Consider the following 57,671-nt stretch of genomic DNA (forward strand, 5'->3'; position numbering starts at 1 on the left):
GGCCGTGGGTGAAAGCAGGGAGTCGCCTGCGGCCACGGTGCGGATGCCTGCCAGGAGGATGTCGGGGCCGACGTCCTTGCCGAGGAATCCGCTCGCCCCGGACCGCAGGGCCATGGCGACGTTCTCGTCGTCCTCGAACGTGGTGAGGATCAGGACGCGGGTACCCGACAGTTCGGTCCGGGCGCAGATGCCGGATGTGGCGGCCAGCCCGTCGGTGCCGGGCATGCGAATGTCCATGAGGACGACGTCGGGACGGTGCTCGAGCGTGAGTTCCAGGGCCTGCTGACCGTCGGCCGCCTCCGCCACGACGGTCATGTCCGGGTTGGAGTCGATGAGAATGCGGAAGGTGGCCCGGAGCAGCGCTTGGTCGTCGGCGAGCAGAACGCGGATGGTCATGAGGTGCTTTCCTCGGAGCTGGGAAGGGGGAGCGTGCAGGCGACTTCGAAGCCGCCTTCGGGCCTCAGGCCGGCATGAAACGTACCGCCCACCGACAAGGCACGTTCGCGCATGCCGAGCAGTCCGTACCCACGGCTGGCGCCGGGGAAGCCGGCAGCGGCCGCAAAGCGTGTGCCGGCTTCGTTGGTGATGGTCAGTGTCAGGTCGTGCGGGGTGTAGGACAGCCGGACCCGTGCGGAGGGTGTGGCGGCGTGCTTGGTGATGTTGGTGAGTGCCTCCTGGACGATCCGGTAGGCCGTGAGGTCCAGGCCGGGCGGGAGCGGTCGTGGCCGCCCCGCAATGGCGACGGCGACGTCCAGGCCCGCTGACGAGCAGGTGTCGACGAGCTGTGGCAGCTGTTCCAGGCCCGGCGCGGGAGCCGTCTCCTGGGAGTCGGTGTCCTGACGGAGCAGGCCGACGGTGGCCTTGAGCTCACGGAGGGCCGAGGCGGTCACTTCCGGCAGTTTCTCGACTATGGCGATGGCCTGGTCGGGGTGGGTCCGGGCCAGATGGGCGGCGGTGCCGGCCTGGGCGTTGGCGAGCGCGAGATGGTGGGCGACCACGTCGTGCAGTTCGCGGGCGATACGCATGCGTTCCTGGACTACCCGTCGGCGTGTCTCCTCTTCCCGCTCCTGGGCGGCGTGCTCGGCGCGGGCAACAGCGTACTCGCGGCGCACGCGCACGTAGCTGCCGAAGGAGGCGACCATCAGGATCCAGGCGGCCGGATTGACCAGGCCGATGATCCAGTCGTGCGACGAATCGGTGGTGATGAAGCCGGTGACCGCGATCCCGGCTGCGGCCGCGACGGCGCTGTACCAGGTGGCCTTGCGGTCGGGACGCAGGCTCACGGTGTACTGCGCGACCAGCATCGGGCCCATGAGCAGCGGCGTCAGGAGGTATCCCAGGAACCCCTCGGTCATGATGCATGCCGTGGTCACCAGCAGCACCACAAGTGGGTAGCTGCGGCGGCGCAGCAGCACGGCGCAGGCCACGGCGGACAGCACGAGGCCGGGCCACAGGACGAGCGGCTCCCTGGCCGAGACCGCCCGGGTGAGGAAGACACCGCCCACGGTGAAGGCGAGCAGCAGGCTCGTAGTCCCCACTTGGACGAGGCGGGTGCGGTCGTCCGCGCGGTGCTTCCATCGTTCAGTCATCGTCGTACTCCGAGGTGGGACCGGCCGGTTCAGGGTGACAGACGTGCCGCGGCTCCGTGGCACGGCGCCGCGGCGCGCCTTCAGGTCGGCACGCCTTGAGGTCGGCTTCGTTCAGGCGGTGCGGACCGGCTCCCGGGGGTGAGCTTCAGCGCCCGTCACAGCGGATGCCTGCGTCCGGGAGGTGAGTGCGGCGCCTTCGACGTCGACTCGGGGCAGTGCCCTGTCGAGCCACCGGGGCAGCCACCATGCCTTGTCCCCCAGCAGGGCGAGGACGGCGGGCACCAGGGCCAGGCGGACGACGAAGGCGTCGAAGAGGACTGCGACGGCGAGGCCGAACCCGATCGTCTTGATCATGGACTCCCCGGAGCCGATGAAGCCGGAGAAGACCGCCATCATGATCACGGCCGCGGCGACGACCACGCGGGCGCTGTGCCGGAAGCCGCTCACCACGGCTTGTCCGGGGCGCTCACCGTGGACGTATGCCTCCCGCATGCGGGCGACGAGGAAGACCTCGTAGTCCATGGCCAGGCCGAACACGATGCCCACCAGGAAGATCGGCATGAGGCTCATGATCGGGCCGGTCTGCTCCACGCCCAGCAGTCCGGAACCCCAGCCCCACTGGAAGACTGCAACGACCGTACCGAGCGAGGCGAGTACCGACAGCAGGAAGCCGACAGCTGCCTTGACGGGCACGAGAATCGAGCGGAAGACGATCAGGAGCAGCAGCAGGGACAGCAGCACGATGACGGCCAGGTAGGGCACCAGGGCGTCCTTCAGGGCCTGCGCGACGTCGATGTTCATCGCGGTGCTGCCGGTCACCTCGAACGTCGCGCCGGTCTCCGCCTCCAGATCGGGACGCTCCGCGCGGATGGTCTGAACGATGCCCTTCGTGGCTTCCTCGCTGGGGCCGGTGGCCGGTACGGCGGAGAACAACGCGGCGTCCCCGGCCCCGTTGAACTGCGGGGGCGTCACGGACACGACGCCCTCGGTGTCCTTGATCTGCTCGGCCATCCTTGCTGCGGCCGCCTGCGGGTCCGCGGATCCCTTGACGTCGGCGATGATGGTCAGCGGGCCGTTGAAGCCCGCACCGAAGCCGTCGGCCAACGCGTCGTAGGCACGTCGCTCCGTCGTCGACGTGGGCTTCGCCTCATCGCCGGGCATGCCCATCTCCAGCTGAGCGGCGGGCAGCGCCAGGGCTCCCAGAGCGGCCACACCCAGCACAAGGACCGTCACGGGTCGCCTCATCACGAAGCGCGCCCAACGGGACCCGCCACTGGCGGCGGTCCCGGAGCGGCGCCCGGCGCTGCCGTTCCGCTTGCCGGGCTTGCGGACCTTGCCGGGCTTGCGGACCTTGCGCGACAGGACGGCGTTCGGCCACATGCCCAGCAGCGCGGGCACCAGCGTCAGGGCGACCAGGACGCCGACGGCGACCGCTCCGGCGGCGCACAGACCCATCTTCGTCAGCATCGGCACGCCGACCACGGACAGCCCGGCGAGCGCGATGATCACGGTCAGGCCGGCGAAGACCACGGCGGAACCGGCCGTGCCGGCCGCGAGTCCCGCCGCTTCCCGCGGGTCGTGTCCCTTCGCGCGCTCCTCGCGGTAGCGGGAGACGACGAAGAGGGCGTAGTCGATACCGACCGCGAGCCCGAGCATCGACGCCAGCGTGCCCGTGGTCATGGACAGCCCCAGGGCGCCGCCGAGAGTGAGGATCGCGCACATGCTGACGCCGACGCCGACGACGGCTGTGAGCAGCGGCAGCCCGGCCGCCGCCAGGGAGCCGAAGGTGATCAGCAGGACGACCGCGGCCAGGGCGATGCCGATCGCCTCGGCCGACCCGCCTGCGGCCGGCTGCGAGGCGAGTGCGGTGCCACCCACCTCCACCGTGAGCCCCGCGTCACGGGCCTGGCCGATGGCCCTTTCGAGGCCGTCCTTGCTGGCGTCGGTCAGGTCGTCGGCCTTGACCTTGTAGTTGACCGTGGCGTACGCGGTCGAGGCGTCCTTGCTGACCGCATGGGCCTTGAAGGGGTCGACGGCACTGTCCACCTGCGCCCCTTCGGCGACCGTGGACACCAGCTCGTCGATGGCGGCCTGGTTCTCCTTGGCCGTCACCTTCTCCCCACCCGGGGCGATGAAGACGATGCGGGCGTTGGCGCCGTTGGCGTCCGAGCCGTGGAATCGCTCACCGATGAGGTCGAACGCCTTCTGAGCCTCGATGCCGGGCATGAACGACGTGCCGTCGTCGCTCGCGGCCGGGGCCTTGGCGGCGCCGAGACCGACTCCGCCGAGGACCACCGCCCACAACAAGGTCACGAGCCAGCGTCGCCGGAAGGCGGTCAGGCCCAGTCGGTACAGGAAGGTAGCCACGAGAAAGGTCTCTCCAAAGTGGGTTCTCAAGGTAGGAACCAAGACTGTGCTTCCAGGTGCTGCCGGAGCATCGTGCCGGTGCCGTGACCTGGACCTCGTGCCCCTGCAGCAGGCAGGGGGCCGTCCTCGTGCGAGACGAGGACGCCGTTCTCCTACCTGAGGATGGCCGCGGGGCGAGGAAGCCCGGCCACGGCATCGGGACTGCCGACCCGTTCACGCAGGGTCCGCGCCGGGGTGCGGAAGGCCGTGGAAGACCTGACGGTATGCGTCGCGTCTGACCAGCACTTTCCGGGCGCTGGAACCCTCGCTCGGGCCGACGATGTTCCGCGGCTCCGTCAGATCCGTCAGATCCGTCAGCCGCTCGGCCTTCGCGGAGCCGATGTGCCGCTTGCGCTGGACTATCGAGGTGGGCGTGAACCGGGTGGCGACGACCAGCTCGGCCGCGTCATCTGGTCCCTGCAGTGCTGGACGACGACCGCGACCTCGGCCTCGGTGACGAACGCGCCCTGAATGCGGACGGGCTTGTTGGCGCCCATCGGCAGGAGGAGGCCGTCGCCCTTGCCGATCAGCTTCTCGGCGCCGGGCCGGTCGAGGATGGCCCGGCTGTCGGCGAGCGAGGAGGTGGCGAAGGCGAGCCGTGAGGGCATGTTCGCCATGATGTGGCCGGTGACGACGTCCACGGACGGCCGCTGGGTGGCGAGCACGAGGTGGATGCCGACGGCGCGCGCCAGCCGGGTGATCCGGACGATCGCGTCCTCGACGTCGTGCGGTGCGACCATCATGAGATCGGCCAGCTCGTCGACGATCACCAGAAGGTACGGATACGGCAGGAGCTCCCGCCCGCTGCCCTCGGGCAGCTTGATCCTGCCGTCCCGGATGGCCTGGTTGAAGTCGTCGATGTGCCGGTAGCCGAACGCGGCCAGGTCGTCGTAGCGCACGTCCATCTCGCGTACGACCCACTGGAGCGCCTCGGCGGCCTTCCCGGGGTCGGTGATGATCGGGGTGATCAGGTGCGGGATGCCCTGGTAGGCGGTGAGCTCGACGCGCTTGGAGGAGACGAGGACCATCCGGACGTCCTCGGGGGTCGCCCGCATCAGGATCGAGGTGATGAGGCAGTTGATGCAGGAGGACTTGCCGGAGCCGGTGGCACCGGCGACCAGGATGTGCGGCATCTTCGCCAGGTTGGCGGTCACATGGGCGCCCTCGGCGTCCTTGCCGAGCGCGACCAGCATCGGATGGTCGTCGGCTGCCGCGTCCGCGGAGCGCAGCACGTCGCCGAGGTTGACCATCTCGCGGTCGGTGTTCGGGATCTCGATGCCGACCGTCGACTTGCCGGGGATCGGCGAGATGATCCGTAAGTCGGGCGAGGCCACGGCGTAGGCGATGTTCCTGGTCAGAGCCGTGACCTTCTCGACCTTCACGGCCGGGCCCAGCTCGACCTCGTACCGCGTGACCGTCGGACCGCGTGTGAAACCGGCGACGGCCGCGTCGACCTTGAACTCGGCGAAGACGTTGGAGAGCGCGTCGACGACGGCGTCGTTGGCCGCGCTGCGGGTCTTGCCCGGCCCGCCGCGCTCCAGCAGGTCCATCGAGGGCATGACGTAGGTCATCTGTTCTGCCGCCGACAGGGGCTCCGCGCCGGTTGGCGTGGTCAGTTCCGCTGCAGGAAGAAGCCGAGTGGGAGGGAGGAGCGGCACAGGGGCAGTGGTCGATCGGGAGTTGAGATCAGCAGCCGCTGCGGCGACGTCCACGGGATCTGTCGGCTGGCTGAACGACTGTTGTTGTGCGGCAGGTGGAGTCGACGCAGGATACGGCGGGAGCCGCGTCGGCGAAGACGACCCCCAGGCCATTCCGCGCAGGTGATCGGCAACTTCTGCTGCGCTCTGTGGCCGGTGCGCGGGATGCTTCTCCAGAAGCGCGAGAATCAGCTCGTCCCACCCGCTTGGAAGGGCCGGCCGGCGGTGTCCGGCGGGCACGGGGGTCTCGGTGACGTGCTTGACGAGCAACGCGACCCCGCTGGCTGCTGAGAACGGGGGCCGGCCGGTGACCAGGGCGTAGAGCACGCAACCCAGGGAGTAGAGGTCACTTCGGTGGTCGATGGGTACCGCTTGGGCCTGTTCCGGTGACATGTAGGCCGGCGTTCCCAGGACCGTCCCGGCTGCAGTCAGCGTGGTGTGGGGCGACGCATTGTCCAAGAATGCGGCGATACCGAAGTCCAGGATCTTGGCGACGCCGCGCGTGGTGATCATGATGTTGGCGGGCTTGATGTCGCGGTGCAGAACTCCTGCGGAGTGTGCCGTCGCCAGTCCGTCGCAGATCTGGACGCCCCAGTCGGCCACAGCGTCAAGGGGCGGCAGCCCCTGCTGGATGATGCGGTCGAGTGCCTGCCCGCCCACCAGCTCCATCACGATGAAGAGCAGTGAACGCCCTTCTGCTTCGGTTGAGCCGATGTCGTGCAGCGTCACGACGTGCTGGCTGTCGAGGCGCGCGGCCACTCGGGCCTCACGATCGAAGCGAGCGATGGCGCGGGGGTCTGATTCGCTTCCGCCAAGTGTCAGCGTCTTGACCGCGACTTCCCGACCCAAGCGTTCATCGTGTGCACGCCAGACCTGGCCCATGCCCCCGGTGCCAACGAGGTCGATCAGCCGATAGCGGCCATCGATCCGTGTTCCCCGCACTGTCCCCTCCCCGACATCGGCGGCGAAGCGGCCACGACCTTTCCCGGTGGCCCTTCGCCGTGACGGCTGCCTCGACGATCCTATGGCCGAGCCGGAGGTGAATGGGGGCGCGCAGTGCGGTGGAGAGCGCCCCGATGTCGCCGATGCGGCAGCGGCGCCGGATGAACCCCCGGCGCCTCAGTTCAACTCCTCCAGTGCCGCATCAGGCAACGTTCGCCCGGTCTCCACCATCTGGCACGTCTGTGCCTGTGGTCAGGCGGTCCGTGATTTCCTCGGCGGTCAGCACGAGGGCGAATCCCTTGCGCAGGACGGCGAGTTCTGGTTGCTGCCGCGACTCGTCGTCGGTGGCCGTGACGTCGGATCCGACGACGACCTTGTAGCCGCGTTCATATGCCTGGCGAGCGGTGGTGCCGCAGCAGTAGTTGGTGAGCGTTCCCGTGACGACGACCGTGTCGCGGCCGAGGTTACGCAGCATCGTGTCGAGCGGAGTGTCGTAGAACGCGCCGTAGGAGGGCTTGCGGATCAGGGCCTCGTCCGGGCGGTGGCCCATCGGGGCCCAGACCTCGGCGGGGCCGGGGCGACGCCAGTCGGTGTCCGCGTGCGGGAGGTGGCGCAGGGCGTGCGGCCGGTCCAGGCCGAGATGCGTGTCGTCGAAGATGGTCCAGATCACCGGGACGGAGGCGTCCCGGCATGCCTCGACCAACTGCCGCAGCCGGGGCGCCATCCGGGTCGCCGCGGGCACCCAGTAGGGGCTCCAGCCGGGCCGGACGAATTCGTCCTGCATGTCGATGACCAGCAGTGCCGTCCGCTCGGGTGGCACATCGAACGATGCCCGGCCGTGCTCGTAGGCAGCCCGCGCCCGCGCAGTCACCCATTCCTCGGTATACGTCATTCCTACCTCCTATATCGATTCGAGGTACCTCGCTTCGATGTGCGAGAGTAGCAGCATGCTCGAACTCGCGATCCTGGGATTCCTGGCCGAGGGCCCGCTGCACGGCTATCAACTGCGCCACCGCATAGCGCAGTTGTCGGGCCATGCACGGCCCGTCAGTGACGGCAGCCTCTACCCGGCGATCAACCGGCTGGTCAACGCCGGGCTGCTGGAGCGACGTGCCGAACCGGGCGCCTCGGCCGCCCAGCGGCACACGCTGAGCCTGACCGACACCGGTCGCCGCGACCTACTGCGACGGCTGCGGGATGCCGACGGCCTGGATATCAGCGACAGCACCCGGTATTTCACGGTCCTGGCCTTTCTCTCTCAGCTTCCGACTGTCGCGGACCAGCACGCGGTACTGCGCCGCCGACTGCAATTCCTGGAACAACCGGCGAGCTTCTTCCACGACGGCGACCTCCTGTTGGGCGTCGAGGACACCGATGACCCCTATCGCCGCGGCATGCTCACCATCGCCCGAGCCACCAGCCGCGCGGAGCGTTCCTGGCTGCGGGAAGTCCTGGACTGACGACGCGCCGGCAGGCCCCTCGCCCGTTCTCGGTTGGCGTCCCTGACCCTCGCAGGCGAAGTGGATCTCCGTGGCCGGTCCGCCACGGCGTGGGTGTCTCGACCAGCAACACCGGGACCTTTCGTGACGCTTTCCGCGACGACGACGAAGCCGTTCGCGTAGCCGACGCGACGGCCCCGGTGGTGCACCGTCCGCACAAGGCGTCGTCACCACTCCGCGATCCGCCCGTCTGGGTGGCGCCACTGCGCATCGGGGTGCCGCCACTCGGTGTTCCTGGCGCGCACGACCGCCTCGTCGACCTCGATGCCGATGCCCTGCCCGGCCGGCACCGCGAGGGCCCCGTCCACGGGAACGAGCGGGGCGGGATCCAGCAGGTAATCGGCCATCTCGCCCCGGGGCAGCCCCGCGTAGCCGGTGTTGTAGTGCAGGCCGAGGCTCTGCTCGTGCAGCGGCACGTTGAGACAGGCGGCGGCCACCTGCAGCGAGGCGGCCAGTGAGACGGGCCCGTTGGGGCAGTGCGGGACGACGGCGACGTCGTAGGTCTCGGCCAGGTGGCAGATCTTCGCCAGTTCGCCGAGGCCGGTGACCGACACGTCGGGCTGGATGATGTCGACCCCGCCGCGCTGCAGCAGGGTACGGAAGTCCCAGCGCGAGGTGAGACGTTCGCCCGTGGCGATCCGGGTCGCGCCGGCCGCGCGGGCCACCTCGGGCAACAGGTCCTCGTGGCCCGGCGACAGTGGTTCCTCGACCCACAGCAGCCGGAACTGCTCCAGCTCCCGCAGCAGCGGACGCACCATCGACCGGTGCACCCGGCCGTGGAAGTCCAACGCGATGTCCAGTCCGGTGCCGAACTCGTCGCGCAGTGCCGCTACCCGGGCGACGACCGCGTCCACCTCCGCCGCGCCCGCGATGTGGTCCAGTTCGGCGGTGGCGTTCATCTTCACCGCGGTGAATCCCTGAGCGACCCGGGCGCGGGCCCCGGCGACCACGTCACCGGGCCGGTCGCCGCCGATCCAGGCGTACACCCGGGTGTGGTCGCGCACCGGACCGCCGAGCAGTTCGTGCACGGGTACGCCGAGCGCGCGCCCCTTGATGTCCCACAGTGCCTGCTCGATCGCCGCGGCGGCGGTGGCCAGCACTGGTCCGCCGCGGAAGAAGGCTCCCCGCCGCATCCGGTGCCACGTCTCCTCGATCCGGCCGGCCGGCGCCCCGACGACGGTGTCGGCGAGGTCCGCGACGGCGCCGAGGACGGCCCGCCGCCGCTTGGACAGGAGTGCCTCGCCCCAGCCGGTGACCCCCGTGTCGGTGGTGACCCGGACCACGACCCAACGGGGCGGCACGCTGTACGCGGTGATGCCACTGATCTTCGGCACCGTCACGACACCTTCCAGTCGGCGACGGCGTCCCGCACCTGCCGGCGGCGCGCCTCGTCGAGCGGGTGGGACGGGGGACGCACATCGCTGCGGCAGTGACCGAGCTGGGCCAGCGCCTCCTTCACGACGGCGACGTTGTCCGCGGACCTGCGGTGCGCACGCAGCTCCTCGAAGGGGCGGATCCGCTCCCACAGCGTCATGGCCGCGCCGGTGTTCCCGTCCCGCAGGGCCGTGAGCAACTCCAGGGACAGGCGCGGCGCGACGTTCACCAGGCCTGAGGTGAAACCGGTCGCGCCCATCGCCCAGTAGGCGGGCGCGTACAGCTCGGCCAGGCCCGCGACCCACACGAACCGCTCGAGTCCGGCGTCGCGCGCCACGGCGGCGAAGCGCGCGGCATCGGGCACCGCGTACTTCACCCCGACCACATTGGGGCACAGCTTGCCGAGGCGCCCGATCGACCGGGCGTCGAGCAACGGATCGCGGACATAGGGCACCACACCCAACTCCGGCACGGCCTCGGCGACCGAGCGGTGGTAGGCCACCCAGCCGTCGTCGGACACGTAGGGGTGAACCGGCTGATGCACCATGACCAGTTGGGCGCCCGCCGCGCGGGCGTGGCGGGCCTGGCGTACGGCGGTCGCGGCGTCGTGGCCGACCCCCGCCACGACGTGCGCCGACACGCCGGACGCGACGGTTTCCGCGACGGTCAGTTCCACGACGAGTCGGCGCTCGGACTCGTCCAGGCTGTAGAACTCACCGGTGTTCCCGCCCGGCGTCACGGTCCGCACCCCCTCGTCCAGCATACGGCGCACCACCCCCTGGTATGCCGCCTCGTCGACCCGGTCCTGGGCGTCGAAGGGGGTCACCGGGATCGCGACGACTCCCGACAATGCTTGCCTGTGGTCCACCTGCGCAGTGTGCATGTTCGCTCCCGCCCGGGGCTGATCGGCCGTGTCCGTCTGTGTCGTGCGGCATGCATGGCATACCAGGGGGATGCCACGAGCAGGCTAGCAGCGTCCCTGCGCGTGGGGCACCGGTCGGGAGCGCCTCGTCGGTGCGTTCACCGGTCGCGGTCGGTCAGGGCCCGAGCGGCACCAGGGAGTCCGTGGCCACGGGGGCACCGGTGGCGAACGACTCGTTGGCGGCGAGGCCCGTGACCAGAGCCAACGCACCGTCACGCGCGGTGGCCGGGGCGGTTGTGGCTTCCGGGCTCTCCCGGGGCTCGAAGTGGGCGGGACCGTAGAGCGCCCGCAGCATGCGCTCGTCGCCCCCGCCGTGGCCCGCGTGGTCGTAGCCGGGCAGCGGGACGTCGTACGGCTCCTGCCACAGCGGGCGTACCAGGGTCCGCGGGCCGCCGGCGTTCGCCATCGCCTTGTCGCCGTGGATGGCCCCCTTGCCGGAGACGGAACGCAGGCGCGCCGGCTGCCAGCGGCTCTCCTCGACCTCCAACTCCAGGCGTCCGCGGGTCCCGTTGAACATCACCCGGTATCCCTCCCACGGGGAGTAGGCGCTCAGGTGGTACGTCATGGTGGCGCCGGTGTCGTAGCGGACCAGCACGGCCATGTCGTCCTCGATGGTGATGCCGTCACCGAAGACGTTGCGGTCACGCACGTAGCCGTCGTGCTGCTCGGCCTCCAGGTAGAGGGAGCGCAGGGCCTCGTTCTCGGCGAGCCGCAGCGCGAACGGGTCGCCGGCGGCCTCGGTGGCACCGTGCGCGCGCTCGTAGTCGCGGCGATTGCCGTGGCGTTCGCCCGCCTCGCGGCCGTAGAAGCCCAGCCGTCCGTACCCGAAGACCTCCCGCGGCCGGGCGTGCAGCCACCAGTTGACCAGGTCGAAGTGGTGACTCGACTTGTGCACCATCAGCCCGCCGCTGGACCGCTTCTCGCGGTGCCAGCGCCGGAAGTAGTCCGCACCGTGCCGCACGTCGAGGAGCCACTCGAAGTGCACCGAGAGGATCTCGCCGACCGCACCCTCGGCCAGCAGTTCGCGCACGCGCGCGTGCACCGGGTTGTAGCGGTAGTTGAAGGCGACGGCGAGGTCGCCGCCGGTGGCCTCGACCGTGCGCAGGATGGTGCGGCAGCGGGCCGCGTCGGTCGTCATGGGCTTCTCCGTGACCACCCGGCATCCGGCCTGAAGCGCCGGCACGATGTACGCGTCGTGCAGTGCGTCCACCGTGGTGACCACGACCTCGTCGATGCCTTCGGTGCGCAGCCGCCGCTCGAAGTCACCGGGACGCCAGGCCGCGGCCTGCGGTTCTCCCGCCCGACCGAGCAGCCGCTGGTGATGGGCGATCCGCGCCGGGTTCGGGTCGCACAGGGCCACCACCCGAAAGCGCCGGCGCCCGGCCAGGGCGGTGGTGAACAGCTGGGCGCGGGACCCGGTGCCCACCACGACGGCACGGGCTGGACGGGCCTTCGTCATGCGGCACCTCCCACGGATCGGCCGTTGACCGTCACGCGGTGCACCGACAGGTCCCCGACGGACTGGAGCAGCATGTCCTGCGCGGCGTCCCGGAAGGTGAGCCGGTCGAGGCGGACACCGCTGACCGGTGCGTCGGGCAGCGCACGGATGCGCACCGGATACTCGCATCGGCCGCCCACCGACCAGCGCTCCGCCGAGAGGCGGGACACCTCGGCCAGTTGACTCCCGCCCGCCCCGCCGGCGTACTGGAAGGTCACCTCGAACGGCACGTACGTCCAGGCCGGCGCGTCGACGTCCGTGACGCGGACATCCCGCACGTAACCGCCGCGCGTGGGAGTGGACTTGACGTTGAGGACCGAGGCCACGGAGGCCTCGTCCCGGTCCGGGTCGGCCGGCAGGTACAGGCGCCGGGCGACCACGTCCGAGACACCGCCGCTCATCTCGCTGCCGATGGCCACCGCGGCTCCGCCGCTGAGGTACACGCAGTCCTGGATGCGGATGTGCCGGGAGGGCACGCCGACCCGTCGGCCGTCCTGGTCGCGGCCGGACTTGATGGCGATGCAGTCGTCGTGGGTGGCGAAGGTGACGCGCTCGACGGTGACGTTCTCGCACGAGTCGGGGTCGCAGCCGTCGCTGTTGGGGCCCTCGCACTCGATCCGCACGTCGCGCACGGTGATGTTCCGGCTCAGTACCGGATGGATGTTCCAGAACGGGGAGTTGCGCAGCGTGACGCCCTCGATCAGGACGTTCCGGCAGGCGTAGGGCTGGATGAAGCTGGGACGCAGGTAGTGCCCGCCGCCCAGGACGCGCTCGGTCACCGGGATGCCTCGCGCGCCCCACTCCTCCAGGGTCGCCCAGTCCGGACGCTCGTGGGGCATACCGGGCTTCCAGCCGTACTGTCCGGAACCCTTCCACGGCCACCAGTGCGTGTTGTCGCCGCGCCCGTCGAGCACCCCGCGGCCGGTGACCGCGATGTCGTGGCGGCCGTAGGCGTAGATCAAGGGGGAGTAGTTGAGGACCTCGATGCCCTGCCACCGGGTCCGTACGATCGGCAGGTAGGCGGCCGGGTCGGTGCTGAACAGCACGGTCGCGCCCTCGGCGACGTGCAGGTCCACACCGCTGAGCAGGTGAATCGGACCGCTGGCCCAGCGGCCGGCGGGGATCAGCACATGCCCGCCGCCGGCGGCGTGGCAGGCCCGGACCGCCGCACGGATCGCGGCCGTGCAGTCGGTTGCGCCGTCGCCGACGGCCCCGTGGTCGGTGACGGGGAACCAGGCGTCGGGGAAGTGCGGGCGCCCTGGGGCGGCGGCGGCCGCGCCGGTGGCGTGGGCCAGGGGAACGGCGGCGGCCGCGAGGGCGCCGAGGCGGAGAAGCTGTCTGCGTGCCGGATCACTCATGCTGTTACCCCTCGGTGAGGTGGTGCGCAGGTGGTGGGCGGTCGCTTCAGGGCCCGGGGGGAGTGCCGGTCCCGGGCTGGTCGGGCAGGTAGCGTGCTGCCTCGCCCGCGGCGTGGTCGGCGAACATCGGTCCGGCGACGTCGGGGTCGCCGGAGCGCAGCACGTCCAGGAGTTCGGCGTGGTGCTCGGCCATCGCGCCCCAGCCGCCGGCGTAGCGCGGGTCGCCCAGGACGTGCAGGTCCCACAGGCTGGACTCGATCATGCGCCACAGGCGGATCAGCGCCGCGTTGCGGGCAGCTTCGCACACATGGCGGTGGAATGACATGTCGGCGTCGCGGAAGGCGCCGATGTCGTCCTTGGCCGCCGCCCGGCGCAGTCGCGTCACGTCGTCGCTGAGCAGCCGGGTGTGCTCGGCGTCCAGGCGGCCCGCCACCCGGCGGGCCGCGTACTCCTCGAACATCACCCGGATGTCCCGGATGTCCTGCGCCTGACGTTCGGAGACCCGCGCGACGTAAGTGCCGCGATGCGGCTGGGAGATGACGAGGCCCTCGTACGCCAGCCGCTTGATCGCCTCGCGGCAAGGGGCCTGACTGGTGCCGAAGCCGCGTGCGATCTCCGCTTCCACCAGGCGCTGGCCTGGGGCGAGTTGCCCACCGACGATCCAGTCGCGCAGTTGGGTGTACACGTGGTCGGACAGCAACTGGCGGGGCACGCGGGGCGCGCCCGGCACGGGGCCGTCGCCTGTCCGGCCGGCTTCCTGACGGGGCCGGCGGTTGCGTGGTCTGGCCGGCTCGGGCAGCTTGTCCTGCTGCTCCCGCCAGATCCGGGCGACGGTGGACTGGGACAGGCCCAGGGTGTCCGACAGGGCGCGAGTGGAGGGCACGGGCGAGCCGTCCCGGGCCTGTTCGAGTACGGCCGCCACCTGGGCCTCCGCCTCCTGCCGGGTGTCGCTGCGCGGGCGCCCCGCGCGAGGGGCGTCGCGCAGGCCGGCGATGCCCCGGCTCAGATAGCGGTCCCGCCACTTGGCCACCGTGGCGGGACTGACCCCGAGTCGCTGGGCGATCTCGCCATTGGTCAGCCCCTCGGCACACGCCAGGACGATGCGGCTGCGCAGCCGGACCGCGCCGGGCGGCTGCTGCGAGAAGCCGGCCAGAGCAGCCCGGTCCTCCGCACTGAGCTGGACGAACGCCGGGGGATCAGGAACGGTCATGTGCCGCACCTCCTGGGATGCGCGAACTTGTGACTCGGACGCCGGGGTGAAGGTGTCGTCGGCGTCATCAACTTCAGGTTCGGTCTCACGTATTGACGGCGTATTGGCACGAACATATTAACTATCGTTGCTCGATCAGTGACCCACTAGATGGTGTGCGCCCCAAATCGATGACACGTCGGATCCATGACACGTCCGCGTCCCGCGCGGGCCCCCGAGCGAGACCGGCACCGTCGCACTCGGGCCGATGGCGCCGACAGCACGAGTACTGCAGCTCTCACGACGCACTTGGAGGCACTCCCATGTCCGAGATGTCCCGACGGCACGTCCTGGCAGCGGCCGGAGCATCCGCGGCGGCGGTCGCACTGGACGCCGGTACCGCGCACGCCGCACCGGACGCGGTGGACCCCGCACCGGTCGCGCCGGGAACCGGTCACGGCTCCAACCCGCTGCGGCTGTGGTACCGGGCCCCGGCCGAGGAGTGGCTGGAGGCACTGCCGGTCGGCTGCGGCCGGCTCGGCGCCATGGTCTTCGGCGGAGTGGCCACCGAGCGCCTGCAGTTGAACGAGGACAGTGTGTGGGCCGGCGGCCCGCACGAATACAACCCGCCCGGTGCGCTGGAGGCGCTGCCGGAGATCAGACGGCTGGTCTTCGACGACCAGTGGGGTGCGGCGCAGAGGCTGGCCGACGAGGCTTTCATGGGCACCCCGAGCGAACAGGCGCCCTATCAGCCGGTGGGCGACCTGCGGCTGGTGTTCCCGGGCACGGAGGAGTACACGGACTATCACCGTGAGCTGGACCTGACCACGGCGATCACGAAGGTGACCCATGTCAGGGACGGGGTGCGTCACACCCGTGAGGTGTTCGCCGGCCTGCCCGACCAGGTCGTCGTCATGCGGCTGAGTGCCGACCGGCGTGCCTCGGTCTCGTTCGAGGCGGAGTTCTCCAGCCCGCAGGACAGCACGACGGGATCCGCGGGCGCCGCCACCATCCGGCTCGACGGCATCAGCACGGCTTGGGAGGGGCGTCCGGGTGCGGTGCGTTTCCAGGCCCGTGCCCGGGCGGAGGCCGACGGCGGAACGGTGCGCACCGAGGGAGGCCGGCTGATCGTCGACGGCGCCGACGCGGTGACCCTGCTGATCTCCATGGGTACGAGCTACCGCAGCTACCGTGACGCGGACGGAGACCAGGAGACGCCCGCGGGACGCCATCTCCAGCGCGCCTCGGCCAAACCGTACCGGGTGCTGCGCGAGGCGCACATCAGCAACTACACGGCGCTCTTCGGCCGGGTCGACATCGACCTCGGCACCTCCGAGGCCGCCCTGCTGCCCACCGACGAGCGCATCGCGCGCAAGCAGCCGGACACCGATCCGTCGCTGGCCGCCCTGTACTTCCAGTACGGCCGCTACCTGCTGATCTCCAGCTCGCGCAGCCCGGGGTACGCGGCGAATCTGCAGGGCATCTGGAACGACGGCCTGAATCCCGCCTGGGAGTCGAAGTACACGCTCAACATCAATCTCGAGATGAACTACTGGCCCGCCGGGCCGGCCAACCTCGCGGAGTGCTGGGACCCGCTGTTCGACCTCGTGTCCGACCTGTCCGAGACCGGTGCCGAGACCGCGCGGAAGATGTACGGCGCCAAGGGCTGGATGGTGCACCACAACACCGACGGCTGGCGCGGCACCGCGCCGGTCGACTTCGCCTTCTACGGGGTGTGGCCCACCGGTGGCGCCTGGCTGGCGGGCATCATCTGGGAGCGCTACCTCTACACCGGCGACAAGCGCACACTGCGGCAGCACTACCCGATGCTGAAGGGGGCCGTCGAGTTCTTCCTCGACACGCTGCAGGAGGACCCCAAGTCCGGCCACCTGGTGACCAACCCCTCGCACTCGCCCGAGGTGGGCCACCACGAGGTCGACGGCGAGAACGTCAGCATGTGCGCGGGCCCGACGATGGACATGCAGATCCTGCGGCAGCTCTTCACCGCGTTCGAGGGCGCGTCCGAGGCCCTGGGAGAGGACCCGGACATGCGGCGTGCCGTCTCCGCCACCCGCAAGCGGCTCGCCCCCACACAGGTCGGTCACCTCGGCCAGATCCAGGAGTGGCTGGAGGACTACGAAGGGGACGCCGCCCTCTCGCGCAGCCGGCACATCTCGCACCTGTGGGGCCTGTTCCCCGGCGAGGAGATCAACCCGCGTACCCGTCCCGAACTGGCCGCGGCGGCACGGCGTACGCTCGAGCTGCGCGGTGAGGCGGGCGCGGGATGGTCACTCGCCTGGAAGATCAACTTCTGGGCGCGACTGCTCGACGGCGCCGAGGCGTACAAGCGGCTGACCAACCTGCTGGTCCCCGCCCGCACCGCGCCCAACATGTTCGACCTGCACCCGCCCTTCCAGATCGACGGCAACTTCGGCGGCACCTCCGGGATCACCGAGATGCTGCTGCAGAGCCACGCCGGGGAGGTCGCCCTGCTGCCCGCCCTGCCCGACGCGTGGCCCGCCGGCTCCTTCCGGGGACTGCGGGCCCGCGGCGGCTTCGAGGTCGACCTGGAGTGGACGGCGGGCGGGGTCGCGCACGCCGAGGTGCGTTCCCTGCTCGGCAATCCGCTGCGGATCCGTACCCCGCACCCGGTGGACGTCGAGGGTGCCGGGGCCGACCGTCCCGAGGAGTGCGTCGTGTCGTTCGGCACGCGCCGGAACGGCCGGTACCGGCTGCGTTCAGCCGTCCAGTAGCGGCATCCACACCCGCATCGCGCCGTCGCCGCGGTTGTCCCACTGGAAGTAGGGCACCGCGGTGGCGGTGACGGGGCGGTCGGTGTCCGCGGCGTGCGGGCCGCCGGCGGTGCGGTAGGGGAGCCCCGCCTCGTGCCCGCCCGTGACGGCCGCCGCCCGGGTGCGCAGCGCCACGGTCGGCCCGACGCCGTCCAGATCGGTGTGCGTGACCTCCTCGAACACGGCGTCCCGGAAGAGCGCCACCTCGTCGACCGGGACGCCGTCCTGCTGGTCGGTCTGCTCGAAGCAGTAGACCAGCGGGCCGCGTTCGACCGCCGCGCAGCCGCGCACGGCGTCGATCCGCGGGTGCGGCAGGGTCAGCCGGGGCGTCAGGTCCAGGTGCACTACGACGGTGTCCCCGGGCCGCCACGACCGGCGCAGCACGGCGTACCCCTGCTCGTCGGCGGTGACCGCCATGCCCTTCTCGTCCGGCGTGTCCATCCGGGTCCGCGTGCTCCACGGCGGGATGCGCAGCGCGAGCGCCCACGGCCCGGCGGGGGCCTCGGTGACGGTGATCTCCACGCGCCCCTGCCAGGGATAGTCCGTCTCCACCCGCAGCCCCAGCCGGCCGTCGGCGAAGGGGCAGGCCAGCGTGATCGAGGTGTACTGATGCAGATGGAGGGTGGGCACACCGGCGTGCTCGGACGTGGTCGCGGCGTAGTGCTCCAGCGAGCCGACCAGGCGGGTGACGGCCGGGGGACAGCAGGCCGAGAAGAACCACTCGTCGCGGCAGCGCGGATCACCCACCGCCTCGGCGTGGTCGGGGCGCCGTTGCAGCGGGTTGCCCTTGTAGTACGCCCTGCCGTCGGCGGAGCGCGCCGCGGCGAACGCGTTGTACAGCGTGCGCTCGACGAGGTCGGCGTAGCGGGCCTGCCCGGTGGCGAGCAGCAGCCGCCAGCTCCACTGGATGCTCGCCGCCGACGCGCACGTCTCGTTGTACGACAGGTCCGGCGGCAGCTCGTACCGCTCGCCGAACACCTCGCCCACCTGGCGCGAGCCGAGCCCGCCGGTCAGCGAGGTCCTGGAGGCCACCATGTCCTGCCAGCGGTGCGCGGACGCCGCGAGGAGGGAGGCGTCGCCCGTCTCCACGGCGACGTCGACGATCCCCGCCTCGAGGTAGAGCGCGCGTACGGCGTGGCCGGTGAGCGCGGGCGCCTCGCGTACCGGCAGGTGGTCCTGGCGGTGCCGGGCACCGTGCTTGTGCGGGCCGACCAGTCCGCGGCCGCGGCGCTCGACGAAGGCGGAGGCCAGTGCGAGGTGGCGCTCCTCGCCCGTCGCCCGGTAGAGCTCGACCAGGGCGGTTTCCACCTCGGGATGACCGTCCAGCCCGGGGCCGGCACCGTCCAGGAACACTTCGGCGAGATGGTCGGCGAGACGGCGCGCCACCGTGAGCAGCCGGGTGTCCGAGGCACTGCGCTGAGCGGCCACCGCCGCCTGGAACAGGTGGCCGGCGCAGTACAGCTCGTGGCTGTCGACCAGCTTGGTGTAGCGTCCGCCCGGACTCGCCACCTGGTAGTGGGAGTTCAGGTAACCGTCCTTCTGCTGGGCGCGCTCCAGCAGGCCGGTGGTCCGGTCGACGAAGTCCGTCAGACCGGCGTCGCTGTCGTACTGCAACTCCCAGGCTGCGGACTCCAGCACCTTGTACACGTCCGAGTCCATGTAGACCGGACCCCGGTACCGGCCGTCGGCCTCGCCCGCGGCGATGCGGAGGTTGGCCAGGTTGCCGGCCTGCTCCAGCCACCGCTGGGCGAGTGGCAGGCTGACCGTGCGGTTGACGTCCCGCCATCGGCGCCACAGACCGCCGGTCAGCTCGGTGTGTTCCAGGTGCAGCGGACGGTGCTCGGTGTGTGCGGTGCGGGTGGGTACCGCGGGTCCCGACATGGTCTCCCCTGGATTCGGGGCCGGGCCCTAGATTCTGGGCCGGGCCAGAAAGGCGATGGTCTGGTCGCGGACCCGCAGGATGTGGGCCTCCAGCAGGTCCCGGGCCGCCTGGCGGTCGCCGCGCTCCAGCGCGTCGACCACGGCGCGGTGTTCCGCGACGGCGGTGTTCAGCCTCGACGCGGTGATCGGCGCTTCCATTCCGGTACGGGTCACATGGATGCTCAGGTGCAGGTCGTCGTGGAGCTCCAGCAGGCGCGGCAGGCCGCCCAGCTCCACCATGGCGCGGTGGAAGCGGCTGTCGTTCTCCCGGAAGTCGATGTACCGGGTGTGGTCCTCGACCGACTCCCGGGCCAGCTCGTCGGCCTCGTCCACCAGCTCGCGCAGCCGGACCGGCGGCTCCCGGTCGGTACGCTCGGCGAACAGGCGCAGGGCGTGCGACTCCAGCATCAGCCGCAGCTCGAACAGCTCGTAGATGCTGGAGAGCGACGGGATGGCGACGGTGAATCCGGCAACCGGATCGTAGGCCAGCAGCCCGCGCTCGTACAGGCGGCCGACGGCGCTGCGCACCGGGGTACGGCTCATGCCCAGCCGCCTGGCGAACTCCCGCACGGGTACGGGCTGGCCGGGAGCGGGGTGCTCCTTCGTCAACCAGTCCACAAGCGCCTGACGCGCCCGGCTCTCCAGGCTCTCCTCGGACGTCGGCGATGCCGACGACGAGGCCGGGTCCTGCCGGGCCGATGCCGCTTTCGGTGGGGTCATGCCGTCCTCCTGGCACTGAGCGACTGCTTGTCCGGGCCACCGTATCGTCCGGCCAGCGCGCCCGAGGACATGGTATGCCACTGGTAGGCGGAGTGTCTGCGGTTCGGGCGACCCGGGAGGGCGCGGCCGGTGCGGTGAACTGGCCACAAGCCCCGAGGGTTCACAGCGACAAAGGGGTGTTCAGTGAGTGACTCCTGTGCTTCCATCGCTGGCATGCCATAGGTATGCCGGGATGAGGAGTCGTTCCCATGCGATCGATGTTCCGTCAGCTCGTTTCCCGTGTGCGCCCGATCCTGCGCGCCGGTCCCGTCCTCGCCGTCCTGCTCGCTCCGGTGGCCGTCGCGCCCTCCGCCACGGCGGACGGGGCCGGTACCGCGGGCGGCCGGCCGGTCGCACTCGCGCCGAACGGCACGGCAGAAGCCGTCTGCGCCGACACACCACTGCGCCTCACCTTCGACTCGGCCGTCCGGCTCGGCACCGAAGGGCGCCTGACCGTGCACCGCGCCGACGGCGGCGTCGTGGACACCGTCGACCTCGCCGACCCCGCGACGTACCAGCGCCTCATCGGCGACGCACGCTCCGACTTCGGCGAACCGCACCGCTGGACCTACGAGCCGGTCGTCGTCACCGGCCGTACCGCCACCGTCCTGCTGCACCGCACCCTCGAGCCCGGACAGCGCTACCACGTCACCGTGGACCCGGGCTTCTTCCTCGGCCACCGGGGCATCACCTCGCCGCGCGAGTGGCGCTTCCGGACCGCGGACGCCCCACGCCCCGGCACCCGGAACCTGCGCGTCGACGCGCGGGGCGGCGGTGACTTCTGCACCGTCCAGGGCGCCGTCGACTCCGTGCCGGAGGGAAACCGCGGCGAGGTCCGCATCGACGTGGCGCCCGGCACGTACCGGGAGATCGTCTACGTCGGCCCGTCGCGGCCCCACCTGCGGGTGCGCGGCGCGGGAGCCGGCCGTACCGTGATCGGCTACCCGAACAACAACCTGCTCAACGGCGACTCCGCCATGGCCGACGTGCCGCCCGAGCAGAGCTACTGCCCGCGCCGGGTGCTGCCGCAGCCCGACAGGTTCAACTGCTGGCGCGCCGCCTTCGGAGTCGACGCGGACGACTTCCGCCTGAGCGACCTCACCGTCCACAACCTCACGCCCAAGGGCGGCTCCCAGGCCGAGGCCTTCCGGGGCAACGGCGACCGCATCGTGCTCGACCGGGTCCGCGTGGTCAGCTTCCAGGACAGCCTCCGCATCCAGGGCCGCGCCTTCGTCACCGACTCCTACGTCGAGGGCAACGTCGACTTCTTCTGGGGGACCGGAGGCGTCTACGTCCGGGACTCCGAACTCAAGTCCCTCGACATCGGCTACATCAGCCAGATCCGCAACCAGCCGGACGCGCCCGGCGCCGTGTTCGTCGACACCCGCCTCACCCGCGCCGACTCGGTGGCCGACGGCAGCGTGCTGCTCAGCCGGATCGACAGCCGCTTCCCCGCCAGTCAGGCCGTCTTCATCGACACCGCCATGGACTCCCACGTGGCGCCCGAGGGCTGGGGCCTGACCGGCTTCGACTGCACGAGCGGGCAGGACCTGCGCTTTTGGGAGTACGGCAGCAAGGATCTGTCCGGGGCACCGGTGGACACCGGCGAGCGGCTGTCCTGCTCGCGGCAGCTGTCCGCCGCCGAAGCGCGCACGTGGCGGGACCCGGCCCGGCTGCTGAACGGCTGGGACCCGTCCGCCGAGTCCGGCCACAGCCACCACAACTGAGAGGGCCGCCATGTCCATCGTCAGCCGCAGAGGCCTCCTGGGAACCGCGGGAGCGGTCGCCGCGACCGCCGCGACGCTCGGAGTTCCCGGCCTCAACAGCCCCGCGTCGGCACAGGGAACGCCCACGAGCGGACGCCCGACCCTGCGGCCGCGCCCGGTCGCACCCGTCAACCAGGAGGTGGCCGCGGCCCACAGCATCGACTACCGGGCGCTGCCCCAGGACGTCGTCGGTGTCGACGCCGAGCAACTGATGACCGTGCACACCGAGGCGGACACCGAACGGCTGCGTCAGCTGCTCGTCGCCGAGGTCTGGAAGTCCGCCGACGGGCGGCTGCCCGATGCCCTTCCCGAGGTCGAGCACGGCGTCACCGCACCCGAACTGCCGGCCTTCACCGGCGTACGGCGCATCGACCGGCTCACCGTGAGCCTGCCCTACGGCCTGCGCTCCGTCGTCTACCTGCTGCTGCCGCGCCGAGCCGGCGCCCACGGACGCTTCGCCCTGTACCACAACGGCCACGGCGAGACGCCGGAGACCATGCAGCGCACCGCCCAGGCGCTCGTCGACGCCGGGTACGGCGTGCTGCTGTGCGCGATGCCGCTGTACCACTGGAACCCCAAGCAGCTGCAGAGCCCCACCGACCCCGACACGCTCGTGACCCCCGAGTCCCACAACGACCTGGGGCCCTGGGAGACCGAGACGTTCTCCACCCTCCGGTTCTTCCTGGAGCCGCTCGCGGTGGCCGTCAACCACGTGAGCCGCACCTACCGCCCCTCGTCCCTGCAGATGATCGGCCTCTCCGGCGGCGGCTGGACCGCCACCGTGTACCCGGCGCTCGACCCCCGCATCACCCGCAGCTACCCGACGGCCGGCTCCCTGCCGTTCTTCCTGCGCGCGGCGCCGCCCAAGCCCCGGCCGACCACGGGTGACTGGGAACAACGCCTGGACAAGCACCCGGTCTTCTACGGCATCTGCGACTTCCCGGACCTGTACGCGCTCGCTTCGGTGGGGCCCCATCGACGCCAGATGCAGATCCTCAACCGCTTCGACGAGTGCTGTTTCAACGGCGTGGGGCACCGCAGCTACGCACCGGTGGTGAGCCACCGCATCCAGGTCATCGGCAAGGGCCACTGGGAGCTCCTGGAGGACGCCACCCACGGCGACCACACCATCAGCCCGTACGCCCTCGACGTGATCCTGTGGGACCTCGATGCGAACTGCGTCGACGAGCCGTGAGCAACCCGCACGACCACCCCTGATCCCCTCGGAGGAGAACCACGTCATGAACCCATTGAACGGCCACGACCACGGCGTCGGCACCGCAACGCGCGCCGCGACGGGCGCCGCGACGGGCGGCGACACGGACAGACGCCTGGGGCGCCGGGCCTTCGTCGTCGGCGCCGGAGCGCTGGTCGGTACCGCGGCCCTGCGGATGCCGTCCGCACGGGCCGCCGACAAGCTCGCCGCGGCCGCCGAGGCCGCCGACGGTGTCCTCGCCTTCCCCGGCGCCGAGGGCGGCGGCCGCTACGCCACGGGAGGCCGCGGCGGCTCGGTCTACGAGGTCACCACCCTCGCCGACTCCGGACCCGGGTCCCTGCGCGACGCCGTCTCCGGCAGCGACCGCACCATCGTCTTCAGGGTCTCGGGGAACATCGAGCTCAAGGGCGGCCTGGACATCACCGGGTCCAACCTCACGATCGCCGGACAGACCGCGCCCGGCGACGGCATCTGCGTCGTCGGCAACGAGACCAAGGCCGAGAACGTCGAGAACATCATCCTGCGGCATCTGCGGTTCCGTGGCACGGACACCCTCGGCACCCCCATCGACACCTTCGGCATGGAACGCTGCCGCAACGTCATCGTCGACCACTGCTCGTTCAGCTGGGCGGTCGACGAGTGCTGCTCCTGCTACGGCAACGAGAACTTCACCCTCCAGTGGTGCATCATCGCCGAGGGCCTGGCCCTGTCCGTCCACGAGAAGGGACTGCACGGCTACGGCGGGCTGTGGGGCGGAGACAACGCGACCTACCACCACAACCTGCTGGTCCACCAGGGCGGCCGCAACCCGCGCTTCAGCTTCGTCGAGGACGTGCCCCAGCGGGCCGACCTGCGCAACAACGTCATCTACAACTACGGCTACACCTCCTGCTACGGCGGCGAGTGGGCCGACGGCGTCAACATCGTCGGCAGCTACTACCGGCCGGGCCCGAACACCCTCGCCGCGATCGCCCCGGTCATCGTCTCCCCGGACCGCGGCGGAAGCTGGCACGTCGGCGGCAACGTCGTCGAGGGGCACTCGGACGTCACCGCCGACAACACCCGCGGCGTCGTCTTCCCGCTCGGCGGGGCCACCCTGAGCGACGAGCCGTTCGAGACGCCCGACCCCGTCCGGACCCAGGCGGCCAAGGACGCCTACCAGGCGGTCCTCGCCGGGGCCGGAGCCACCCTGCCGCGCCGGGACGCGACCGACGCCAGGGTCCTGGCGGACGCCCGCCGGGGGACCGGACGCATGATCAACTCGCAGAAGGAGGTGGGCGGAATCGTCCCGCTCGCCTCGGCCGAGGCGCCGAAGGACAGCGACCACGACGGCATCCCCGACGCCTGGGAGAAGGAGCACGGGCTCGACAAGAACGGTGCCGGGGACGGCGCCACCATCGACCCCGCCACCGGCTGGAGCAACCTGGAGCTCTACCTCGACTCCCTGCGCCCCACCGGCGCCGACAACCCCGACGTCACGCTCACCGCGCCGGCCGTCGACACCGTACTCGCCTCCGCGACGGGCACCCACGACGTCACCCTCCGCGCCGACGCCACGGCCAAGGACGGCGCCGACATCGCCTCGGTGGCCTTCTACGCCGACGACAAGAAGGTCGGGGAGGCCGCCTCGGCCCCGTACGAGACCGTGTGGAGGAACGCCCCCGAAGGCACCCACCACCTCACCGCACGCGCCACCGACGGCACGGGCACCTCCACCACGTCCGCCGTGGTGCCCGTCCACGTCAACCGCGTGACGTCGCTGGGCGCCTGGACCGCCCAGGACCTCGGCAAGGTGCCCATCGAGGGGGCCGCCGCGCTGGAGCGGGGCGTGTTCACCCTGCGCGGCTCCGGCAAGCTCAAAGGGCGCAAGGACTCGGGCCTGTTCGTCCACCAGAGCGTCGACGCCCCCGGCGACGAAGTGGTCGAACTGGTCGCCCGCGTCGACTCGCTCAGCCCCGTCTACGAGGACGTCGTCGCCGGGATCATGATCCGCGAGAACCTCACCGCTGACTCGCCCTTCAACTTCCTGGGCGTCTACGTCTCCAAGGGCGGCATCAAGGGCGTCGTCAAACGCATCCACACCCACGGCACCGAGCCGAGCATCGGCGCCTACCCGTACGAGGAGGACGAGAAGCTCGACGACGGGCCGTACTGGCTCCGCATCACCGTGCGCGGCGACGAGTTCACCTCGGAGATCTCGCCGGACTCCCTGCAGTGGACGCGCATCGGCTACGAACGCATCCCCATGGCTGACAGGCTCCACGCCGGTCTCTTCGTGGACGGCAACCAGCAGGCCAACTCCGTCCACCACTACACGACCGCCCAGTTCAGCCTGGTGAAGATCAACCACTAGACACACCACCGGCGCTCCGTCGGTCCCGGTCGCCTGCTCCTGGTATGCCGCAGGTGAACCGGACCTGACGGCCGTTCACGTACGCCGGGCATTGCCCGTGTCGCAGGGGTTGACGGCCACCCGGGCACTCAACAGACTCATGGCATACCACCGACATGCCGCGAGGTATTCATGCCGAGTCACGCGCTGCACGGGATCGTCGCACCGACCGTGTTACCCATGAACGCCGAGGGCTCCCTGGACCGCTCCTCGCTCGAACGCCACCTGACCGCACTGATCGACGCAGGCGTCCACGGGCTCTGGATCAACGGGACGACCGGGGAGTTCCACGCCCTGGACGACGACGAGCGCGCACTCGCCGTGACCGTCGCCGCCAAGACCGCCGACGGGCGGCTGCCCGTGATCGCGCATGTCGGCGACGCGGCCACCGCGTCCACCGTGCGCCACGCCCTGGCCGCGGCGGACGCGGGCGCCGACGAGATCGCCGTCATCGCCCCCTACTTCGCCGGATACGGCCGCGAGGAGCTCCGCGACCACTACCGGGCCGTGGCCCGGGCCGTGGGCTTCCCGGTCCTCGCCTACCACATGCCCCAGCTCACCCGGTCCGCCCTGACCATCGACTGCGTCCTCGAACTCACCCGTGAGGGAGTGCTCTGCGGGATCAAGGACAGTGCGGGCGACATGACCTGGCAGCGGCAGTTGCTGCGCCGGGCCGACCGGCTGGGAGTCCCGGTGCGCTGCTTCACCGGCGGCAGCAGCCTCACCGACCTGTCCCTGTACGCGGGCGCCGCCGGTGCCACCTCCTCGCTCGCCAACGTGACCCCCCGTCACCTCGTCGCGCTGTACGAGGCGGCCCGCGCGGGGGACTGGCGGCGGGCCCGGATGCTCCAGGAACAACTGGAGGATCTGCTCGACATGATGCGCGCGGCCCGCCGCGAGCCCACCCTCTCCGCGATCGTCAGCACCTTCAAATTCGTCCTGGCGGCCCTGGGCCGCATCGATGACGCCCATGCCGCCGCACCACTGGCCCGCCTCGACACCGAGGAGCGGCGCAACCTGACCGCGACCGTGGTTCCCCGGGTCCGCGAGCTGGAGGCGGCAGCTCACGCAAAGGAGCGTGGACATGACTCCTGACCGCACGCCATCCCCGTCGCACCGCGGCGTGCTCGACCGGCGCACGCTGCTGCGCGCGGGCGGCGGCCTCCTGGTGGCCACGTCGCTGGCCGGCTGCGGGTTCTTCGACACCGACCCCGACGACGGCAGCAGCGGAGGCGGGGGAGCGAAGGGCAAGGAAGCACCCTCCCTGAAGGAGCAGGCGGACGCCGGCAAGCTGCCCAAGCTCGCGGACCGTCTCCCCGCCACCCCCCTGGTGGTCGAGCCCCTCAAGGAGACCGGCGTCTACGGCGGCACCTGGCACTCCGCGATGATCACGCAGGAGGACCTCGGCTGGCTGCGATTCAGCATGGGTTACGAGCCGCTGGTGCGCTGGGCGCCCGAGTGGGAGGGCGTCACCAAGACGGAACTCCTGCCGGGCATCTGCGAGAAGTACGAGGTCGTCGGCGACGGCAAGGAGTTCGTCTTCCATCTGCGCAAGGGCCTGAAGTGGTCCGACGGCAAGCCGGTCACCGTGGCGGACTTCGCCTTCGCCTTCACCGACTACAACACCGACAAGCAGCTCCACCAGTACGGCCTGTACGAGCTGTGGCTGTCCGCGTCCGGAAAGCCCGCGCGCTTCGAGGCCGTGGACGACCTCACCGTGAAGTACGTCTTCGAGGAGCCCAAGCCGGGCTTTCTGGAGGAGATCGCGGGCACCACGGGTGTCCAGATGGTGCTGCCCAAGCACTACTTCGAGAAGTTCCACATCAAGTACAACAAGGACGCGAACGCGGTGGCGAAGAAGGCCGGCTCCGCCGACTGGATCAACCACATGGAGATCATCGCCGAGCCGTGGAACAACCCGGCCATGCCGACCCTCAACGCGTGGGTCCCCAGGAACGCGGCCATCAAGGGCAGCCAGGTCGTCTGCGAGCGCAACCCCTACTACTGGAAGACCGACCCGGACGGCCGCCAACTGCCATACATCGACAAGGTCATCGTGCAGATCCTGGAGGAGGTGGAGGTCGAGGTCCTCAAGATCTCCAACGGCGACCTGGACATGCAGCTCTACCAGTTCGGCACGGTGCGCAACAAGCCGGTCGTCTCCCGCAACCGCACCAAGGGCGGCTACCGCCTCGTCGACGTCGAGCCCGACAGCGCCAACACGATGATCATCGGGTTCAACCGGACCCACAAGGACAAGAAGAAGCGCGCCCTCTACGGCAACAAGGACTTCCGTATCGGGCTCTCCCACGCCATCGACCGGCAGAAGATCATCGACACCGTCTTCGCCGGACAGGGCAAGCCCTGGCAGGCGGGCCCCAACGAGGGCAACGAGCTCTACAACGAGGAACTCGGCACCCAGTACACCGAGTACTCCGTGGCCAAGGCCGACGAGTACCTGGACCGGGCCGGCCTGACCAGGCGCAACGGCGACGGCATCCGCCTCACCGAGGACGGCGCCCCCGTCGCCTTCCGGGTCTTCGTCGCCTCCGAGGCGGCCGACCTGGTCGACGCCCTGGACATGGTGCGCACCGACTGGCGCGAGGTCGGCGTGGACGCCACCATCTCGCGCATGGCCGAGACGCTCTACTGGGAACGCGTCGAGGCCGGCGAGTCCGAGGCTGCCGTCTGGGACTGCAACAACTTCGACATCCGCACCGGCACCGGCGGCAACCACTACTACCTGCCCACCAACCCGCGCGGCTCCTCCCGTTTCGGCGGCGAATGGGCCAAGTGGTACATGAGGGAGGGCGAGGACGGCGAGGAGCCGCCGGCCCGCATCAAGGAGCAGCTGGAGCTCTTCGACAAGATGCGCGCCACCTTCGACCCCGACAAGGCCCTCGAGCTCGCCCGGCAGGTCCTGGAGATCACCAAGGAGGAGCTCTACTACATCGGCATCTCCACACCGCCGAAGGACTACGGGATCGTCCGGACGAACATGCTCAACGTCCCCACCTCGTTCAACGCCACCGGCTTCCACCAGGCGCCGGGCCCCAGCAACCCCAGCACCTACTTCTTCAAGGGCAAGGCCTGACGGCCGGACGGGAGTGACGCCGCATGCTCTCGTTCGTCACCCGCCGCCTCGGCTGGATGGTCGTCACCCTGGGGGCCATCTCGCTGGCGACGTTCTTCATCATCCAACTGCCGCCGGGCGACTACGTCTCCACGCTCCAGGCCAACGCCGAGGAGCGAGGCGAGGTGATGGGCCCGGCCGAGGCGGCGGCACTGCGCGACCGCTACGGGCTGGACCAGCCGTTCCTGACCCAGTACTGGAAATGGATCAGCAACATCGTCCTCCACGGCGACTTCGGGCAGGCCTTCGCGTACAACAGCCAGCCGGTCTCGGACCTGATCTGGGACCGGGTCGCGCTCTCCTTCACCCTCTCCGTCGCCACCATGCTGCTGATCTGGGCGATCGCCTACCCGATCGGTATCTACTCGGCCGTCAGGCAGTACTCCACCGGCGACTACATCGCCACGTTCTTCGGCTTCGTCGGCATGGCGGTACCGGAGTTCATGCTGGCGCTGGTGCTGATGTGGGTCGGCATGCGCTACTTCGGGTTGAGCCCCGGCGGGCTGTTCTCGCCCGAGTACCAGGACGCCGCCTGGAACCTGGGCAAGGTACTGGACCTCGCCTCGCACATCTGGCTGCCCATCGTGATCATCGCGGTGTCGGGCACCGCCGGGGCCATCCGCATCGCGCGCGCGAACCTCCTGGACGAGTTGTACAAGCCCTACGTCATGGCGGCCCGCGCCAAGGGCCTGCCCGAGTGGAAGCTGCTGCTGAAGTACCCGTTCCGGATGTCCATGAGCCCGTTCTTCTCCACCGTCGGCTGGCTGCTGCCCGGCCTGATCAGCGGCGAGACGATCATCTCGATCGTGATGAACCTGCCGACGACCGGACCGTTGCTGCTGGGCGGCGTCACCAGCCAGGACATGTACCTGGTGGGCAGCTTCATCCTGATCCTGTCCACCCTCACCGTCATCGGCACCCTGATCAGCGACCTGGCCCTCGCCTGGTGGGACCCCAGGATCAGACACAGCTACGAGGGAGGGTGAGCGGCCCATGCTGACCAAGACACCGCAGTCCGAGGAGGAGGCGGCGCTCGCCGACGACGCACCCGTCGCCGGCGGGCAGGCCAGCCCCTGGAGGCTGGTGTGGCGCAGGTTCCGCAAGCACAGGCTCGCCATGGCCGGCGCGGTGATCGTGGTGATCGCCTACTTCGTGGTGGTCTTCGCCGAGATCCTCGCCCCCGGCTCGCCCAGCGCCACCGACGCGAAGCACACCTATGCGCCGCCGCAGACGGTCAAGATGGACCTCAGCTGGGACGACGGCCTGCGGTTCTACACCAACGGCTTCACCACCCGGCGCGACCCGGAGACCTTCGAGCAGATCCACACCGTCGACCCCGACCGGCGGATCCCGCTGAAGTTCTTCGCCAAGGGCGACTCCTACGAGATGTGGGGCCTCATCCCCTGGGACCGGCACCTGTTCGGGGCCACCGATCCCGACACCGAGGTCTACTTCCTGGGCGCCGACCGCTCCGGCCGCGACATGCTCTCCCGGATCATCCACGGGGCGCGGGTCTCGCTGTCGATCGGTCTCATCGGCGTCGCCCTCAGCTTCTTCCTCGGACTGCTCTTCGGCGGCATCTCCGGGTACTTCGGCGGCACACCCGACCTGCTGATCCAACGCGTCATCGAGTTCCTGATGTCGATCCCGACGCTGCCGCTGTGGCTGTCGCTCTCCGCGGCCGTCCCCGACCAGTGGGGGCCGCTGTCGCGGTACCTCGCCATCACCACCATCCTGTCGGTGATCGGCTGGACCGGGCTGGCACGGGTGGTGCGCGGACGCTTCTTCTCACTGCGCGAGGAGGACTTCGTCACCGCCGCCCGCCTCGACGGCTGCGGGCGCGGGCGGATCATCTTCGGGCACATGGTGCCGTCCATGTCCAGCCATGTGATCGCCTCGCTCAGCATGGCCGTCCCCGGCATGATCCTCGGAGAGACCGCGATGAGCTTCCTGGGCCTCGGTCTGCAGTCACCGGCCGTCAGTTGGGGCGTGCTGCTGCAGGAGGCGCAGAACGTCCGCACGGTGGAGACCGCGCCCTGGCTGCTGATCCCGGGCCTCGCGGTGTTCGTCACCGTGCTGGCCATGAACTTCGTCGGAGACGGGCTGCGGGACTCCGCAGACCCGTACAAGTAGGGGGCTTCGCGTGGACCCAGTGGACAGCGCGGGCGGCGGGCGGAAGCCTGGCCTCACCAAGGGTGGCGGCACCTTTGTCGCCGACCGCCCGCTCCTCGAAGTGGAGGGGCTGCACACGCAGTTCCGGACGGACGACGGCCTGGTCCGGGCCGTGGACGGCGTCGACCTGACCATCGGGCGCGGCGAGGTCCTCGCCGTGGTGGGCGAGTCGGGCTGCGGCAAGAGCATCATGGCCCGCTCGATCCTGCGCCTGATCGACAAGCCGGGGCGGATCACCGGCGGCCACATCCGCGTGCACACCGACGACGCGGTCGTCGACATGGCCACCGCCGAGGGGCCGGCCGTACGCACCGTGCGCGGCAGGAAGATCGCCATGGTCTTCCAGGAGCCCATCGCCGCGATGAGCCCCATGCACACCCTCGGCAACCAGCTCGGCGAAGCCGTCCGACTGCACGAGGGCGTCGACAAGAAGGAGGCCCGGAAGCGTTCCGTCGAGCTGCTGCGCCGCGTCGGCATCCCCGCCCCCGAGCGGCGCATCGACGAGTACCCGTTCCAGATGAGTGGAGGCATGCTGCAGCGCGTCATGATCGCGATGGCGCTCTCCTGCGGCCCGGAGCTGCTCATCGCCGACGAGCCGACGACGGCCCTCGATGTCACCACCCAGGCCCAGATCCTCGACCTGCTCCGCTCCCTCCAGCAGGACACCGGCATGGCGGTCATGCTCATCACCCACGACCTCGGCGTCGCCGCCCAGATGGCCGACCGGGTCGCCGTGATGTATCTGGGCAGGGTGGTCGAGGACGGCCCGCTCGACGACGTGTTCCGCGCGCCGCGCCACCCGTACACCAAGGCGCTGCTGGGTTCCGTGCCCAAACTGGGCTCCGGATCGCGTGCGCGGCTCACGCCCGTGCGGGGCATGGTGCCGAGCGCCTACCGGCGACCGTCCGGCTGCCCCTTCCACCCGCGCTGCGACGCGTTCATGGCCGGCCGCTGCGACGTGACGGTCCCGACACCGGTGCGGGAACCCGACCGTCCCGGCGCGGTGAGCTGCCTGCTGTACGAGGAGGACTCCGCATGACCGCACCGCCCTCGGCCGCCCCGGCAACGGAGGCGGCCCCCATCGGGCACCCGTTGCTGCGCACGCACGCCCTGACCAAACACTTCCCGATCCGCCGCGGCCTGCTGGGTCGCACCGTCGGACACGTGCGCGCCGTCGACGGCGTGGACCTGACCGTCCCGGCCGGCCGCACCGTGGCCCTGGTCGGCGAGTCGGGCTGCGGCAAGAGCACCCTGGGCCGCTGCCTGATGCGGGTCTTCCCACCGACCTCCGGCGAGATCTCCTACCTCCGCACCGACGGCACCGTGGTCGACCTCGCCACGCTCGGCGAGCGGGCCCTCAAGCCGTACCGCAGCGAGATCCGCCTCGTCTTCCAGGACCCGTTCGCCTCGCTCAACCCGCGCATGACGCTGCTGCAGATCGTCGGCGAACCGCTCCGCGTCAACCTGGGGCTCGGCGCCGCCGAGACCGAGGAACGCGTCGCGGAACTGCTGCGCCGCGTCGGCCTGCGCCCGGAATACCTGCGGCGCTACCCGAACGCGTTCAGCGGCGGGCAGCGCCAGCGCGTCGGCATCGCACGCGCGCTGGCGCTCGAGCCGCGCCTCGTCGTCGCCGACGAGGCCGTCAGCGCCCTCGACGTCTCGGTGCGTGCCCAGATCCTCAACCTGCTCAAGGACCTGCAGGACGAGTCCGACCTGACGTACCTGTTCATCTCGCACGACCTGGGCGTAGTGGAGTACATGGCCGACGAGATCGCGGTCATGTACGTGGGCCGGGTCGTGGAGACGGGGTCGACCGCCGACCTGTACGGGCAGCCGCTGCACCCGTACACCGAGGCGCTGCTGTCCGCCGTGCCCGACCCCGACCCGCGGGCCCGGCGGCGGGAACGCGTGGTGCTGCGCGGCGAGGTCGCCGACGCCTCCAACGTGCCCCCGGGCTGCCCGTTCCACCCGCGCTGCGCCTACGCCCGCGACCGCTGCCGCACCGAGGTGCCGGCCCTGCGCCCGCTCGCCCCGGGCCGGACCGCGGCCTGCCACTTCGCCGGAGAACTGGACCTGAAGGGAGTCGACGGAACATGACCGGACAAGAACCCGGCAGCGGTCGGACGGAGGGCGGCCCGGCGGCACACGACCCGCGGTTCGACGGTGTCCTGCGCCCCCGCGCCGACGACCCCGCCGTCCACGAGGCGCTGCTCCCCGTCCGGCACCCGGGCGACAGCCACGCCGCGAGCCTGCTCGAACTCGACGACGGCGACCTGCTGTGCGCCTGGTTCAACGGGCCCGACGAGGGCGACCGCGACACCAACGTCGTCCTGTCCCGGCTGCCGCTGGGCACGGACCGCTGGACGGTTCCCGTGGCGCTGTCCGCCGACCCCGACCGATCCGAGCAGAACCCGGTCCTCGCGCAGCGGCCCGACGGGACCGTGTGGCTCTTCCACCCCTCGAACGAGCCGCACGACCAGACGACCGCCCATTTGGTCACCCGCACCTCGCAGGACGGCGGCCGGACCTGGAGCCCCCCACGCGTCGCCCACGACGGGCCGGGCGTCTTCGTCCGCAACCCGCCCTTCGACCCCGGCGACGGCTCCTTGCTGCTGCCCGCCTACCGCTGCCGCCCCGGCGCCGAGCACAGCACCGTCCTGATCAGCGAGGACGAGGGCGCCGGCTGGAAGGAGTACGACGTCGCCGGCACCGATCACCTGGTCCAGCTCACCGCCGTGCCCCGCGTGGACGGATCGCTGCTCGGGCTGCTGCGCAGCCGCGCGGCCGACCGCGTCCACTCCGTCGTGTCCACCGACGCGGGCCGCACCTGGAGCCGGGCGGTCCCCACCGAACTGCCCAACAACAACTCGGCGGTCCAGCTCACCCGCCTGCGCAGCGGCGCCCTGGCGCTGATCTACAACCACGCGAGCCTGGAGCGCGGCGAGTTCCGCTGGGTGGGACAGGGCGCCGGACGCCGAAAGAAGGCGCTCCGCACGCCGCTGACGCTGGCGCTGTCCGACGACGACGGACGCACCTGGCCCTGGCGCCGCGACCTGCAGATCGCCGACGAGGAGTACCGGGACACCGAGCTCGGGTACTCGTACCCCTGCATCACGCAGGGACGGCGCGACGGCCTGCTGCACGTCGCGTACTCCTACCTCCGCAAGACGATCAAGCATGTGACCGTGACCGAGGAATGGGTCAGGCAGGGCCGCTCGTGAAGCGCACCGCCCCCGTGGAGCGATGGGGCACCTTCGAACTGACGCTGCGCGGCCCGGACACCGGCAACCCCTACCGGGACGTGGAGTTCGGCGCCGACTTCCGCCACGGCCACCGTGTGGTGCCCGCCGACGGCTTCCACGACGGCGACGGCGTGTACCGGGTGCGGTTCATGCCGGACCGGGAGGGCGCGTGGACGTACACCACGCGCTCCACCGCCCCCGAACTGGACGCGGTGGAGGGCGGGTTCCACTGCACGCCGCCGGGTCCCGGCAACCACGGCCCGGTCCGGGTCGCCGGGCCCCGCACCTTCCGGTACGCGGACGGCACCCCGTACCTGCCCTTCGGCACCACCTGCTACCACTGGACCCACTACGAGGACGAGAAGCTGGAGGAGGACACGCTGCGCACGCTCGCCGCGTCCCCCTTCAACAAGGTCCGCATGTGCCTGCTGCCGACCCGCGCGATGAACCCGCCCCGGCTCCCGTTCCCGGGCGCCGCCCCGGGCCCGCCCCGGCCGCGCGGCCTCGACACCAACCGCTTCGACCCGGCCTTCTTCAGCCACTTCGAACGGCGGGTGCGCGATCTGCGGGACCTGGGCGTCGAGGCGGACGTCATCCTCTTCCACCCCTACGACCGGGGGCACTGGGGCGTCGACGACATGAGCCGGGACGAGGACCGGTTCCTCGTCCGCCACGTCGTCGCGCGCCTCGCCGCCTACCGCAACGTGTGGTGGTCGATTGCCAACGAGTACGACTTCAACACCGCCAAGACGGTCGAGGACTGGAACCGCGTCGGCCAGTACGTCCAGCGCTCGGACCCCTACCAGCACCTGAGGTCCATCCACAACGGCACCCGCATGTACGAGTACGAACGGATCTACGACTTCCGCACGCCCTGGACGACGCACCAGTCCATCCAGCACTGGGACGCGGAACTCGCCCCGACGTGGCTGGAGCGCGTCGCCAAGCCGGTGGTGCTAGACGAGATCGGCTACGAGGGGATCCTCGGCCGCCGCTGGGGCAACCTGACGGGCCGCGCGCTGCTGCGGCAGTTCTGGCACGGCATGACCGCGGGCGTCTACGTCGGCCACGGCGAGTGCTATCCGGAACAGGACGAGGACGACTCGGCCTGGATCTCCCGGGGCGGCCGGCTGCACGGCGAGAGCACCTCCCGCATCGCGTTCCTGCGCCGCCTGTGGGAAGAGCCCCACGACGACGTGTTCGTCTACTTCGGCGACCGGTGCCACCGGCACCGGGAGGTGCCGTTGCCGAAGGAAGGCGGCCCCTGGGCCCTCGACCTGATCGACACCTGGAACATGACGGTGACGCCGCTGCCCGGTCCGTGGCACGGCGACACGGCCCGTGTGCCGCTCGACCACCGTCCGGACCTGGCGTTGCGCATCCGGAAGGCGACATGACACACCGACCCCAGCCCCTCGACCACGGGCCCGTCCGGGTCCACGGCACCCGGTTCCGGCACGCGGACGGCACCACGTTCCACCCCTGGACCACCAGCGTCCCGCAGACCGACGACTACACGCTGCGCGCACTGGCGGGCTCGCCCTTCACCAAGGTGCGCCTGGTCGGCGCCACCCTCCCGCTGGACCGGCTCGACCACCAGGTCCGGGCGCTGGGGGCCATCGGCGTGCAGGCGGAGGTCATGCTCCACGGACGCGACGTCCCCGAGACAGTCACCCGCCTGGCCGGCCACCCCAACGTCTGGTGGTGCGCCCCGCCCGACCCGGAGGCACAGACCGACATCCAGGAACACGACCACGGCCACCACCCGCTCACCGTGCACGGGCCGCCGGACACCGACTTCGGCGCGCCCTGGATCACCCATGCCTCGGTGCGCCACCCGCAGACCCGGGCCGTGTCCGGCCTCGTCCAGGACCTGGGCAAGCCGGTCCTCGTCGACGACTGCGGCGCCGAGGGCGACGACCCCGCCGACCCCGGGCAGGCGCTGCCCGGACCCGAACTGGTCTCCCGGATCTGGGAGGCGGTGTGCCGCGGCGGCTACGCCGCGCACGCCGAGTCGTGGGGCCCGCGGCCTTGGAGCTCGGGGGGCGGGCGCCTGGAGGGCACCGCGGTCGAGCGGGTCGCCTTCCTGCGCGCCGTGCTGGACGCGGCCCCGTCCGGCCTGGCGCACACCCCGCAGACGTACGACGCCTCGACACTGGAGGCGCCGGGCTACGTCCTGCAGTACCTGGGCCCGCACCGCTACCCCCGGCGTCCCTTCGACCTGCCCGGCGGAGCCTGGCGGGTGGAGGTCCTCGACACCTGGAACATGACGGTCCGTGCGCTCGACGACGCGTGCGACACCGGCGCCGGTGTCGCACGCATCGTCGAACTGCCCGCGGAGCCGTACCTCGCGATACGGCTCCGCAGGCGCTGAGTCACCAGTCGAAGCCCAGCTCGACCTGGGACTTGATGTACGCCGGGATGTCGACCTTCTCGGTGACCTCCAGCGCGGACGACACCCGCAGCCCGTCCTTCAGCACGTGCTGCCGGAACACCATGTACATGGGGATGTCCCAGTACTCGGTGTTCCGGTAGTCCGTGACGACGGCGTTGTCCCCCCAGAAGACGCCCGAGGTGTCGATCCCCTTCAGCTCCGGGATCGCGGCACCGAAGGCCGCCTCGACGGCCCGCGAACGCAGCGCGGGCTTCATGCCGTGCCGGGAGAGCTCGACCTGGGCCTCCTGCGACACCAGCCACTTGAGGACCTGGAGGGCCTGTGCCTTCTTCTTCGACTGCGGGGGCAGGAACGCCGCCATGGTGTTGGGCTGGTACACGGCGTTGTCGCCCCTGCCCAGCACCGGCACCGAGGTGACGCCCAGCTCGACCTTCTTGGCCAGCTCGGTCCACTCGGCGGCGTCGTCCTCCTGGAGGTACAGGGGACTGAGGGCGTAGGCGTTGAGCTTCCAGAGGCTGTCCACGGCCATCGCCACGGATCCGGCCGTGAGGTACTCGTCGACGCTGGTGAAGATGTTGTGCGGGTGGAGCAGGAAGCGTTCCAGGTTGCTGCCGAGACGCTGCCAGCCCGCCGAGGTGATGTTCACCCTGACGTCCTCGGGCGCCGGGGTCTCGCTCGTGCCCGGGACGAACGGGTACAGCCCGAGCTGGTTGAACTCCAGGTAGAGGTCGGGGTGTTGCAGGTAGCCCTTGTAGGCGACCAGGTCCCGTTCGAAGGTCAGCTTCTTGGCGAGGCGGAACGCCTCGTCGTAGGTGACACCGTTGGTCGGCGGCCTCAGCCCCTTCATGTCGAAGATCTTCTTGTTGTGGAGCAGCACGAACTCGTCGACGAACAGCGGCACTCCGTACAGTCCGCCGTCCGAGCGGGCTCTGATCTGCTCGACGGCGGCCGGGTTGAGCGAGCCGATGTCGATGCCGGCGGTGCGGATCTCGTCGGTGAGGTCGCGCAGCCAGCCGCGCGGCTCCAGGTCCCGGTCGATGCGCCGGCGGGGGTCCTCGATGATGAGGTCGGGCACGACGCCGGCCTTGTCGAGATCCTCGTAGCGGATCGGCATGTCCCAGGCCGCGGCCTTGATCTTGAGACCGGGGAAGGCGGCGCGCAGGGCGTCTCCGGCGACCGTGTCGAAGAAGCCGGGGTTCTCGAAGGGCTTGTAGTTGGCCATGAAGACGAACAGTTCGTCGTCGCAGACCTCGAACGGCTCGTCGTACCGGTTGGGGACGGTGGTGCACACGGCCCCCGCCGTCCGGGCGGCCGTCGCCCGCCCGGACGCGGTACGTGCCTGAGCGGGGGCGGACGCGGCGAGTGACGCACCGGTCAGCGCCGCCGCGCCCACCGCTGCCGACGCGGCGACGAACTTCCGGCGGCTCGTGGTGGACGACGGTTGCTGTTCGCTGTCCTTCGGGAGTGCGGTCATTGGGATGTGCCTCTCTTCCGGAGGGGGATCGCCGGCTGGAGCGGGCAGGAAATCCATGACGGAACGCCACTGGTATGCCAGCCGAATGCCACAATGGTTCCGCTGACATCTCCGGCGGTCAACACTCGCTACAGAGTTGGGAGTTGTAAATGTTCCGCATCGGTGGCGGAGACAGGTTCGTGGAGATCACCCGGGAGAGCCGCGGCACGCCCCGCCTGGTTCTCGGACACACCTCGCCCGACAGCGTCACCCGCCTGCGCGTCGCACTGGACGACCTGTTCGTCGTCTCCACCGGGCGGCCCTGGACTCCGGCCCGTCCCGGCGTGCGCACCTGCGCGGTCGCGCACACCGGGAACGGCCTCCGGGCGCACTGCACCCTCGCCGGCCCGCCCGGACTGGAAGTGCTCCTGGACCTGGCCTTCGCCGGGGACCTGCTGCACCTGCGGACCACCTGGCACAACACCGGGGACACCGCCCGCACGGACGCCGTGCTGGGGATCGCACTGCCGCTGCCCGCCCGTACACCCGAAGCGGTCACCCTTCCCCAGGTCCTGTACCGCGGCAACCCGTCGGCCGACCCGGCCCGCACCGTGCCGCGCCTCGCCGCGGGCCCGGGCGGCGGCCTCGTCGTCGAGGAGCACCGGCTGCCCGTCCCCTGCGTCCACGCCGAGTGGAGCACCGACAAGGAGCCCCGGTACGCCACCCTCTACGCGGCCCGCCCGGGCCAGGGCTCCCTCGGTGCGACACACGACACCACCGGCGTCACCCTGCTGGCCCTCAGCGGCGCGCTGCTGTTCAACGGGCGACCCGACACGGTCTATGTCCACAAGGGACGCACCGCGCCCCACGACGGGGGATACCTCGACCTCCGGCCCGGCGGTGAGTTCCGCGGTCACCACGTCCTGGACTGGGGGCGCCCCGCACGCCCCGGACACGGCTTCCGGGCGCTCGTGCACCGGGGCCTCGGCCTGTACCGGCCGCGCGGCGCGAGCCCCCTGTCACTGGACCGGATCGTACGGCTCAAGACGGCCGCGCTCGACCGGCGCCGGCACGACCGCGAGGACGTCGCCGGCTACCTGAAGTTCACCGGCCCCGGTCACACCGCCGGATTCATGTACGGATGGACCGGACAGTGCCTCAAACTCGCGTGGTGCGACGCGCGCATCGGCCTCGAGCACGGCGAGACCTGGCGCGTCGAACGCTGCCGCCGGGCGGTCAACTTCTACCTCGACGGCAGCACCGTCACCGCGGCCCCCGGCCTCCGGCTGAGCTTCTACGCCACCGAGGACCGGACCTGGTCGGGCTTCACCGGGGAGGACGGACCGTTCGTCTCGGCCCGCGCCCTCGGCGACACCCTGTGCGACCTCGCCGACGTCGTCGAACTGTTCCGCGGACACGGACACGCCGTCCCGTACGGGTGGGTGCGGGCGCTTGTCGAAGGCGTGCGCGCGGCCTGCGACGACGGCCCGCCGCCCTTCGGCTGGCGCCTGGACGGCTCACGCCTGCCCAGCGAGCCGGGGACGGCCGGACTGCCCTGCGTGCTGGCCATGCTGAAGGCCTCCCGTGTCACCGGGGAGCGGGACCTGCTGCGCACCGCCGAGGCCCTCGTGGAGCACTACCACCAGCGGTACGCCCACGACTACGCGACGCCCTTCGCGCGCGCCACCCTCGACGCGGCCTGCGAGGACAAGGAGGGCGGCATCGCGTACTTCCTGTGCGCGTACGAGCTACTGCTGCTCACCGGCAAGAAGCGCTGGGCCTCGCGGGCCCAGGAAGCGGCCGACTGGCTGCTCACCTGGGTCTACCAGTGGGACCCGCCCTTCCGGGACGGCGCGTTCGCCACCACCGGCTGGCCCGGCGTCAGCGTCCAGAACCACCACGTCGACGTGTTCTTCCCGGCGTACGAGCTCGCCCGCCTCGGGGACCTCGTGGGCCGGCCCGTCTACCGCGAGCTGGGCGAGCTGGTCCTGAACGCCTTCGGACAGGGCATCTGCACCCGACCGGGGGAGTGGGGCTTCGCCGAGACCGGTGAGCAGGCGGAGGGGTTCTTCCCCACCAACTGGCAGGAGCGGGGGACCAGCAACACCTGGAACCCGTCCTGGGTGACGGCCCAGGTGCTGTCCCAGGCCCTGCGCATGCGGGTCGACCGGGCCGACCGGGCCGGTCAGGCTGCGCCCGTGCGGGCCGGCTCGGGCCGGTGCACGCCCCGGGGACGGTAACCGAGTGCCTCGCCGACCCCGAGGTGGTCGGCGAGGAGCCAGGTGACGGCCAGCCACATCTCCGTGCCCTGGAGCCCCGCGACGCGGTCCGGGCGGTCACCCGGCTCCAGCGCGAAGGAGAACCCCGCCCCGTCCTGCCACCGGCTGAGAACCCGCTCGAGCTGTCCCCGGGCCCAGTCCCGGCCCTCGGCGAGGCGGTGCTCCGTGCGCCGGGCACACAACCACAGCGGCTGGATGACGTCGAGGACGTCACAGGCCGTGCCCCGGTCGGGACCGAACCACGCCGGGTTCCGGCTGTGCGTGAGCACCGTGTCCACGGTCCGCTCCGGATACGGCACGGGAAGCCCGAACTGCGCGAAGGTGCCGCGCACCGTCCGGTAGAAGCCGTTCACGGGCTGCCGCCAGCCCTCCTTCGCATCCGGGTCGCCCCACAGGCCGTGCCCCGGATCGGCCCGCGTCAGCAGCCATCCGAACAACGCCTCCACCTGGGGCGAGGAACTGGCGGTGGCGGGGGAGTCCGGCGCGCCGGCGGAGGCGAAGTGGAGCGCGGTCGCGACCCCGTCCACCCAGTGCCCGCTGCGCCACGCCCGGGTGGACCACGGCAAGCCGTCCAGACGCTCCACCACCTGTGCGGGCGGCATCTCGGTGACCGCCCGCACCGGGTGCGCGAAGCGCGAGCCGAGCAGATCGAGCGCGTAACCGACGCTGAGGATGTGGTACAGCGCGGTGTCGTCGTCGAGGCCGGGCGCCTCGCGTCCGAACTCGGGCACCAGACCCGTCGCGGGGTCCTGCCATGCGCGCAGGCGTTCGACGAGCTCGGCACCGTCGGCACCGGGTGGCGGTCCGCCCAGCAGCAGCGCCGCGATCTCCACGGCGTCGCACGTCGCGCGCACGGTGGGCGGGACACCGGGCCGGTCGGTCCACGCCTCGTCCGTGCGGCAGCGTTCGAGCACCTCGGCCGCCTGCTCGCGGGCGCGCCGCGCGAACCGTTCGAGCCGGGCGTCGAGACTGCCCCCCGGCCGGGTACCGGCGCTCGGCGGGCTCTCCGGCGACGTGCCCCGCCTGTCCTTGAGGCGACGGGCCGGGTTGCCCGCCGCCACCGACCAGGCGGGGAGGTCCCTGGTGACGACCGCGCCCGCCCCGACGACGCAGTGGTCGCCGATGGTCACTCCGTCCACCACGACGACGTGGGAGCCGATCCACACGTCGTCGCCGATGACGATGCCCTTCGAGGTGAGGGGCTGGCGGTGGACCGGCTCCCCTGGGGCGAAGCCGTGGTTGAAGCCGAGCAGCGAGGTGTGGGCGCCCACCCGCACGCCGTCACCGGTCCTCACCCGGCCGCGGGCCGTGGAGAAGGGGTTGAGGGTGCAGTTGCGGCCCATGCGCACCTCGTCGGTGACCACGGCGTGGGCGCCGATGTACGAACGGTCGCCCAGGAGGAGGGTCTCGGCCTGCACGCCCGCCCACGGCGACACGAACACCCGCTCCCCGAACTCCGCCGTGCCCCCGCCCGCCCGTATCTCCTCGGCCAGCACCGTCTGATGGGCCAGTTGGGCCGCGCGCTGCTCGTCGTCGCTCCTGCTCCAGAACTCCCACGGGCAGTAGTCGAACCGCCCGGGCCTCGTCTCACCGTCCGCCGAACCCACCGGTCACCTTCTCCCGTACGAATCCGTCCACGCACTCGACGACGTCCGCGTCCGTCAGCCTTCCGAAGTGGCAGTCCTCGAGGCGCAGTTCCCGGATCGGCGCGTGCTCGTAGCCGCGTGCCAGGACGGCCCGGCGGGCCCGGTCCACGGTGGCACGGATGACGCTGATGCCGCCCACCCGTGGCGGGAACGCGCCGGTGTCGCCCTCGCCGCGGTGGAAGTCGCAGGTGAGGAACTCCTTGGTCAGGTTGGTGACCGTCAGGTCCGCGAGGTGGATGTTCTCGGCGAAGCCGCCGCGTACCGAGTTCGTCTTGATGTAGAGGCCGAAGTAGAGCCCGGGGCCGCCGATGCGGCAGCGGCGCACGTACACGTTCCGGATGCCCCCGGTCATGTCGCTGCCCAGGGTGACGGCCCCGTAGCGGTGGCGCAGCGCGCAGTCCTCGATGACGATGTTCTCGCTGGGCGTCGCGACCCGGCGACCGTCGGCCTCCCGCCCCGACTTGATGGCGATGCAGTCGTCCCCGGCGGTGATGTCGCAGCGCCGGATCACCACGTCGCGACAGGACTCGGGGTCGATCCCGTCGTTGTTGGGCCCGATGCTGTCGATGGTGACGTCCTGGACGAGGACGTTGCTGCACAGCACCGGGTGGATCTCCCACATTGGGGAGCGGACGATCGTGACGCCCTCGACGAGGACGCCGCGGCACCGCTGGAACTCGATGAAGTTGGGGCGGAAGCGCCGGCCGTCGGCGTACACCCGCTGCTCGACCGGGTCACCGTCCTCGGCCTGCCGCCACAGCTGCGGCCAGTCCTCCTCCTGATGCCGGATCCCCGGGCGCCAGCCGAACTCCGCCTGCCCGGACCACGGCCACCAGTGTTCCTCGTCGGCCTGGCCGTCCAGCACTCCGCGGCCGGTGACCGCGATGTCGCGCTCGTCGAGGGCGTAGACGAGCGGCGAGTAGCCGTAGCACTCGACGCCCTGGAAGCGGGTGAGCACGGGCGGCAGGTACCGGGCCGGGTCCTGGCTGAAGCGCAGGGTGGCTCCCTCTTCGAGGTGCAGTTCGACGTGGCTGAGCAGTCGGACCGGACCGGTGAGGAAGACGCCCGGCGGCACGGTGACCCGCCCGCCGCCCGCGGTGTGGCAGGCGACGACGGCGCGGCGCAGGGCGAGGGTGCAGTCGGTCCGGGCGTCGCCGCGCGCCCCGAACCGGGTCACGGGGAAGATGCGGTCGGGAAAGCGGGGCGGCACGACACGGGCGAGGACGGCGTCGGCCTCGCTCCAGGGATCGGCAGCCGGCTCCGGGCCCGGTCCGTCCGGTGCTGCCATCAGGTCGTGGCCTCCTCGCCGTTGACGGTGACGCGGCGCAGGACCAGACCCTCGATGTTGCGCTGCTCGTTCGGGCCCGTCATGCCGTCGAAGGCGCAGTCGCTCAGCAGCACGCCGCGAATCGGGTTGGCGTCGTTGCCGATGAACGTCCAGGCGCGCGGCCCCGAACGGGTGGTGAGCCGGTGCACCGCGATGTCGCGCACGTCGGGGTAGAAGTCGCCGCTCTCCAGCCGTTCGTAGTTGAGCGCGATCTCCACGACCGCGTCCCCGACCTCGCCGACCGTGATGTCGTGGCAGAGGATGTCGCGCACGTAACCGCCGCGCATCGGGTTGGACTTGATGCGGATGGCCCGGTCCAGGTTCGGGCTGTCCATGCGGCAGTGCCGGGCGACGATGTCGCGGACCCCGCCGGAGGTCTCGCTGCCGATGGTGACCCCGCCGTGTCCGTCCGCCATCTCGCACCGCTCGACCAGGGCATGCTCCATGGGCACCCCGACGCGCCGTCCGTCGGTGTTCTTTCCCGCCTTGAACGCGATGCAGTCGTCGCCGGTGTCGAACACGCAGTCCTGGATGAGGACGTAGGAGCAGGACTCGGGGTTGCAGCCGTCGTTGTTGGGGCCGACCGGGCTGTCCACGGTGACTCCGCGGACGGTGACGTTGCGGCACAGCACCGGATGGATGTTCCACATGGGGGAGTTGCGCACGGTGACGCCTTCGACGAGCACGTCTCGGCAGCGGTAGAACTGGATCATGTTCGGTCGCAGATGATGTCCGGCACCGAACGTCCGCTCGGCCACCGGCACGCCCGCCTCCCCCCAGGCGATCAGCTGCTGGATGTCGGGCGTCTGCGGGGCCGGTTCGTCGTCGACCCCCTTCGTCCAGTGCCACCAGTGGGTCGCGTCGGCCTGTCCGTCCAGGGTGCCGCGTCCGGTGAGCGCGACGGTGTGGCAGTCGTACGCGTACACGAAGGGCGAGTAGTTGTAGCACTCGATGCCCTCGTAGCGGCTGTACACGGCCGGCAGATAGGCGGCCGGATCCTGGCTGAAGCGCAGGGTGGCACCCGCTTCCAGGTGGAGGTCGATCCGGTCGCGCAGGTGGATGGCGCCGGTCAGCCACTCGCCGGGCGGTACGACCACGTGGCCGCCGCCCGCCCGCGCACACGCCGCCACGGCCGAGCGGATGGCCTGCGTGCAGTCGTGCTCGCCGTCGCCGACGGCGCCGTGGTCGGTGATCAGCACCCGCCGACGCGGAAAGCGCGGGGCGTGCACCCCGGCGAGGATACGGGCGGCCCGGCGCTCGGCACCGGGCACGGCGGGCTCCGCCGCGTGCGCGGCCGAGCTGCCCGCGACACCGGCCGCGGCGACGCCCGCCGCGGCGAGGAAGGCCCGGCGGCCCGGCGCGCTCACCAGGACCACTCCTCGGCGGGCACCTGAAGGGTGTGCTCGCGCAGAGGGGCCTGCGGAGCGGGAGTGCGGGTCGGGTACATGGGACGGATCCTGCCTTCCGGTTCGATGCCGATGACGTCGTCGCCCCGCCAGTGCACGCGGTAGTCGCGGCCGGCGGCGCTCTCGTCCGTGACGGTTTCGGGGAGGGGGAACGTGACGGTGACGCGCTCCCCGGCGCGTGGTGCGGCGACGCTCAGCGTGCCGTCCGGCGCCCACAGGCCCACCTCGCTCCCGTGGTGGGTGCGCTCGGGGTGCCCGGGGGCGGTGCGGGTGACGCGCAGGTGGGTGTATCCCGCCCACTCCGGTACGCGCAGGCGCAGCTCGCGGCAGTCCTGACGGATGTCGAGGTCGACGCGTCCGGTGTGGGGGAGGTGGCTGAGGACGTTCACGAACCTGCTGCCGCGGTTGAGCAGCAGGTCGACCCGGACGAGCCGCTCGTCGCCGGTGACCGCGAGGGTCCAGCCGGTGAACAGGCCGCGCACGCCCGAGCCCACGCAGCAGGCCTGCACGTCGGCGGTGTGGCCCCGGCCCAGCACGGAGTCCGACACGTAGTCGTTGGGGGCGCCGTATCCGGCGAAGGCGCCGCGCACCCGCTCGCCGACCCGGTGGCGGGTGATCCACCCCGGTTCGTCGGTGCCGCGGTCGGGTGCCGAGCGGACCCAGGAGACGTCCTGGAGCTGCGCGGAGGTGAGGTGGCCCCGCAGGAACCGTTCCAGGACCGTCCAGTAGGCGCCGTGGCCCGCCCCGGCGAGGGTGCCGGCGATGGCGATCAGGTCGACGAGGGAGCAGGTCTCGTGCTCGAAACGCTGACCGGCCAGGTCTCCCGGGGTCCAGCCGAAGCCCGTGCACTGGCCGAGCGCCCAGTCGAACCCGCGGCGCACGAACTCGGTCAGCGCGTGGTCGACCGAGGCCACCGCGTACTTGGCGAGCCCGTCCAGCGTGCCGAGGCGGGTGTGGAAGTGTCCGCTGCGGTAGGCGAGCGCCGGGTTGAACGATCCGTCCGGCAGGAACACTCCGCTGTACTCGGTGATCAGCCGCGTGAACCAGCCGCACAGCTCCCACGCCTGTTCGTTCCCGGTCAGCCGGTGCCAGCGCAGCAGCGGCATGATGAGCCGCCCGCAGAACGACGCCGGGTCGGGCGCCAGGTGCAACTGCACCGCGTTCGCCGACGGCCAGCCCCGGTCCGTGTACTCCGACGCGGGGAAGTACCAGACGTCGCGTTCCTTGACCGCGATCCGGTGCAGAGCGGCCACGAGCCGGTCGGCCGCCGCACCCGCCTCCTCGTCGCCGCTGTCCTGGTACCAGCTGGTCAGGGCGAGCAGGGTGGCGCGCTGGTCGATGAGGTTGGCGTGGGGCTCCCAGTGCCCGCGCGGATGGCGGCGCCGCCTGGTGAGCCCGTCCTCGCCGACGAGGGCGAGCAGCGTCTTCTTGTACCTCGCCTCGACGTCGGTCCACGTCGAGGCGCCGGTCATGTGGCGGGCCAGGACGCAGGCGTCGGTGAGCCGGCCGTGACTCGATCCGTAGTCCCAGTCGCCGTGGCGCAGTTCGGCGGGGTCGGCCAGGAGGTCGGCGCCGAAGAAGGGGATGCCGTCGAGGTCGTCGTCGGCCAGGCCCGCGACCGCGTTCATCGCCAGCTCGGCCCGTTCTTCCAGGAGGAGGGTTGCTGGTATGCCAGTCATCTTGGTCACGCCGTCTCGGAATCCGGAGGGGCAGTGATGCGGTGGAACGACGAGAACGCTAAGCGCGGTGGTGAGGGGCGTCAAGAGGGAGTGAAATCGCAGGAAATGGCCGTGTGATCGCATCAGTTCGGGTGTTGACGCGCCTGTCGGGGAGTTTTACGGTTCCCGTCATCTGCCTCTCCCAAGTGGCATGCCACCATGAGCGAGAGAGGGTGGGGGAGGCGATCGGAGGGCTGATGCGCACGGCCGTACGAAGACAGGTCGCCAGGATCGAGATCGAGAAGTGCGCCGTTCCGCGGCCGTCACCCCTTCCGCGCGCCCCCGTGGTCCTCGGTCACGAAGGGGCGGGCCGGGTGGTGCACCGGCTGGGCGCCCGCAGCGCCGAGATCGGCATCCTGCTCGCCCCCGACGCCGCCCTGTGCCTCCTGAGCTGCGACGACCCACTCATCGACGGCGTGTCGCTCGTCCTCAAGGGCGGACAGGCAGGCCCGGTCGACCTCTTCTGCCGAGTCACCGGACGGACCGGCGCCACCGCCCGCATCACCGACCCACCCAGGGAGCCCGGGACGTGACCACCGCACCGCACACCCTGCGCACCGCCCACCTCGGCGAACCGCTCGGCATCGACGACCAGCACCCCGACCTCTCCTGGCGGCTCGGCAGCGGGAGGCAGCAGGCCTACCAGGTCCACGCGGCCACCGGCCCCGACCTGCTCGAATCCGACGCGTGCGACCTGTGGGACAGCGGACGCGTGGCCGGACCCCGCAGCACCGGCATCCGCTTCGACGGCAAGCCGCCCGGCGCCCGGCGACGCGTCTGGTGGCGGGTGCGTACCTGGTGCGACGACCGGCCCTCACCCTGGAGCGCCGCCGCCACCTGGGAGACCGGCCTGCCCACGGAGTCCGACTGGGCCGGAGCCCAGTGGATCACGGCACAGCAGACCGACGCGTCCTCCCGACTGCCCCTGCTGGCCAAGGACTTCCACCTGCCGCACGCCCCGGTCACGGCCCGCCTGTACGCGACGGCCCTCGGCACCTACGAGGCGACCGTCAACGGCGTCGCCGCCGGCCCCGCCCTCCTCGAACCCGGCTGCACCGCCTACGACAAGCGCCTGTTGTACGCCACGTACGACATCACCGAGGCACTGCGCGCGGGCGACAACACCGTGGGGCTGAGCCTGGGCAACGGCATCGCCCACGCCCCCCGGGTGCCGGGACGGTACGCCAAACTGCACCTCGACCACGGCCGACCCCGGGCCCGCGCGCTGCTGTACGTCGTCCACGAGGACGGCACCTCCACCACGCTCGTCACCGACCCGACCTGGCGCACCGCCGAGGGTCCGATCACCCTGTCCGCCTGGTTCGGCGGCGAGGAACACGACGCCCGCCTCGCACCGCACGGCTGGGACAGCCCCGGCCACGACCGCCGGACCTGGAGCCCCGCCGTGCCCGCACCGCTCGACGGCGTGCGGCTGACCGCCCGCACCCATCCGCCCGTCGAGGTCGTCGACAGCATCACCCCGGTCTCGACGAGCCAACCGCGGCCCGGCATCCACGTCTTCGACCTCGGCGTGAACATCGCCGGCCGGCCGCGCCTGAAGGTCACCGGGCCCGCGGGAACCGCCGTCGTGATCCGGCCCGGCGAACTCCTCACCGCCGACGGCACGGTGAACCAGCGCTTCACCGGCAGCCCCTGCTACGACCAATACACCCTGCGCGGGGATCCGGGAGGCGAGGAATGGGCCCCGTCGACCGTCTACCACGGCTTCCGCTACCTCCAGGTCGAGCAGCTGCCCGGCCCGCCCGCCCCGGACACCGTGCGCGGCGAGGTGATGCGCGCCGCCAATCCCCGCGCCGGCGGCTTCAGCTGCTCCTCCGACCTGCTGAACGGCATCCACCGGCTCATCGACCGTGCCGTGCAGGGCAACATGTACAGCGTCCTCACCGACTGCCCGCACCGCGAGAAACTCGGCTGGCTGGAGCAGACCCACCTCGTCTTCCCCGCCGTGTCGGGCGGCTACGACGTCGCCGCCCACTACCGCAAACTCGTGCGCGACATGGCCGACGCGCAGACCGAGTCGGGACTCGTTCCGGGGATCGCCCCCGAATACAAGGTGTTCGAGGACAAGTTCCGCGACGACCCCAACTGGGGCGGCGCCCTGGTCCTCGCCCCCTGGCACCTGTACCGGACGTACGGCGACACGACGATCCTGCGCAACCACTACCCCGACATGCTGCGCTACCTCGAGCACCTGCACTCCCGTTCCGAGGACGGGCTGCTGCTGCGCCACGGCCTCGGCGACTGGATCACCTTCGACGACTCCACCCCCAAAGCCGTCACCGCGACCTACGCCCACCACCGCATCGCCACCGCGCTGGGCGACATCGCCGAGGCGATCGGGCGCACGGCCGACGCCGCCGCCCACCGGCGGCTCGCGTGCCGGATCGCCGGGGCCTTCCACGCGGAGTTCTTCGACCCGGACCGTCACACGTACGGCAGCGGCAGCCAGGCCTGCGCCGCGCTCGCCCTGGAGACCGGCGCGGTGCCGCCCGGCGAACGGCCGGCCGTGCTGCACCATCTCGTCGCCGCGATCCGCGCCGCCGACGACCACGTCACCGTCGGCGAGATCGCCCTCCCCGCGCTGCTGCGCGTCCTGTCCGCGCACGACCGCGACGACGTCGTGTGGGACCTGCTCAGCCGCACGGACAGCCCGAGCTACGGATACCAACTCGCCCACGGGGCGACGGCCCTGACGGAACGCTGGGACGGGCCCACCCGCGGCTCCTCGCAGAACCACTTCATGCTCGGCGCCGCCGCCGAGTGGCTCACCGCGTCCCTGGTGGGCCTGCGACAGGCCGCGGACTCGGTCGCGTACGACCACATCGTCGTCCGGCCCGCCCCGGTGGGCGGCCTCACCTGGGCGAGCGCCTGGTACGAGACGCCCCGCGGCCGGGCCGACGTGACCTGGCACCGGGGTCCGGACGAGTTCCGGCTGACCGTCGCACTGCCGCCGGGGGCGCCCTCGCGGGTGGAACTGCCCCTGCCGGACGGCGGACGCGACATACACGAGGTGCCGCCCGGCACCTGGGAGTTCACGGTGCCGGGCGGGTGGTCGCGTGAAGCCGCTCCAGCAAGGTCCGGACCGATCTGTCAAGAGACGAGGGGCAGTTGACGAAACCGGACGATACAGCGCAGGAGTCCGCGCAGGGCGAGCCGCCGGAGCCCGGCGGCACGGGAACGGCGCCGTACTGGACCGACCTCACCCCCGGCACCGGGCGCCGCCCGCCCCGCGCCCGCTTCACCTCCGGCGCGGCCCGGCTCGACCTGAACGGCACCTGGTCCTTCCGCCTGTCGCCGACCGCCGACGCGCCCCTGGACTTCCTCGGCCCGGGCGGCCCCGACGGCCCCGACGGCCCCCGCGGCTCCGCCGCCGCCGACGGCACCTGGTCGCCGCTGCCCGTCCCCTCGCACTGGGTCCTGCACGGCCACGGCATCCCGCGCTACACCAACACCGCCTACCCGTTCCCCATCGACCCGCCGCACGTCCCCGACGCCAACCCGACCGGCGACCACCACCGCACCTTCCACCTGCCCGACGGCTGGCGGACGGCCGGCAGCGTGCTGCGCTTCGACGGCGTCGACTCCTGCTTCAAGGTGTGGCTCAACGGCCGCGAACTGGGCACCTCCAAGGGCAGCCGGCTGCCCGCCGAATTCGACGCCGGTCGGGCGCTGCGCCCCGGCCGCAACGACCTCGCCGTCCGGGTCCACCGCTGGTCCTCCGGCAGCTACCTGGAGGACCAGGACATGTGGTGGCTGCCGGGCATCTTCCGCGACGTGACGCTCCTCGAAGTCCCGGACGGATCCCTGGGCGACTACTTCGTGCACGCCTCCTACGACCACGAACGGGGGAGCGGGACCCTCCGCGTCGACACCGACGTGCCCGCACACCTGTCCCTGCCGGAACTCGGCGTCCACCGCCACCCCGCCGACCGCCCCCTCACCCTCCCCGGTGTCGAACCGTGGAGCGCCGAGCACCCCCGCCTCTACGCCGGCGAACTCGTCCCCCTCACCGGCGCCGAGCCGGTCGGCCTGCGCATCGGCTTCCGCAGCGTGGCGATCCGAGGCGGTGTCTTCACCGTCAACGGCGCCCCCGTACTGCTGCGCGGCGTCAACCGCCACGAACACGACCCCGAGTACGGGCGTGCCCTCAGCGTCGACACGATGCGCCAGGACCTGCTCCTGATGAAACAGAACAACATCAACGCCGTGCGCACCGCCCACTACCCCCCGCACCCCGCCTTCCTCGACCTGTGCGACGAGCTGGGCCTGTGGGTGGTCGACGAGTGCGACATCGAGACCCACGGGTTCATCCACGCCGACTGGGCGGGCAACCCCGCCGACGACCCCCGCTGGCGGCCGATGCTCCTGGACCGGATGCGCCGCATGGTCGAACGGGACAAGAACCACCCCAGCGTCGTCATCTGGTCCCTGGGCAACGAGAGCCATCACGGTTCGAACCTCGCCGCCCTCGCCGACTGGACCCGCGGGCGCGACCCGTCCCGGCCGCTGCACTACGAGCGGGACCGCACCTACCGCCACTCCGACTTCTACAGCCTCATGTACGCCTCCGTGGCCGAGGTCGACCGCGTCGGCCGCCACGAGGAACCGGCCCCCGACGAGACCGCCGCGGAGCCCGGCCTGGAGCGACGCCGGCGCGGCCTGCCCTTCCTGCTGTGCGAGTACGCCCACGCCATGGGCAACGGCCCCGGCTCCCTCACCGAGTACCAGCGCACCCTGGAACGGCACCCGCGCTGCGCCGGGGCCTTCGTGTGGGAGTGGATCGACCACGGCCTGCGCCGCACCGACGACGCGGGCCGCGCGTACTTCGCGTACGGCGGCGACTTCGGGGACAGCCCGCACGGCGGCACCTTCTGCATCGACGGACTGCTGTTCCCCGACCGCACACCCTCACCCGGCCTCGCGGCGTACAAGAAGGCCGTCGAGCCGGTCGGCATCGGCATCGACGCCGGCGCGGGGCGGATACGGGTGTACAACAGGTACGACGTGCGGGGCCTGGCGCACCTGCGGTTCGCGTGGACCCTCGAGACGGACGGGGTCCCGGTGGCACAGGGCGAGGTGAAGGTGCCCCCCGTGGGCCCACGCCAGGAGGCGGAGGCGACGCTGCCCGCCCTCCCGACCGGGCCGGCCGGAGAGACGTGGCTGACGGTCCGCGCGGTCCTGGCCGCCGACGAGCCGTGGGCCCCGGCCGGGCACGAGGTGGCGTGGGCGCAGGCCCGTGTCCCGGCGCACCGGGCGCGAGCGGGTGCCCGTGGGCGCCGGCTGACCCTGGCCGACGCCCGGTTCGACGCGCACACCGGACTGCTGCGCGCCCTGGGCCGCCTCGACCTGGACGGCCCCCACCTCGACATGTGGCGCGCTCCCACCGAGAACGACCGCGGGATGGGCGACAACTCGGTACTGCGGGAGTGGCGTGCCGCAGGGCTGGACCGGCTGGTCGCCCGCACAGAGACCGTCGAGCGTCGGCCCGAACGGCTGGTCGTACAGGTCCGCATGGCACCGGACGGCCTGCCGCACGGCCTGCGCGTACGGCAGACCTGGACACCCCACGGCGACGCGCTGCGGCTGACCGTCGACATCGTCCCGGACGGCCCGTGGCACGGCCCGACCCTGCCGCGGGCCGGCGTACGTTTCACGCTGCCCGCCCGCCACGACCGGGTCCGCTGGTACGGAAAGGGCCCGGGGGAGGCGTACCCGGACAGCGAACAGGCCGCCCGCGTCGGCCTGTTCACCACCGACGTGGCGGCGCTGCAGACCCCCTACGTGGTCCCGCAGGAGAACGGGCGGCGCGCGGCGGTGCGCTGGGCCGAGCTCGTCGACCCCGGGACCGGGACGGGGCTGCGCGTCGAGGCCGCCGACCACGGTCGGCCCTTCGGCCTGACGGTCCGGGCGTGGAGCACCGAGGAACTCGAAGCGGCCGCCCACCCGCACGACCTGACGCCAGGTGACCGCCTCCACCTGCACGTGGACGCCGCGCAGCACGGTCTCGGCAGCGCTTCCTGCGGCCCCGGCCCCCTGGAGCAGCACCGGCTGCGCCCTCGGACCTGGCGGCTCGCGCTGCTGCTGCGACCGCTCGGGCCCGGCGAGGCCGGGTGAGCGCCGTCCGTGTGGGCGTCGCCCGCCCGGCTGCCGTGCGGGCAGCCGACGAACGCCCGTCAGGGGCCGGTGCGGTCGCCCTCGGCGAGGAGCACCCGTACGTCCCACGCCCCCAGTTCCAGCCCGTCGCCGGCGGCGAGCCGCTCCTCGCCGAGGACGTCGCGGACCGCTTCGGGCACGGCGACCCGTACCGGGTCCCACGCCCAGTTGTGCACGAACCGGAGCCGCTGTCCGTGCGCGTTGCGCGCCGACGTCACGGTCACCGTCGCGGGCAGGGGTTCCCAACGGGCCGCCGCCGTGGCCCCGTCGGTGGCGTGCCGGGCCAATGCCTCGGCGAACGCGGAGTCGGGAAGTGTCCCGACGTACGTGACCCGGCCCGGGCCGTGGTCCCGGACGGTCGCGGCCGGCCACCGTCCGAAGTGCGGGTGCCGGTAGTGGGCGAGGACCCGGGCATCGTCCACCTCGACGCCGTCCGCCCACTCCAGAGCCCGCGTCCCGGAGGCCAGCCGCAACGACGACCCCGCGGTCGCCGTGACCTCCACAGGGCCGGGCAGGTTCGCGTACTCCAGGTAGTGGATGCCGGTGGCCGCACGCAGAGCGGCTCCTGGCGCGACCTCGGCCCGGGCCCGCGCCTCGACGTCGGCGTATCCCGTCCTGAACGTCACCATCAGATGTCCGCCGCCCCGCGCGTATGCGTCGAGGAGAGCGAGCGTCTCGTCGTCGCAGACGTGGAGCGCGGGCACGACCAGGGTGCCGGTGAGCGAGCCGGAGCCGGTCGCGCTCCCGCGGCGCAGCGCCGTCGTCAGCTGCCCCGGGGACATGATCCGGGCCTGTGCCCCCGCATCGAAGAACCCCTTGTAGAACGCCCCGAAAACGCGCGCGTACGCACTCGGGTCGGGATCGAACGTGCCCGGGCGGGACAGCGGCGGCTGGAACTGCATCGCCCAGTCGCTCTCCACCGACCGGACGAGCACGGCGTCCGCGTCCGGGACCAGGCCCGTCAGCGCATCCCCGGCCGCCTCGAACTCCTCGGCCACCCGCCGCACCTCGCGCTGTGTCCGGCCCGGTTCGAGGGCGTGCCCGAGGATGCCGCCCCAGTAGGTCTCCGCCCCGTACGGCAGCGTGTGCCAGTGCCAGTACTGCACCAGCCGCGCCCCACGCGCGGCCAGCGCCCAGGCGGCCTGCCGCAGTTGACCGTCGTACCCGGGCCTGTTGGTGTGCGACCCGCCGATCGAGGTGGCGTTCGTCTCCGTGACCAGGAACGGCTCCTGACGCGCGCCCCACAGCCGGTCCGCCGACTGGTACAGCTGCCACACCCCCTGGCCGAACCAGCCGCCCTCGTGCCGCCGGCCCGTGTCGGGCAGGGCGAGCTCGTCCTGTGCCGCGTAGTAGACGTTTCCGGCCGCCACGTCCAGCGCGCGGGTCACCGCCTCCTCGTCGACCGCGGGCCTGGTGACCGCCAGGCAGGTGGTCACGTACTGGTCGGCACGGGCCGACTCGCGGACGATCGCCGCCTGCCGGGCGATGAACTCGGCCGTCAGAGCGGCCTGGTGGCGGCGCCAGGCCAGGTCGTACGAGGGGGTGGTGTTGCCCCGCGGGGTCCACAGCTCGTCCCACGACGACAGCCGGTGCGACCAGTAGGTCAGTCCCCACGCCTCGTTGAGCGCGTCCACGTCCCCGTAGCGCTCCCGCAGCCGCGCCACGAACCCCTCGAACACCCTGCGGTTGTGCAGCAGCAGCCCCGGCTCGTTGTCGACCTGGAATCCCACCACGGCGGGGTGGCCGGCGTGCGCGGAGACGATGCGGCGCACCACCCGCTCCGCGTACCGCAGGAACACCGGGTGCGTGTAGTCCACCTCCTGCCGGGCACCCCACGGCACCCGGCGGCCGTCCGCGCGCACCGCGGCGATCTCCGGGTGGGCCCGCTGCAGCCAGGGCGGAACCGCGTAGGTGGGCGTCCCGAGCAGCACACCGATGCCGCGCTCGTGCGCCCCGTCCAGGACGGGGACCGGCCAGTCCAGGTCGAAGACACCGTCGCGCGGCTCCCAGGTGGACCACACCGATTCACCGATCCTGATCAGGGAGATTCCCGTCTCGGCCATGAGATCGAGGTCCGACTCCAGCCGGTCCGTGGGCTGGTACTCGTGGTAGTACGCGGTTCCCACCCGGACCCGGTCGTTCGTGCCCGCAGATGTTCGCCTCAGGTGATCCGACATGCCCAGAAGGTGGCATGCCAGCTGAATGCCGTCAATGGAAGGGGAGTTGCGTGAACTCTGACCACGACCGGATGGCAACCCCGTACGAGCCCGACTGGGCCTCCCTGCGTGAGCACCGCGTTCCGGACTGGTTCCGTGACGCCAAGCTCGGCATCTGGGCGCACTGGGGCCCGCAGTCCGCCGCCCGCAGGGGCGACTGGTACGCCCGCCATCTCTACGGCCCCTACGAGGGCACCGAGGGCTTCGAACGCGAGCGGACCGCCCGGCAGACGGAGCACCACCGCCGGCACTTCGGGCACCCCTCCCGCTTCGGCCACAAGGACCTGTGCCACGCCTGGCGGGCCGAGCGGTTCGACCCGGAGGCACTCATGGACCGCTTCCGCCGCACCGGCGCCCGCTACTTCGTGTCCCTCGCCGCCCACTGCGACAACTTCGACCTGTGGGACTCCGCCCACCAGCCGTGGAACTCCGTCAACGTCGGTCCGCGCACCGACATCGTCGCCCGCTGGGCCGCCGCCGCCCGCGCGGCCGGGCTGCGCTTCGGCGTGAGCATGCACGCCGGGTCCTGGACCTGGCGCTGGCTCGACGCAGCCTTCGCGCAGGACACGGACGGCCCGTACGCGGGCGTCCCGTACGACGGACACCTCACGGCGGCCGACGGGCGCGGGACCTGGTGGGAGGGGCTCGACCCGCGCGCCTTCTACGGCCGCCCGCGCCGGCCCGGCGAGAGGCCGGACGCCGCGTTCGTCGACGACTTCTACGCCCGGCTGCGGGACGTCACCTTCCGCCACGACGCGGACCTCGTCTACCTCGACGACTCCCGGATGCCCTTCGACGAGGGCAGTGTGTGCCCGGCCGCGCCGCCCAGCCGCCGGGGCCTGGAGTTCCTCGCCGACTACTACTTCCGTCGGCCCCAGGGCACCGTCAGCATCAAGACCATCCCCGACGAGGACCGCGGCGCCGTGCTGCTGGACGTCGAACGCGGCCAGCTCGGCGGGCTCGATTCGCACCCGTGGCAGTACGACACCAGCATCGGCGACTGGTTCTACCGGGACGGCGAACGCTACAAGACGGCCGCCGAGATCGTGCACCTCCTGATCGACACCGTCAGCAAGAACGGCTGCCTGCTGCTCAACGTCCCCCAGCTTCCCGACGGCACCATCGACGAGGAGACGGGCACCGTCCTCGACTCCCTGGGCGCCTGGACAGAACGCTGCGGCGAGGCCGTCTTCGGCAGCCGGCCCTGGACGGTGCACGGGGAGGGCCCGACCAACGTCACCGGCGACCGCGCACGGGAGAAGGCGCTCACCTACACACCCCGGGACATCCGCTTCACCCGACAACCTGGGGACGGCGGCACGCTCTACGCCTTCCTCATGGCCTGGCCGGACGACCGCACCGCCCGCATCCGCAGCCTGGGCACCGCACGGGGCCTGGTCACGGGAGCACCCCGCCGGGTCACCCTGCTCGGCACCGACGCCCCCGTCCGGTGGACCGCCGGCCGCGACTCCCTGGACGTGCAGTTGCCCGACCGGCCGCCCACCCCGTACGCGCAGGTACTGCGGATCGAACTGGACTGAGGAGGCCCCACCGTGACCCCTGTGCCGTACCCCATGACGGTGACCACCCCCGTCTTCGAGCACCACCGCGAGGCGCTCGGCATCGGCGAGCCCGCACCGCGACTGAGCTGGCGCACCGAGACCGACGAGCCCGGCTGGAGCCAGCGAGCCCACCAGGTGAGAATCACGGCCGCCGACGGCGAAACGATCACCGAGACCGGCCGCACCCCTGGCGCCGACAGCGTGCTGGTGCCCTGGCCGGGCCCGCCGCTCGCCTCCCGCCAACGCGTCACCGTCCAGGTGCGCGTGTGGGGCGGCGCGGACGACACCCCCAGCCCCTGGTCCGAACCCGCCGACGTCGAGGCGGGCCTGCTGCACGCCGCCGATTGGACGGCCCGCCCCGTCACGCCGGACAGCGGCGACGGCCCCGAGGACGCCCTGCCGGTGGCCCTGCTGCGCCGTGACTTCCGCGTCGACGGCGACGTCGTGTCGGCGCGCCTGTACACCACCGCCTACGGCATGTACGAGACGGAGATCAACGGCGTCCGCGTCGGAGACGAGGTCCTGGAACCCGGCTGGACCTCCTACCGGTACCGGCTGCGCTACCGCACGCACGACGTCACCGCCCTGCTGCGGCCCGGAGTCAACACGATCGGCGCCCTGCTCGGCGAGGGCTGGTACACCGGCCGCCTCGGCTGGGACGGCGGCCGGCGTCATCACTACGGCCGCCGACGGGCCCTGCTGGCGCAGCTGGAGATCCATCACGCCGACGGCCGCACCCGGACCGTCACCAGCGACGGCCACTGGCGCTGGAGCACCGGACCGCTGCTGCGCTCCGAGCTCTACGACGGCGAGATGTACGACGCCCGCCTGGAGCGGGACGGATGGTCCCGCCCGGGGCACGACACCCACGACTGGGCACGGGCGCGCGAACTGCCCGCGCCCACCGCCGAACTGACCGCACCCACCGGCCCGCCGGTGCGCCGCACCCGTACCGTCCCGGTCCAGGAGGTGCTCACCACGCCCGGCGGACGCACCGTCGTCGACTTCGGGCAGAACCTGGTGGGCCGCCTGCGCCTGCGTGTGACCGGACCGGCCGGACACACCCTCACGCTGCGCCACGCCGAGGCCCTGGAGAACGGTGAACTCGCCCTGCGTCCCCTGCGCCTGGCCGCCGCCACCGACACCTACGTCCTGCGCGGCACCGGCGCACCCGAGACGTACGAACCCCGCTTCACCTTCCACGGCTTCCGCTACGCCGAGATCGAAGGCTGGCCCGGAACCTTCGACCCCGCCGCCGTCGAGGCGGTCGTGCTCCACACCGACCTGGAGCGCACGGGCTGGTTCGACAGCTCAGAACCCCTGCTGAACCGGCTGCACGAGAACGTCGTGCAGTCCCTGTGCGGCAACTTCGTCGACATCCCCACGGACTGCCCGCAGCGCGACGAACGCCTCGGCTGGACCGGCGACATCGCCGTCTTCGCCCCCACCGCGTCCTTCCTCCACGACTGCTCCGGCATGCTGGGCGGCTGGCTCCGCGACCTCGCCGCCGAGCAACTGGCCCGCCCCGACCGCTCCGTACCCCTCGTCGTCCCCGACATCCTCGACCCGCCCGCGGGCGACCAGCCGCACGCCCTGTGGGGCGACGCCGCCGTCCTGGTGCCGTGGGCC

At 71.6% G+C, this 57,671-nt stretch carries 37 protein-coding genes and 1 pseudogene (2 of these 38 running past the window's edge); 20 read left to right on the top strand and 18 right to left on the bottom strand.

The annotated features are described in order from the left end of the window. The 5 genes and pseudogenes from ACZ7MF_RS14685 to ACZ7MF_RS14705 all read right to left on the bottom strand — a co-directional run. Positions 1 to 396: the 5' portion of a response regulator gene (locus ACZ7MF_RS14685; RefSeq protein ID WP_471477134.1), read on the bottom strand. The gene continues 282 nt to the left of window position 1, outside the view; only the first 396 of its 678 coding nucleotides appear in the window; it begins with the start codon at positions 394 to 396; its stop codon lies beyond the left edge, outside the window. Then, positions 393 to 1,589 carry a sensor histidine kinase gene (locus ACZ7MF_RS14690; protein WP_471477135.1) on the bottom strand — a complete coding sequence of 399 codons (1,197 nt, stop codon included), beginning with the start codon at positions 1,587 to 1,589 and terminating at the stop codon, positions 393 to 395. Before ACZ7MF_RS14690 ends, ACZ7MF_RS14685 begins: the two co-directional genes overlap by 4 nt. Positions 1,590 to 1,700: 111 nt before the next feature. After that, a complete protein-coding gene (locus ACZ7MF_RS14695) occupies positions 1,701 to 3,956 on the bottom strand; it encodes an MMPL family transporter (RefSeq protein ID WP_471477136.1) in 2,256 nt (751 codons plus the stop codon). Between the two features lie 213 nt (positions 3,957 to 4,169). Further along, positions 4,170 to 6,574 (bottom strand): annotated as a pseudogene (locus ACZ7MF_RS14700) (DNA translocase FtsK). Between the two features lie 262 nt (positions 6,575 to 6,836). Next, complete coding sequence (locus ACZ7MF_RS14705; RefSeq protein WP_471477137.1) at positions 6,837 to 7,526, bottom strand: cysteine hydrolase family protein; 690 nt, start codon at positions 7,524 to 7,526, stop codon at positions 6,837 to 6,839. Between the two features lie 55 nt (positions 7,527 to 7,581). On the opposite strand from ACZ7MF_RS14705, the gene ACZ7MF_RS14710 reads away from it, so the two are divergent. Continuing rightward, the gene (locus tag ACZ7MF_RS14710) at positions 7,582 to 8,094 is read left to right on the top strand and encodes a PadR family transcriptional regulator (RefSeq protein ID WP_471477138.1); all 513 of its coding nucleotides are present in this window, start codon (positions 7,582 to 7,584) and stop codon (positions 8,092 to 8,094) included. A 206-nt stretch (positions 8,095 to 8,300) separates the two neighbouring features. On the opposite strand, the gene dgoD is transcribed toward ACZ7MF_RS14710, so the two are convergent. The 5 genes from dgoD to ACZ7MF_RS14735 form a co-directional block, all read right to left on the bottom strand. Beyond that, entirely contained in the window at positions 8,301 to 9,467 is a 1,167-nt protein-coding gene (gene dgoD, locus ACZ7MF_RS14715; protein WP_471477139.1) for a galactonate dehydratase, read from the bottom strand. Positions 9,468 to 9,469: 2 nt separating this feature from the next. Further along, positions 9,470 to 10,390: a dihydrodipicolinate synthase family protein gene (locus ACZ7MF_RS14720; RefSeq protein WP_471477140.1), complete on the bottom strand. Its 921-nt coding sequence runs from the start codon at positions 10,388 to 10,390 to the stop codon at positions 9,470 to 9,472. Positions 10,391 to 10,544: 154 nt separating this feature from the next. Next, entirely contained in the window at positions 10,545 to 11,888 is a 1,344-nt protein-coding gene (locus ACZ7MF_RS14725; RefSeq protein WP_471477141.1) for a Gfo/Idh/MocA family oxidoreductase, read from the bottom strand. Continuing rightward, entirely contained in the window at positions 11,885 to 13,285 is a 1,401-nt protein-coding gene (locus tag ACZ7MF_RS14730; RefSeq protein ID WP_471477142.1) for a glycoside hydrolase family 28 protein, read from the bottom strand. The genes ACZ7MF_RS14725 and ACZ7MF_RS14730 overlap by 4 nt, the downstream gene beginning before the upstream one ends. Positions 13,286 to 13,331: 46 nt before the next feature. After that, a complete protein-coding gene (locus tag ACZ7MF_RS14735; protein ID WP_471477143.1) occupies positions 13,332 to 14,495 on the bottom strand; it encodes a GntR family transcriptional regulator in 1,164 nt (387 codons plus the stop codon). Positions 14,496 to 14,797: 302 nt separating this feature from the next. On the opposite strand from ACZ7MF_RS14735, the gene ACZ7MF_RS14740 reads away from it, so the two are divergent. After that, complete coding sequence (locus ACZ7MF_RS14740; protein ID WP_471477144.1) at positions 14,798 to 17,227, top strand: glycoside hydrolase family 95 protein; 2,430 nt, start codon at positions 14,798 to 14,800, stop codon at positions 17,225 to 17,227. On the opposite strand, the gene ACZ7MF_RS14745 is transcribed toward ACZ7MF_RS14740, so the two are convergent. Both ACZ7MF_RS14745 and ACZ7MF_RS14750 read right to left on the bottom strand, forming a co-directional pair. Further along, positions 17,213 to 19,147 carry a glycoside hydrolase family 127 protein gene (locus ACZ7MF_RS14745; RefSeq protein WP_471477145.1) on the bottom strand — a complete coding sequence of 645 codons (1,935 nt, stop codon included), beginning with the start codon at positions 19,145 to 19,147 and terminating at the stop codon, positions 17,213 to 17,215. The genes ACZ7MF_RS14740 and ACZ7MF_RS14745 overlap by 15 nt on opposite strands. A 27-nt stretch (positions 19,148 to 19,174) precedes the next feature. Further along, positions 19,175 to 19,906 (bottom strand): GntR family transcriptional regulator, encoded by a 732-nt coding sequence (locus ACZ7MF_RS14750; protein WP_361854557.1) that lies wholly within the window; start codon positions 19,904 to 19,906, stop codon positions 19,175 to 19,177. A 248-nt stretch (positions 19,907 to 20,154) separates the two neighbouring features. Here ACZ7MF_RS14750 and ACZ7MF_RS14755 point away from each other — a divergent pair, with 248 nt between their 5' ends. The 12 genes from ACZ7MF_RS14755 (at position 20,155) to ACZ7MF_RS14810 (ending at position 36,240) form a co-directional block, all read left to right on the top strand. Further along, positions 20,155 to 21,672 carry a pectinesterase family protein gene (locus ACZ7MF_RS14755; protein WP_471477146.1) on the top strand — a complete coding sequence of 506 codons (1,518 nt, stop codon included), beginning with the start codon at positions 20,155 to 20,157 and terminating at the stop codon, positions 21,670 to 21,672. A 10-nt stretch (positions 21,673 to 21,682) separates the two neighbouring features. Then, positions 21,683 to 22,906: a hypothetical protein gene (locus ACZ7MF_RS14760; RefSeq protein WP_471477147.1), complete on the top strand. Its 1,224-nt coding sequence runs from the start codon at positions 21,683 to 21,685 to the stop codon at positions 22,904 to 22,906. Between the two features lie 46 nt (positions 22,907 to 22,952). After that, complete coding sequence (locus tag ACZ7MF_RS14765) at positions 22,953 to 25,280, top strand: Ig-like domain-containing protein (protein WP_471477148.1); 2,328 nt, start codon at positions 22,953 to 22,955, stop codon at positions 25,278 to 25,280. Between the two features lie 171 nt (positions 25,281 to 25,451). Next, positions 25,452 to 26,414, top strand: a complete 963-nt coding sequence (locus tag ACZ7MF_RS14770; RefSeq protein WP_471477149.1) for a dihydrodipicolinate synthase family protein — start codon at positions 25,452 to 25,454, stop codon at positions 26,412 to 26,414. Further along, positions 26,404 to 28,413 carry an ABC transporter substrate-binding protein gene (locus tag ACZ7MF_RS14775; protein WP_471477150.1) on the top strand — a complete coding sequence of 670 codons (2,010 nt, stop codon included), beginning with the start codon at positions 26,404 to 26,406 and terminating at the stop codon, positions 28,411 to 28,413. Before ACZ7MF_RS14770 ends, ACZ7MF_RS14775 begins: the two co-directional genes overlap by 11 nt. 23 nt (positions 28,414 to 28,436) lie before the next feature. Next, positions 28,437 to 29,438 (top strand): ABC transporter permease, encoded by a 1,002-nt coding sequence (locus ACZ7MF_RS14780; protein ID WP_471477151.1) that lies wholly within the window; start codon positions 28,437 to 28,439, stop codon positions 29,436 to 29,438. Between the two features lie 7 nt (positions 29,439 to 29,445). Next, positions 29,446 to 30,585, top strand: a complete 1,140-nt coding sequence (locus tag ACZ7MF_RS14785; protein ID WP_471477152.1) for an ABC transporter permease — start codon at positions 29,446 to 29,448, stop codon at positions 30,583 to 30,585. A 10-nt stretch (positions 30,586 to 30,595) separates the two neighbouring features. Further along, the gene (locus ACZ7MF_RS14790; RefSeq protein ID WP_471477153.1) at positions 30,596 to 31,663 is read left to right on the top strand and encodes an ABC transporter ATP-binding protein; all 1,068 of its coding nucleotides are present in this window, start codon (positions 30,596 to 30,598) and stop codon (positions 31,661 to 31,663) included. Continuing rightward, positions 31,660 to 32,721, top strand: a complete 1,062-nt coding sequence (locus tag ACZ7MF_RS14795) for an ABC transporter ATP-binding protein (RefSeq protein ID WP_471477154.1) — start codon at positions 31,660 to 31,662, stop codon at positions 32,719 to 32,721. The genes ACZ7MF_RS14790 and ACZ7MF_RS14795 overlap by 4 nt, the downstream gene beginning before the upstream one ends. Continuing rightward, entirely contained in the window at positions 32,718 to 33,845 is a 1,128-nt protein-coding gene (locus ACZ7MF_RS14800; RefSeq protein ID WP_471477155.1) for a sialidase family protein, read from the top strand. Before ACZ7MF_RS14795 ends, ACZ7MF_RS14800 begins: the two co-directional genes overlap by 4 nt. Next, positions 33,842 to 35,263, top strand: a complete 1,422-nt coding sequence (locus ACZ7MF_RS14805) for a DUF5060 domain-containing protein (protein ID WP_471477156.1) — start codon at positions 33,842 to 33,844, stop codon at positions 35,261 to 35,263. The genes ACZ7MF_RS14800 and ACZ7MF_RS14805 overlap by 4 nt, the downstream gene beginning before the upstream one ends. Then, on the top strand, positions 35,260 to 36,240 hold the full coding sequence (locus tag ACZ7MF_RS14810) for a DUF5605 domain-containing protein (RefSeq protein WP_471477157.1): 981 nt from the start codon (positions 35,260 to 35,262) through the stop codon (positions 36,238 to 36,240). The genes ACZ7MF_RS14805 and ACZ7MF_RS14810 overlap by 4 nt, the downstream gene beginning before the upstream one ends. A gap of 1 nt (position 36,241) precedes the next feature. Here ACZ7MF_RS14810 and ACZ7MF_RS14815 read toward each other — a convergent pair whose 3' ends face one another. Next, on the bottom strand, positions 36,242 to 37,735 hold the full coding sequence (locus tag ACZ7MF_RS14815) for an ABC transporter substrate-binding protein (protein WP_471477158.1): 1,494 nt from the start codon (positions 37,733 to 37,735) through the stop codon (positions 36,242 to 36,244). Positions 37,736 to 37,884: 149 nt separating this feature from the next. On the opposite strand from ACZ7MF_RS14815, the gene ACZ7MF_RS14820 reads away from it, so the two are divergent. After that, complete coding sequence (locus tag ACZ7MF_RS14820; RefSeq protein ID WP_471477159.1) at positions 37,885 to 39,954, top strand: hypothetical protein; 2,070 nt, start codon at positions 37,885 to 37,887, stop codon at positions 39,952 to 39,954. Here ACZ7MF_RS14820 and ACZ7MF_RS14825 read toward each other — a convergent pair. Genes ACZ7MF_RS14825 through ACZ7MF_RS14840 form a run of 4 tightly spaced genes read right to left on the bottom strand, consistent with a single transcriptional unit; the run spans position 39,900 to position 46,060 of the window. After that, positions 39,900 to 41,600 (bottom strand): acyltransferase, encoded by a 1,701-nt coding sequence (locus ACZ7MF_RS14825; protein ID WP_471477160.1) that lies wholly within the window; start codon positions 41,598 to 41,600, stop codon positions 39,900 to 39,902. The two genes, ACZ7MF_RS14820 and ACZ7MF_RS14825, sit on opposite strands and share 55 nt — an antisense overlap. Beyond that, positions 41,581 to 42,927 carry a glycoside hydrolase family 28 protein gene (locus tag ACZ7MF_RS14830; protein ID WP_471477161.1) on the bottom strand — a complete coding sequence of 449 codons (1,347 nt, stop codon included), beginning with the start codon at positions 42,925 to 42,927 and terminating at the stop codon, positions 41,581 to 41,583. The genes ACZ7MF_RS14825 and ACZ7MF_RS14830 overlap by 20 nt, the downstream gene beginning before the upstream one ends. Beyond that, positions 42,927 to 44,333, bottom strand: a complete 1,407-nt coding sequence (locus ACZ7MF_RS14835) for a glycoside hydrolase family 28 protein (protein ID WP_471477162.1) — start codon at positions 44,331 to 44,333, stop codon at positions 42,927 to 42,929. The genes ACZ7MF_RS14830 and ACZ7MF_RS14835 overlap by 1 nt, the downstream gene beginning before the upstream one ends. Further along, the gene (locus ACZ7MF_RS14840; RefSeq protein WP_471477163.1) at positions 44,330 to 46,060 is read right to left on the bottom strand and encodes a glycoside hydrolase family protein; all 1,731 of its coding nucleotides are present in this window, start codon (positions 46,058 to 46,060) and stop codon (positions 44,330 to 44,332) included. The genes ACZ7MF_RS14835 and ACZ7MF_RS14840 overlap by 4 nt, the downstream gene beginning before the upstream one ends. A 227-nt stretch (positions 46,061 to 46,287) precedes the next feature. On the opposite strand from ACZ7MF_RS14840, the gene ACZ7MF_RS14845 reads away from it, so the two are divergent. Genes ACZ7MF_RS14845 through ACZ7MF_RS14855 form a run of 3 tightly spaced genes read left to right on the top strand, consistent with a single transcriptional unit; the run spans position 46,288 to position 52,225 of the window. Continuing rightward, positions 46,288 to 46,623, top strand: coding sequence for a hypothetical protein (locus ACZ7MF_RS14845; protein WP_471477164.1), 336 nt, complete (start codon positions 46,288 to 46,290; stop codon positions 46,621 to 46,623). After that, a complete protein-coding gene (locus ACZ7MF_RS14850; protein WP_471477165.1) occupies positions 46,620 to 49,223 on the top strand; it encodes a family 78 glycoside hydrolase catalytic domain in 2,604 nt (867 codons plus the stop codon). The genes ACZ7MF_RS14845 and ACZ7MF_RS14850 overlap by 4 nt, the downstream gene beginning before the upstream one ends. Next, positions 49,220 to 52,225, top strand: a complete 3,006-nt coding sequence (locus ACZ7MF_RS14855) for a glycoside hydrolase family 2 TIM barrel-domain containing protein (protein ID WP_471477166.1) — start codon at positions 49,220 to 49,222, stop codon at positions 52,223 to 52,225. The genes ACZ7MF_RS14850 and ACZ7MF_RS14855 overlap by 4 nt, the downstream gene beginning before the upstream one ends. Positions 52,226 to 52,284: 59 nt before the next feature. Here ACZ7MF_RS14855 and ACZ7MF_RS14860 read toward each other — a convergent pair whose 3' ends face one another. After that, a complete protein-coding gene (locus ACZ7MF_RS14860) occupies positions 52,285 to 54,441 on the bottom strand; it encodes a beta-galactosidase (RefSeq protein WP_471477167.1) in 2,157 nt (718 codons plus the stop codon). Positions 54,442 to 54,491: 50 nt separating this feature from the next. On the opposite strand from ACZ7MF_RS14860, the gene ACZ7MF_RS14865 reads away from it, so the two are divergent. Continuing rightward, the gene (locus ACZ7MF_RS14865; RefSeq protein ID WP_471477168.1) at positions 54,492 to 56,021 is read left to right on the top strand and encodes an alpha-L-fucosidase; all 1,530 of its coding nucleotides are present in this window, start codon (positions 54,492 to 54,494) and stop codon (positions 56,019 to 56,021) included. Positions 56,022 to 56,033: 12 nt separating this feature from the next. Beyond that, a protein-coding gene (locus tag ACZ7MF_RS14870) for a family 78 glycoside hydrolase catalytic domain (RefSeq protein WP_471477169.1) crosses the window boundary here: on the top strand, positions 56,034 to 57,671 show its 5' portion. 1,059 nt of this gene lie beyond the right edge of the window; the window shows 1,638 of its 2,697 coding nt (coding positions 1-1,638); it begins with the start codon at positions 56,034 to 56,036; its stop codon lies beyond the right edge, outside the window.

The sequence above is a fragment of the Streptomyces sp. NPDC111628 genome (genome assembly GCF_055635195.1).

What these genes read in the sequence shown, in the direction of transcription:
- ACZ7MF_RS14690 (WP_471477135.1), bottom strand. Translation starts at nt 1,589, where the DNA reads ATGACTGAACGATGGAAGCACCGCGCGGACGACCGCACCCGCCTCGTC.
- ACZ7MF_RS14705 (WP_471477137.1), bottom strand. Translation starts at nt 7,526, where the DNA reads ATGACGTATACCGAGGAATGGGTGACTGCGCGGGCGCGGGCTGCCTAC.
- ACZ7MF_RS14710 (WP_471477138.1), top strand. Translation starts at nt 7,582, where the DNA reads ATGCTCGAACTCGCGATCCTGGGATTCCTGGCCGAGGGCCCGCTGCAC.
- ACZ7MF_RS14720 (WP_471477140.1), bottom strand. Translation starts at nt 10,390, where the DNA reads ATGCACACTGCGCAGGTGGACCACAGGCAAGCATTGTCGGGAGTCGTC.
- ACZ7MF_RS14725 (WP_471477141.1), bottom strand. Translation starts at nt 11,888, where the DNA reads ATGACGAAGGCCCGTCCAGCCCGTGCCGTCGTGGTGGGCACCGGGTCC.
- ACZ7MF_RS14730 (WP_471477142.1), bottom strand. Translation starts at nt 13,285, where the DNA reads ATGAGTGATCCGGCACGCAGACAGCTTCTCCGCCTCGGCGCCCTCGCG.
- ACZ7MF_RS14735 (WP_471477143.1), bottom strand. Translation starts at nt 14,495, where the DNA reads ATGACCGTTCCTGATCCCCCGGCGTTCGTCCAGCTCAGTGCGGAGGAC.
- ACZ7MF_RS14740 (WP_471477144.1), top strand. Translation starts at nt 14,798, where the DNA reads ATGTCCGAGATGTCCCGACGGCACGTCCTGGCAGCGGCCGGAGCATCC.
- ACZ7MF_RS14745 (WP_471477145.1), bottom strand. Translation starts at nt 19,147, where the DNA reads ATGTCGGGACCCGCGGTACCCACCCGCACCGCACACACCGAGCACCGT.
- ACZ7MF_RS14750 (WP_361854557.1), bottom strand. Translation starts at nt 19,906, where the DNA reads ATGACCCCACCGAAAGCGGCATCGGCCCGGCAGGACCCGGCCTCGTCG.
- ACZ7MF_RS14755 (WP_471477146.1), top strand. Translation starts at nt 20,155, where the DNA reads ATGCGATCGATGTTCCGTCAGCTCGTTTCCCGTGTGCGCCCGATCCTG.
- ACZ7MF_RS14760 (WP_471477147.1), top strand. Translation starts at nt 21,683, where the DNA reads ATGTCCATCGTCAGCCGCAGAGGCCTCCTGGGAACCGCGGGAGCGGTC.
- ACZ7MF_RS14765 (WP_471477148.1), top strand. Translation starts at nt 22,953, where the DNA reads ATGAACCCATTGAACGGCCACGACCACGGCGTCGGCACCGCAACGCGC.
- ACZ7MF_RS14770 (WP_471477149.1), top strand. Translation starts at nt 25,452, where the DNA reads ATGCCGAGTCACGCGCTGCACGGGATCGTCGCACCGACCGTGTTACCC.
- ACZ7MF_RS14775 (WP_471477150.1), top strand. Translation starts at nt 26,404, where the DNA reads ATGACTCCTGACCGCACGCCATCCCCGTCGCACCGCGGCGTGCTCGAC.
- ACZ7MF_RS14780 (WP_471477151.1), top strand. Translation starts at nt 28,437, where the DNA reads ATGCTCTCGTTCGTCACCCGCCGCCTCGGCTGGATGGTCGTCACCCTG.
- ACZ7MF_RS14785 (WP_471477152.1), top strand. Translation starts at nt 29,446, where the DNA reads ATGCTGACCAAGACACCGCAGTCCGAGGAGGAGGCGGCGCTCGCCGAC.
- ACZ7MF_RS14795 (WP_471477154.1), top strand. Translation starts at nt 31,660, where the DNA reads ATGACCGCACCGCCCTCGGCCGCCCCGGCAACGGAGGCGGCCCCCATC.
- ACZ7MF_RS14800 (WP_471477155.1), top strand. Translation starts at nt 32,718, where the DNA reads ATGACCGGACAAGAACCCGGCAGCGGTCGGACGGAGGGCGGCCCGGCG.
- ACZ7MF_RS14810 (WP_471477157.1), top strand. Translation starts at nt 35,260, where the DNA reads ATGACACACCGACCCCAGCCCCTCGACCACGGGCCCGTCCGGGTCCAC.
- ACZ7MF_RS14815 (WP_471477158.1), bottom strand. Translation starts at nt 37,735, where the DNA reads ATGACCGCACTCCCGAAGGACAGCGAACAGCAACCGTCGTCCACCACG.
- ACZ7MF_RS14820 (WP_471477159.1), top strand. Translation starts at nt 37,885, where the DNA reads ATGTTCCGCATCGGTGGCGGAGACAGGTTCGTGGAGATCACCCGGGAG.
- ACZ7MF_RS14830 (WP_471477161.1), bottom strand. Translation starts at nt 42,927, where the DNA reads ATGGCAGCACCGGACGGACCGGGCCCGGAGCCGGCTGCCGATCCCTGG.
- ACZ7MF_RS14845 (WP_471477164.1), top strand. Translation starts at nt 46,288, where the DNA reads ATGCGCACGGCCGTACGAAGACAGGTCGCCAGGATCGAGATCGAGAAG.
- ACZ7MF_RS14860 (WP_471477167.1), bottom strand. Translation starts at nt 54,441, where the DNA reads ATGTCGGATCACCTGAGGCGAACATCTGCGGGCACGAACGACCGGGTC.